The sequence below is a fragment of the Kitasatospora sp. NPDC058063 genome (genome assembly GCF_042885395.1).
In the GTDB taxonomy this organism is placed as follows: Bacteria; Actinomycetota; Actinomycetes; order Streptomycetales; family Streptomycetaceae; genus Kitasatospora; species Kitasatospora lactacystinica.
The window spans coordinates 1-57,671 of sequence record NZ_JBHVSD010000036.1; the positions used below are offsets into that span (position 1 = coordinate 1).

The 57,671-nt window shown below is 74.1% G+C and carries 46 protein-coding genes (1 of these 46 running past the window's edge); 34 read left to right on the forward strand and 12 right to left on the reverse strand.

Annotation, left to right across the window (positions count from 1 at the left end):
- The first annotated feature begins 249 nt into the window (after positions 1-249).
- The 8 genes from ACFVUY_RS38890 to ACFVUY_RS38925 all read left to right on the forward strand — a co-directional run bounded on the left by ACFVUY_RS38890 (position 250) and on the right by ACFVUY_RS38925 (position 11,542).
- Positions 250-1,659, forward strand: a complete 1,410-nt coding sequence (locus ACFVUY_RS38890; RefSeq protein ID WP_387736815.1) for a sensor histidine kinase — start codon at positions 250-252, stop codon at positions 1,657-1,659.
- Positions 1,611-2,276, forward strand: a complete 666-nt coding sequence (locus ACFVUY_RS38895) for a LuxR C-terminal-related transcriptional regulator (RefSeq protein WP_387736816.1) — start codon at positions 1,611-1,613, stop codon at positions 2,274-2,276. The genes ACFVUY_RS38890 and ACFVUY_RS38895 overlap by 49 nt, the downstream gene beginning before the upstream one ends.
- 221 nt (positions 2,277-2,497) lie before the next feature.
- Positions 2,498-4,108 carry a DUF2637 domain-containing protein gene (locus tag ACFVUY_RS38900; protein WP_387736817.1) on the forward strand — a complete coding sequence of 537 codons (1,611 nt, stop codon included), beginning with the start codon at positions 2,498-2,500 and terminating at the stop codon, positions 4,106-4,108.
- 110 nt (positions 4,109-4,218) lie between these two features.
- A complete protein-coding gene (locus ACFVUY_RS38905; RefSeq protein WP_387736818.1) occupies positions 4,219-5,508 on the forward strand; it encodes a DUF6986 family protein in 1,290 nt (429 codons plus the stop codon).
- 133 nt (positions 5,509-5,641) lie between these two features.
- Positions 5,642-6,298: a YigZ family protein gene (locus ACFVUY_RS38910; protein WP_387695005.1), complete on the forward strand. Its 657-nt coding sequence runs from the start codon at positions 5,642-5,644 to the stop codon at positions 6,296-6,298.
- 496 nt (positions 6,299-6,794) lie between these two features.
- Positions 6,795-8,618, forward strand: a complete 1,824-nt coding sequence (locus ACFVUY_RS38915) for a hypothetical protein (protein WP_387736819.1) — start codon at positions 6,795-6,797, stop codon at positions 8,616-8,618.
- Between the two features lie 114 nt (positions 8,619-8,732).
- Complete coding sequence (locus tag ACFVUY_RS38920) at positions 8,733-10,508, forward strand: restriction endonuclease (protein ID WP_387736820.1); 1,776 nt, start codon at positions 8,733-8,735, stop codon at positions 10,506-10,508.
- Positions 10,509-10,777: 269 nt separating this feature from the next.
- The gene (locus ACFVUY_RS38925) at positions 10,778-11,542 is read left to right on the forward strand and encodes a ZIP family metal transporter (RefSeq protein WP_387695008.1); all 765 of its coding nucleotides are present in this window, start codon (positions 10,778-10,780) and stop codon (positions 11,540-11,542) included.
- A 48-nt stretch (positions 11,543-11,590) separates the two neighbouring features.
- On the opposite strand, the gene ACFVUY_RS38930 is transcribed toward ACFVUY_RS38925, so the two are convergent.
- Positions 11,591-12,496, reverse strand: a complete 906-nt coding sequence (locus ACFVUY_RS38930) for a LysR family transcriptional regulator (protein WP_387736821.1) — start codon at positions 12,494-12,496, stop codon at positions 11,591-11,593.
- Between the two features lie 169 nt (positions 12,497-12,665).
- Here ACFVUY_RS38930 and ACFVUY_RS38935 point away from each other — a divergent pair, with 169 nt between their 5' ends.
- Positions 12,666-13,607 carry an EamA family transporter gene (locus tag ACFVUY_RS38935; protein WP_387736837.1) on the forward strand — a complete coding sequence of 314 codons (942 nt, stop codon included), beginning with the start codon at positions 12,666-12,668 and terminating at the stop codon, positions 13,605-13,607.
- On the opposite strand, the gene ACFVUY_RS38940 is transcribed toward ACFVUY_RS38935, so the two are convergent.
- Positions 13,522-14,043, reverse strand: a complete 522-nt coding sequence (locus tag ACFVUY_RS38940; RefSeq protein ID WP_359909198.1) for a MarR family transcriptional regulator — start codon at positions 14,041-14,043, stop codon at positions 13,522-13,524. The two genes, ACFVUY_RS38935 and ACFVUY_RS38940, sit on opposite strands and share 86 nt — an antisense overlap.
- A 166-nt stretch (positions 14,044-14,209) precedes the next feature.
- Here ACFVUY_RS38940 and ACFVUY_RS38945 point away from each other — a divergent pair, with 166 nt between their 5' ends.
- Positions 14,210-14,545 (forward strand): DUF2218 domain-containing protein, encoded by a 336-nt coding sequence (locus tag ACFVUY_RS38945; RefSeq protein WP_359909195.1) that lies wholly within the window; start codon positions 14,210-14,212, stop codon positions 14,543-14,545.
- On the opposite strand, the gene ACFVUY_RS38950 is transcribed toward ACFVUY_RS38945, so the two are convergent.
- Entirely contained in the window at positions 14,515-15,180 is a 666-nt protein-coding gene (locus ACFVUY_RS38950) for a phosphatase PAP2 family protein (RefSeq protein ID WP_387736822.1), read from the reverse strand. The two genes, ACFVUY_RS38945 and ACFVUY_RS38950, sit on opposite strands and share 31 nt — an antisense overlap.
- 480 nt (positions 15,181-15,660) lie before the next feature.
- Positions 15,661-17,001 (reverse strand): 4-aminobutyrate--2-oxoglutarate transaminase, encoded by a 1,341-nt coding sequence (gene gabT / locus ACFVUY_RS38955; protein ID WP_387695011.1) that lies wholly within the window; start codon positions 16,999-17,001, stop codon positions 15,661-15,663.
- 245 nt (positions 17,002-17,246) lie between these two features.
- Between gabT and ACFVUY_RS38960 the strand changes: the two genes are divergently transcribed.
- The 3 genes from ACFVUY_RS38960 to ACFVUY_RS38970 all read left to right on the forward strand — a co-directional run bounded on the left by ACFVUY_RS38960 (position 17,247) and on the right by ACFVUY_RS38970 (position 22,729).
- The gene (locus ACFVUY_RS38960) at positions 17,247-19,319 is read left to right on the forward strand and encodes an ATP-binding protein (protein WP_387736823.1); all 2,073 of its coding nucleotides are present in this window, start codon (positions 17,247-17,249) and stop codon (positions 19,317-19,319) included.
- A 153-nt stretch (positions 19,320-19,472) separates the two neighbouring features.
- A complete protein-coding gene (locus ACFVUY_RS38965) occupies positions 19,473-21,041 on the forward strand; it encodes a PucR family transcriptional regulator (protein ID WP_387695013.1) in 1,569 nt (522 codons plus the stop codon).
- A 245-nt stretch (positions 21,042-21,286) separates the two neighbouring features.
- Positions 21,287-22,729, forward strand: a complete 1,443-nt coding sequence (locus ACFVUY_RS38970; protein WP_387695014.1) for an aldehyde dehydrogenase family protein — start codon at positions 21,287-21,289, stop codon at positions 22,727-22,729.
- 89 nt (positions 22,730-22,818) lie between these two features.
- On the opposite strand, the gene ACFVUY_RS38975 is transcribed toward ACFVUY_RS38970, so the two are convergent.
- A complete protein-coding gene (locus ACFVUY_RS38975) occupies positions 22,819-23,487 on the reverse strand; it encodes an NAD(P)-binding oxidoreductase (protein WP_387695015.1) in 669 nt (222 codons plus the stop codon).
- A 122-nt stretch (positions 23,488-23,609) separates the two neighbouring features.
- On the opposite strand from ACFVUY_RS38975, the gene dxr reads away from it, so the two are divergent.
- The 5 genes from dxr to ACFVUY_RS39000 all read left to right on the forward strand — a co-directional run bounded on the left by dxr (position 23,610) and on the right by ACFVUY_RS39000 (position 29,290).
- Positions 23,610-24,851 carry a 1-deoxy-D-xylulose-5-phosphate reductoisomerase gene (dxr, locus tag ACFVUY_RS38980; RefSeq protein ID WP_387736824.1) on the forward strand — a complete coding sequence of 414 codons (1,242 nt, stop codon included), beginning with the start codon at positions 23,610-23,612 and terminating at the stop codon, positions 24,849-24,851.
- 80 nt (positions 24,852-24,931) lie between these two features.
- Positions 24,932-26,236: a M50 family metallopeptidase gene (locus ACFVUY_RS38985; RefSeq protein WP_387736825.1), complete on the forward strand. Its 1,305-nt coding sequence runs from the start codon at positions 24,932-24,934 to the stop codon at positions 26,234-26,236.
- A gap of 143 nt (positions 26,237-26,379) precedes the next feature.
- Entirely contained in the window at positions 26,380-27,540 is a 1,161-nt protein-coding gene (ispG, locus tag ACFVUY_RS38990) for a flavodoxin-dependent (E)-4-hydroxy-3-methylbut-2-enyl-diphosphate synthase (protein WP_359909168.1), read from the forward strand.
- Positions 27,541-27,754: 214 nt separating this feature from the next.
- Entirely contained in the window at positions 27,755-28,630 is an 876-nt protein-coding gene (locus ACFVUY_RS38995) for a GNAT family N-acetyltransferase (protein ID WP_380545025.1), read from the forward strand.
- Positions 28,631-28,723: 93 nt separating this feature from the next.
- On the forward strand, positions 28,724-29,290 hold the full coding sequence (locus tag ACFVUY_RS39000) for a GNAT family N-acetyltransferase (RefSeq protein WP_387695018.1): 567 nt from the start codon (positions 28,724-28,726) through the stop codon (positions 29,288-29,290).
- A 17-nt stretch (positions 29,291-29,307) separates the two neighbouring features.
- Here the strand turns inward: ACFVUY_RS39000 and ACFVUY_RS39005 are convergent, their stop codons facing one another.
- Both ACFVUY_RS39005 and ACFVUY_RS39010 read right to left on the reverse strand, forming a co-directional pair.
- Positions 29,308-30,225, reverse strand: a complete 918-nt coding sequence (locus ACFVUY_RS39005) for an aminoglycoside phosphotransferase family protein (protein WP_387736826.1) — start codon at positions 30,223-30,225, stop codon at positions 29,308-29,310.
- A 103-nt stretch (positions 30,226-30,328) separates the two neighbouring features.
- A complete protein-coding gene (locus ACFVUY_RS39010; RefSeq protein WP_387736827.1) occupies positions 30,329-31,252 on the reverse strand; it encodes a ferritin-like domain-containing protein in 924 nt (307 codons plus the stop codon).
- A 283-nt stretch (positions 31,253-31,535) separates the two neighbouring features.
- On the opposite strand from ACFVUY_RS39010, the gene rimP reads away from it, so the two are divergent.
- The 10 genes from rimP (at position 31,536) to ACFVUY_RS39060 (ending at position 44,840) form a co-directional block, all read left to right on the forward strand.
- A complete protein-coding gene (gene rimP, locus ACFVUY_RS39015; protein ID WP_359909157.1) occupies positions 31,536-32,072 on the forward strand; it encodes a ribosome maturation factor RimP in 537 nt (178 codons plus the stop codon).
- Positions 32,073-32,127: 55 nt separating this feature from the next.
- Positions 32,128-33,129, forward strand: a complete 1,002-nt coding sequence (gene nusA, locus ACFVUY_RS39020; RefSeq protein WP_359909154.1) for a transcription termination factor NusA — start codon at positions 32,128-32,130, stop codon at positions 33,127-33,129.
- A 76-nt stretch (positions 33,130-33,205) separates the two neighbouring features.
- A complete protein-coding gene (locus ACFVUY_RS39025; RefSeq protein WP_387736828.1) occupies positions 33,206-33,499 on the forward strand; it encodes a YlxR family protein in 294 nt (97 codons plus the stop codon).
- Positions 33,500-33,727: 228 nt separating this feature from the next.
- Complete coding sequence (gene infB / locus ACFVUY_RS39030; RefSeq protein WP_387695022.1) at positions 33,728-36,853, forward strand: translation initiation factor IF-2; 3,126 nt, start codon at positions 33,728-33,730, stop codon at positions 36,851-36,853.
- Positions 36,854-37,005: 152 nt separating this feature from the next.
- Positions 37,006-37,302: a DUF503 domain-containing protein gene (locus ACFVUY_RS39035; RefSeq protein ID WP_030311386.1), complete on the forward strand. Its 297-nt coding sequence runs from the start codon at positions 37,006-37,008 to the stop codon at positions 37,300-37,302.
- A 153-nt stretch (positions 37,303-37,455) separates the two neighbouring features.
- Positions 37,456-37,896, forward strand: coding sequence for a 30S ribosome-binding factor RbfA (rbfA, locus tag ACFVUY_RS39040; protein ID WP_359909144.1), 441 nt, complete (start codon positions 37,456-37,458; stop codon positions 37,894-37,896).
- 2 nt (positions 37,897-37,898) lie between these two features.
- Positions 37,899-39,002, forward strand: a complete 1,104-nt coding sequence (locus tag ACFVUY_RS39045) for a bifunctional oligoribonuclease/PAP phosphatase NrnA (RefSeq protein ID WP_387695023.1) — start codon at positions 37,899-37,901, stop codon at positions 39,000-39,002.
- Between the two features lie 35 nt (positions 39,003-39,037).
- Positions 39,038-39,967, forward strand: coding sequence for a tRNA pseudouridine(55) synthase TruB (gene truB, locus ACFVUY_RS39050; protein ID WP_359909139.1), 930 nt, complete (start codon positions 39,038-39,040; stop codon positions 39,965-39,967).
- A gap of 224 nt (positions 39,968-40,191) precedes the next feature.
- A complete protein-coding gene (locus ACFVUY_RS39055; RefSeq protein ID WP_387736829.1) occupies positions 40,192-43,830 on the forward strand; it encodes a serine protease in 3,639 nt (1,212 codons plus the stop codon).
- Between the two features lie 65 nt (positions 43,831-43,895).
- A complete protein-coding gene (locus ACFVUY_RS39060) occupies positions 43,896-44,840 on the forward strand; it encodes a bifunctional riboflavin kinase/FAD synthetase (protein ID WP_387695026.1) in 945 nt (314 codons plus the stop codon).
- A gap of 58 nt (positions 44,841-44,898) precedes the next feature.
- Here the strand turns inward: ACFVUY_RS39060 and ACFVUY_RS39065 are convergent, their stop codons facing one another.
- The 3 genes from ACFVUY_RS39065 to eccE form a co-directional block, all read right to left on the reverse strand.
- Complete coding sequence (locus ACFVUY_RS39065) at positions 44,899-47,151, reverse strand: MinD/ParA family protein (RefSeq protein WP_387736830.1); 2,253 nt, start codon at positions 47,149-47,151, stop codon at positions 44,899-44,901.
- Positions 47,152-47,282: 131 nt separating this feature from the next.
- Positions 47,283-48,050: a hypothetical protein gene (locus tag ACFVUY_RS39070; protein WP_359911636.1), complete on the reverse strand. Its 768-nt coding sequence runs from the start codon at positions 48,048-48,050 to the stop codon at positions 47,283-47,285.
- Entirely contained in the window at positions 48,050-49,270 is a 1,221-nt protein-coding gene (gene eccE / locus ACFVUY_RS39075) for a type VII secretion protein EccE (protein WP_359911633.1), read from the reverse strand. The genes ACFVUY_RS39070 and eccE overlap by 1 nt, the downstream gene beginning before the upstream one ends.
- A gap of 387 nt (positions 49,271-49,657) precedes the next feature.
- Here eccE and ACFVUY_RS39080 point away from each other — a divergent pair, with 387 nt between their 5' ends.
- The 6 genes from ACFVUY_RS39080 (at position 49,658) to ACFVUY_RS39105 (ending at position 55,710) form a co-directional block, all read left to right on the forward strand.
- On the forward strand, positions 49,658-51,343 hold the full coding sequence (locus ACFVUY_RS39080; RefSeq protein WP_387736831.1) for a type VII secretion protein EccB: 1,686 nt from the start codon (positions 49,658-49,660) through the stop codon (positions 51,341-51,343).
- Positions 51,344-51,525: 182 nt separating this feature from the next.
- Positions 51,526-51,831, forward strand: a complete 306-nt coding sequence (locus tag ACFVUY_RS39085; protein WP_387695029.1) for a WXG100 family type VII secretion target — start codon at positions 51,526-51,528, stop codon at positions 51,829-51,831.
- A 120-nt stretch (positions 51,832-51,951) separates the two neighbouring features.
- On the forward strand, positions 51,952-52,242 hold the full coding sequence (locus ACFVUY_RS39090; RefSeq protein ID WP_380544948.1) for a WXG100 family type VII secretion target: 291 nt from the start codon (positions 51,952-51,954) through the stop codon (positions 52,240-52,242).
- 98 nt (positions 52,243-52,340) lie between these two features.
- A complete protein-coding gene (mycP, locus tag ACFVUY_RS39095) occupies positions 52,341-53,612 on the forward strand; it encodes a type VII secretion-associated serine protease mycosin (RefSeq protein ID WP_387736832.1) in 1,272 nt (423 codons plus the stop codon).
- Positions 53,613-53,794: 182 nt separating this feature from the next.
- Positions 53,795-54,334: a SigE family RNA polymerase sigma factor gene (locus ACFVUY_RS39100; protein WP_387736833.1), complete on the forward strand. Its 540-nt coding sequence runs from the start codon at positions 53,795-53,797 to the stop codon at positions 54,332-54,334.
- A gap of 107 nt (positions 54,335-54,441) precedes the next feature.
- Positions 54,442-55,710, forward strand: coding sequence for a hypothetical protein (locus ACFVUY_RS39105; protein WP_387736834.1), 1,269 nt, complete (start codon positions 54,442-54,444; stop codon positions 55,708-55,710).
- 66 nt (positions 55,711-55,776) lie between these two features.
- Here the strand turns inward: ACFVUY_RS39105 and ACFVUY_RS39110 are convergent, their stop codons facing one another.
- Together ACFVUY_RS39110 and eccCa are read right to left on the reverse strand one after the other, a co-directional pair.
- Positions 55,777-57,180 (reverse strand): APC family permease, encoded by a 1,404-nt coding sequence (locus ACFVUY_RS39110; RefSeq protein WP_380544936.1) that lies wholly within the window; start codon positions 57,178-57,180, stop codon positions 55,777-55,779.
- A 466-nt stretch (positions 57,181-57,646) separates the two neighbouring features.
- Positions 57,647-57,671, reverse strand: the 3' portion of a protein-coding gene (gene eccCa / locus ACFVUY_RS39115; protein ID WP_387736835.1) for a type VII secretion protein EccCa. It continues 3,920 nt past the right edge of the window; only the last 25 of its 3,945 coding nucleotides appear in the window; its start codon lies off the right edge, out of view — the gene reads right to left on this strand; it ends in the stop codon at positions 57,647-57,649.

A 57,671-nucleotide genomic window follows, 5' to 3' on the forward strand; every position in this document is an offset into this window, starting at 1 on the left:
CGATGGTACTGCAGGGGGGACCCTGTGGGAGAGTAGGACGCCGCCGAACAATTATTCAGAAGAACCCCCATCCGGGATCCGGATGGGGGTTCTTCGCATTTCTGGACTGTCTCATCGGTCGGTGTCACTTCCTCCACTCGCAGGTGGTCCTAGGTCTACCTCGGGATTGGGGTGCCATGGCCAGTGTGGGTGATGGACGGTTCGTGAAGACTGATGGAGGACGATCGGTACCGGCATCAGGAGCTTCCCGTGACAACAGTGAGTCGTACGAGCGGCGCGTCCGTACGTGCTCAGGCCCAGGCGGCCTTCAAGGCCGGCGGTGAGGGGCTGGCGCGGCTCGGTGCGGTGGTGGTGGCAGCGGTGCCGGGGGTGGTGCTGCCGGTGGGCGCGGCGATCTTCTCGGGGGCGATAACGGCCCGGCTCCTGCAGTCGTACGACCTGGGGCTCTTCCTCGCGCTTCTGGTAGCAGCGACTGCCGGCGGCGTGGTGGCCGCAGCCAGCGTCCGCCGTACTGCGAACCGCACCCGCGGCCAGTTGGAGCGCTGGTTCGGCATACGGCTGCCGGCGGTCTACGAGCCCTGGCCGGAGCTGGAGTTGGACGGCCGGGGGCACTGGTGGACGGGCTACACCTACCACCGGTCGCGGACGGTGGCGAAGTACGCCCAGGTGGTCCACTGGGGCCTGCGGGACCGGACCACCCGCGGCGAGCTGCTCTGGCTGCTGGTGAACCCGTTCCTCGTGGTGGCCTTGGCCGGCCCGCTGGCTGTCCTGCTCGGGCTGGGCGTCGCCTACGCCCTGTCCTCGCCGGTGCCGGCGGACGACTTCGGCCCGCTGAGCGGCCGGATGGCGTCCATGCTGCTGAGCGTCGTGCTCGGAGCCGCCATGGTCGTCGGCGGCATACTCCTGGCACCGTTCGCGGTGCGGATGTACGTGGAGGCGGCCCGCCGGGTGCTGGACCGGGACGGCCGGGCGACGCGCGCCCAGCTGACCAGGCGGGTCGTCGAGCTGACCGAGACGCGGGCGGACGCGGCGGGCAGCCAGGCGGCCGAGCTGCGACGGATCGAGCGGGACCTGCACGACGGCGCCCAGGCGCGACTGGTCGCGATCGGGATGACGCTGGGCACCATCGAGCACCTGATGGACACCGACCAGGGGGCCGCGCGGGAGCTCCTGGCCGAGGCTCGCCAGTCCTCGGCCCGGGCCCTCCAGGAGCTGCGGGACCTGGTGCGCGGCATCCACCCGCCGGTGCTCGCCGAGCGCGGACTCGGCGATGCCGTCCGGGCCCTCGCGCTGGACAGCGCGCTGCCGACCGAGGTGTGCGTGAGCCTGCCGGACCGTCCGCCGGCGCCGGTGGAGGCCGCCGTGTACTTCAGCATCTGCGAGCTGCTGGCCAACGCGGCCAAGCACTCGGAGGCGGAGCAGGTCTGGGTGGACATCCTCTACCGGGCCGGCCTCCTGCGGATCACGGTGACGGACGACGGGGTGGGGGTGGCGGACCCTTCGCGGGGGACCGGACTGCGTGGTATCGAGAAGCGATTGGGTACCTTCGACGGTGTCCTCTCCATCGACAGCACGTCGGGCGGACCCACCACCATCACCTTGGAGTTGCCGTGCGAGTTGTCCTCGCCGAGGACCTCTACCTCCTTCGCGAAGGCCTGATCCGGCTGCTGGAAGCGCACGGCTTCACCATCGCCGCGGCAGTGGAGACCGGTCCCGAGCTGCTGGAGGCGCTTCTGACCCACCGGCCGGACGTTGCCGTGGTCGACGTCCGGCTGCCCCCGACGCTCACCGACGAGGGCCTGCAGGCCGCGCTCAAGGCACGGCGGGAGATCCAGGGCCTGCCGGTGCTGGTGCTGTCGCAGCACGTCCAGCAGCTCTACGCGCGGGAGTTGCTGGCCGACGGCACCGGGGGGATCGGCTACCTGCTGAAGGACCGGGTGTTCAACGCCGGGCAGTTCATCGACGCGGTCCGCCGGGTGGCGGCCGGCGGCACGGCGATGGACCCGGACGTGATCGCCAAGCTGATGGAGACCACCGCGCGCAGGCCCGGTCCGTTGCTGAGGCTGTCCCCGCGGGAGCGCGAGGTGCTGGAACTGATGGCCGAGGGCTGTTCCAACTCGGCGATCGCCGCCCGGCTGTCGGTGAGCGACGGTGCGGTGGCCAAGCACATCGCCAACATCTTCAGCAAGCTCGACCTCGCCCCGGACGAGGACGCCAACCGCCGGGTGCTGGCCGTACTGGCCTACCTCAACGGCACGGCGAGGCAGACCCGCTGACGGTCCGGCCGGTCCCCGGCGCCGATCCGTACGGTGCCGGGGCCGGCGTTCGGCCGCCGCACTGTGACACCCCAGGCTGTGGGAACGCTTAAACATGCGTACGAGTAAACTCCGGTGGGCCGAGCCCGGAGGCTGCTCAGCCGTCCGGCGGCCCGACCAACGGGACCCGGCAGCCGAGGCACTGTACGCCAGCGGCCGACATCCAGGGGTTGATAGACGTAATGGCACGCCCAACGCTCACCAAGGCCCATCGTGGCCTGCTCGGCATGGTCGCGGCCGGTGCCTGCATCATTTCGGGCATCGGCTTCGCGGGCTCGTACAACGCGGTGCGCGAGCTGGCCGAGGAGAAGGGCTTCGGAGCCTTCTCCTACGCCTTCCCGATCGGCGTGGACGCCGGCATCGTCGTGCTCCTCGCGCTCGACCTGGTGCTGACCTGGCTGCGGATCCCCTTCCCGATGCTGCGGCAGACCGCGTGGCTGCTGACCGTCGCCACCATCGCCTTCAACGCGGCCGCGTCCTGGGGCGACCCGCTCGGCATGGGGATGCACGCGGTCATTCCGGTGCTCTTCGTCGTCGTGGTCGAGGCCTCGCGGCACGCGGTCGGCCGAATAGCGGCGATCACGGCGGACCGCCACATGGAGTCGGTCCGGGTGATGCGCTGGCTCCTCTCACCGGTGCCGACCTTCCGGCTCTGGCGGCGGATGAAGCTCTGGGAGCTCCGCTCCTACGACGAGGTCATCCGACTGGAACAGAACCGTCTGGTCTACCGGGCGCAGCTGCGTTTCCGGTACGGCCGCGGCTGGCGCCGCTCGGCGCCGATCCAGGCGCTGCTGCCGCTCAAGCTCGCCAAGTTCGGCGTGCCGCTGGACCCGGCGCTGCTCGACCGGCTGGATGACGAGGGCCGTGTGCGCGAGGTCCCGGAGGCGCTGCCGGAGCAGGAGGCGCAGGGGATACCCGGCCAGGAGAACCGCGCCGCCGCGGCCATCGCCCCGGTCGCCGAGGCCCAGGCCCAGCAGCCGCAGCAGCCCCAGCCCCCGCAACACTCGCAGCAGGAGCCGCAGGCCGCCCAGCAGGACGCCCCCCAGGTCCAGCAGGTTCAGCAGGCCCAGCCCGAACAGGCTGCGGCACAGGCACAGGCACAGGCACAGGCACCCGCGGCCGTCGCGCCGTTGTCCGCCGAGGTCGCCGCGCCGATGCTCGCGAAGCTGGCCGCCGTCCGGCTGCGGGCCGCCCAGGAGCCGGACGAGGCGGCGGACGCCGCCCCGCAGCCGCGCGGCGAGGAGCTGAACGTCTGGACCGAGCGCCCGGTCCGCACCACCGGCCACCCGGCCGACGCCGCCCCGGGTGGGCGGGTGCCCGGCCAGGCCTCGCCCTGGTTCAAGCCCCCGCGCCCGGTCGCCGAGGAGCCCACCGCCCTCGCCGCCACCGCCACCGCCCCCGCCTCCACCTCCGCCCCCGCGCCCGGTCCGCAGGCCCAGCACGTGGCCGGCTCGCAGCAGCAGCCCGAGCACTCCGAGCGGCTTGAGCAGCCTGCCGGGCCCGAGCAGCAGGTCCCGGCCGAGGAACGCGTCCACGCCGAGCAGCAGGTCCACGCCGAGCAGCGCGCGGTTGCTCCGGTGCCCGCGCGCCTCGACCCGGACCTCGCCTACGAGGCGCTCGTCTCGTACATGGACAGCTACGGCCACCAGCCCGACCCCCAGCGCCTCGCCGACTGGCTGACCAGGGAGTTCGGCGTCACCGGCAAGGGGCCGGACGGTTCGGTCCACCCCAAGGAGGTCGCCGACCTGTACCCGGAGCTGAACGAGCGCTACGCCGCCGCCGGGAGGGACTGACCGCGGCCGCCACCGTCCGGTGCCGGGTCGGCCATTGACGCCCGTACCCGCCGGAGCTACCTTCGCCTCAACAAACTGTTGAAGCGCTGGTTCGGCATGGAGGAGTGCGGATGACACGGGTCGGGGCCGACGGAAACGGGCCGACGGACGCGGCCTCCTTCTCCACCGCGGCCCGCGCCGCCGTGGAGGCGCTGCTCGCCCCCGTCGACGCCGATCTGGCACGCCGTTACCCGGGCGAACCCGGGACCAGGCAGCCGGTGCACACCGTCTACGTCCCGGCCGACGCCTTCGGTGCCGACACCGTGCGGGAGTGGGGCCGCCGGGCCCTGGACGCCTTCGACCGGCACGCCGCCACCCCCGCCGAACTGGCCCGCGCCCTCGGCGTCGCGGACGACGAACTGCTCGCCGACGTGCACGCCCGGGTCCGCGCCAAGCTGGAGCGCGAGCCGATCGAGGACCTGCGGATCGACTTCGAGGACGGCTACGGCCCCCGCCCCGACGCCGAGGAGGACGCGGCCGCCGTCCGCGCCGCCGGGCTGGTCGCCGCCGCGGTGGCCGGGGGTGGCGCCCCGCCGTACCTCGGCATCCGGATCAAGTGCCTGGAGGCCGCCGTCCGGGCCCGCGGCATCCGCACCCTGGAGCTGTTCCTGGCCACCCTGATGGCCCGCGGAGGGCTGCCGGAGGGCCTGGTCCTGACCCTGCCGAAGGTGACCTACGCCGAGCAGGTCACCGCGCTGGTCCGGCTGCTGGAGGACTTCGAGGGCCGGGCCGGGCTGCCCGCCGGCCGGATCGGCTTCGAGATCCAGATCGAGACCACCCAGGCGATCCTCGGCCCGGACGGAAGGGCCACCGTCGCCCGGATGATCGAGGCCGCCGAGGGACGCGCCACCGGCCTGCACTACGGGACCTTCGACTACAGCGCCGCCTGCGGCGTCAGCGCGGCCCACCAGAGCATGGACCACCCGGTCGCCGACCACGCCAAGGCGGTCATGCAGGTGGCGGCCGCGGGCACCGGGGTCCGGCTCTCCGACGGCTCGACCAACGTCGTCCCGACCGGTTCCGCCGAGCAGGTGCACGCCGCCTGGAAGCTCCACCACGGCCTGGTCCGCCGCTCGCTGGCCCGCGCGTACTACCAGGGCTGGGACATGCACCCGGCGCACCTGCCCACCCGCTACGTCGCGGTCTACTCCTTCTACCGCGAGGGCCTGGCGGCCGCCGCCGCCCGACTGGCCGCGTACGTGGCGAAGGCGGGTGGTGACGTGATGGACGAGCCGGCCACCGCCCGGGCGCTGAGCGGCTACCTGCTGCGCGGCCTGGACTGCGGCGCCGTCGACCTCGCCGAGGTCGCCGCGCTGACCGGTCTGGACCGCGCGCGGCTGAACGCCCTGGCCGGGCGCTGACCCGTCGGTGGCCGGCGGTCGGCGGCCGGCCACCGGTCCTCCCGTCGTGCGCCAACTAGGCTGGCGGTGCCGCCCCGGTGTCCCGGGGCGGGCACCGTCAGCCTTTTGCCGTCCTCGGGAGGACCTCCCCGCCATGTCCGCCACGCCGGAGCCCACCGCCAGGCCGTACCTCACCATCCGGCGGGCCGGCAGCCACGAGACCGAGATCAAGAAGTCCCGGTTCATCTGTCACCTCGCCCGGGTCGCCGACGAGGAGGAGGCGCAGGCGTTCATCGCCGGCATCCGCAAGCAGTACTGGGACGCCCGGCACAACTGCACCGCCTTCGTGGTCGGCGACGAGCAGCGCCGCGAGCGCTCCAGCGACGACGGCGAACCCGGCGGCACGGCCGGGGTGCCGATGCTGGAGGTGCTGCGTCGGCGCGGGCTGACCGACACCGTCGCCGTGGTCACCCGGTACTTCGGCGGGATCAAGCTCGGTGCGGGCGGCCTGGTGCGGGCGTACGGCAACGCGGTCTCGGCGGCGGTGGACGGGATCGGCCTGCTGGAGCGGCGGCCGGTCGCGCTGCTCGCGGTGACGGTGGACCACGTCCGGGCCGGGCGGGTGGAGAACGACCTGCGGGCGGCCGGGTACACGGTGAGCGATCTGGCCTACGAGGCCACCGGGGTGCGGATCGAGGTGGGCGTGCCGGAGCCGGACGTGACGGAGTTCCACACCTGGCTGGCGGAGGCGACCGGCGGTACCGCGGTGGCGGTCCCGGCCGGCCGCACCTATGTCGAGGTGCCGGTCTGAGCGGTGCCGCTCCGAGCGGCACCGGTCCGGCCGCGGGGCGGGTGGTACCTCGTGGGTCCCGGGGGGACGGACGATCCGCGGGACGGCTCGTCGGACGGCCCGTGACCGGCCGTTTCCGGTAGCCCAGGCCTTGCGCCACGCGGAAGAACGCTTGAGCAGATTCACCCGAACGTAGTGTCGTTGCCCGGAGTTGGAACTTCCGCTCCGGGCCGTGGCGTTTCCTGGGCAAGGTTCCGGCAGAACCGGACGAAACCGTCGATGGAGGACACAGGACCCGACCCCGCACCGCGGAGGTATGCGCATGACCTCAGACCGTTCGACCTCGAATCCCCTGTCCGCGACGAACCCGATCTCCAGCCGCCCGACCTCGAACCGTCCGACCTCGCATCACCCGACCTCGAACCACCCGATCGCGAACCGCCCCGCCCCGAACCGCGTCCGCGCACACGCCGCCGCCGACCTGCCCGGCCCCCGCGGTCCCGCGACGCCCTACCGGATGACGGTCACCACGCTCCTCGGGCACGCCGAGGCCGTCGCCCTGGCCGACGAACAGCTGGCCTCCTGGTTGAAGCAGGAGGGCTACGAGGAGCCCCCACCGGCCCACCGCGCCCCCGTCGGGCAGATCGCCGAACCGGCTCCCACTGCCGAACCGGCTCCCACCGCCGAGCGCCTCCGCCTGGGCGAGCGCGTCCTGCTCGACCGCGACCTGGGCCCGCTGCGCGAGGGTCCGGGCGGCGGCCGCTACGACCGCCGCCGCCTGCGCACCCCGGCCCCGCACGGCACCCAGCAGCTCACCCTCACCGTGGCCACCGCCGCGGACGGCCCCACCTGGGTCCGGCTGGAGGCCGAGACACACAGCACCGGCAGCGGTGTGCGCACCCCGTGCCGGGTGCCGGTGCCCGAACTCGCCCGCTCGCTCCTCCCGCTGCTCGACGCCACCGACGGCCCGTCCGCCGTCCGCTCCGCCCCCCGGGTGATCACGGCCGACGAGGTCGACGCCCTGATCGACGAGCTGTGCGACCCCGAGCGCAGGCTGCCCACGGTGGTGGCCAGCGTCCCGGTGAACCTCCCGCTCGACCGCTGGGTGGAGGACGTGGTGGCCCCGCTCTGCCAGCAGCTGCCCGGCCTCGCCACCACCTACGTGCTGGACCCCGGCGCCCGCACCGGGTTCAACGTCGCGCTGGAGTACCACACCGTCTACGGCGGAGCGGTGCGCACCTACCTGCCCGACGTCGACCCGGCCTCCCGGCAGGACAGCGCCCGACATCCGGTGCTCGCCCGGGGCCGAATAGAAGAGGACCTGCGCCGCGCCGCCGGGCTGCTCTCCCGCGAGCCGCGCCGCCTGGCCGCGGAGCAGCCGCTGCCACCGCCGCTCGCGGCCGTCCCGGTGCTGCGCGTCCCGCCGCCGCAGCTCCGCGAGCCCGCCGAGCAGTCCGCCCAGCAGTCCGCCGAGCAGTCGGCCGAGCGGGCATCCGAGCAGGCCGGGCGGACGGCTGGGCACGTCGTCGGGCAGGCCTGCGAACAGGTCGCCGAACGGGCCGCCCCGGACCAGGGCGAGGACCTGGCCGCGCTCGTCCGCGAGGAGCAGCAGGACCGCGCGGAGCAGCAGGCCCGGGCCGACGAGCTGGAGCGGGTCCGGCACACCCTGCGCCTGGAACGCCGCGAGCACCGGGACCGGGGCCAGGGCCGGGAGGGCCGCGACGGCCGGGACATCCGGGAGGGCCGCCTCCGCTCCGGAACCCGAGCCCTGACCGGACGCCACTGCGTCGCACCGGGCAGTGGTCCGGTCGTCGGGCCGCACTCCGTGGCCCAGCTCCACGACCGCCGGGGCACGCCCGAGACCTTCTCCGAACTCATGGCCAGACTGGGCGAGTTCCCGCTGGTGACCTTCACCGGGGACCAGAAGAACGCGCTCGCCCTGGACGAGCTGCAGTGCGCCGGCGCGGGCTGGGCCCGGCTCGCCTGGGACGGGCTGACCGCCCTCCAGGAGTATGCCGAGGCGGCCGTCCGCGGCGCGGCCGGCGGGGACTTCAAACAGTGGTGCGAGCGCACCCCCGAGGGCTGCCACCGCTTCCCGCCCCGCAAGGCGGTCCGCGGGGAGTCCAGGACGGTGTTCAGCCACACCAAGTGGAAGCGCGAGCGGATGCTGCCGGTGCCGGAATGCGTCGACTCCTCCCGGCGCGCGTTCATGGGCGCGCACCTGCGGATCGGCGGCGGCCGCACCGCGCCCCGGCTGCACTACCTGGACGACTGCTCCGGCAGCGGCCGGATCTACGTCGGCTACATCGGTCTGCACCTCACCAACACCCGGACCAACTGAGCGGCTTGGCTGACCGCTGCGTCCGTTCGGGGGACAATGTCCGGCAGCGGCGGGTCCACAGGTTCGCCGATCGCCCCGGGCAGGCGCCGGACGAGCATGGGGGAACGACGACCGATGCAGTACCCAGCAGACGGCCAGTCCGACGGAACCGCCACCGTCCAGTTCCCCCGGCCGGGCTTCCTCGCCTCGGTCTTCCGCGACCTCGGAGCCGAGGGGGAGCAGGAGCCGGGCGACGCCGTCGCCGGCCGCCCCGGTGGGGGCACGGCCGGTGACGGTCCGTCCGGCGACGGCCCGGCAGGTGGCGATCCGGCAGGTCGCGGTCCGGCAGGTGCCGGTCAGTCCGACCCGGATCCCGTCGGCCGCGGCCCCGGCCGAGCCGACCACGGAACCGGCCACTCCGACCACTCCGGCCCCGGTGAGGCCGACCAGGACGAGGCCGTGGCGGCGCACGCCCGGGCCGCCACCCTGACCCACCACCGCACCCGCACCGTCCAGGCCGAGCACGACCGGCTGGCCGACCTGCTGCGACGGGCCGCGCTGCCCGTCTCGGCCATGGACTTCGAGAGTCAGCTGCGCCACTACCAGCCCCGCCCCTACCCGGCCGACGGTCCCGCCGCGGCCGAAGACTCCGAGCCCCGCTGGGAGGACTACGCTCCCGCCGAGCCGCCCGCGGCCGACCCGGACAGCGGCCCGTCCCGCCGGCTGCTCGACTCCGGCTACCAGCGCGAGCTGGCCCAGGCCCGGCTCACCCACCAGCGCGCCCTGCGCGAGTGGCGCACCCGCCGGGCCGAGGCCGGAAGCCCGGCCGCCGACGAGTCCCGGCGCGCCCACGAGGCGGCCGAGGAGGCCCGGGCCCGCGCCGTGCGCGAGTACAACGAGAGCCTGGAGGAGTGCCGACGGGCCTACCGGCTGGCCGAACCGGCCGCGGTGGAATCGCTGCTGGAACGGGCGCTGGCCGCCGCCGAGACCGCCACCCAGGACCTGCCCGCCCCCTGCCGGGCGGTCTTCCGCCCGCTCACCCGCACCGCCGTGCTGGACCTCGACCTGCCGCCGCTCGACCTGGTGCCCTCGCTCACCGGCTACCGGCTCGACCCGGACGGCGACATCCGTCCGGTGCCGCGCCCGCCCGCGGACCGGGCCACCGACTACCTGCGACTGGTCGCCCGGCTCGCCCTGCGCGCCCTCCAGGCCGCCGACGCCGTCGACACCGACGAGATACTCGCCGGCGTCGTCCTCAACGGCTGGCTGCGCGACCCCGCCGCGGCCGAGCCGCTCTGCCTGGTCAGCGTGGACGCCGACCGCGACGCACTGGCCCGCACCCGGCTGCTGCCGCCGGGCACCCCGTACGAGGAACGCGACGACGAGGGCGTCTACGCCGACGCCGAGCAGGACGAGGCCCTGGTGCGGCTGCGCCAGCTCGGCGCCGCCGTCACCCCGGACCCGTACGACCGGGCCGGTGTCCAGCCGGCCGCCCGGGCCGGGGCCACCGTGCCGGCCGCCTCCGACCTGTCCGCCAACGAGTTCGCCCAGCTGGTGCGGGACCTGCTGACCAGGGGCGGGATCGGGCAGTGGAGCGTCCGGCTGCGCGGCCCGGCCGGGCTGGTCGCCACCGGCGAGGGCGCGCCCGGGACCGCGCTGCCCGGCCGCTGGGTGGTCTGGGCCTCCCGGGACACCGCGTCGGTCGGCGCCGAGCAGATCGAGACCCTGGCCGAGGCGGTCGGGGAGGAGTCCGCCGAGCGCGGGCTGCGGCTGACCACCGGCCGGTTCACCGAGGAGGTGCTGGACCTCACCGCCGAGGAGAGCCACCGCCACATCCACCTGATCGACGGCGACGGCGTCCGCGAACTCGCCCGCACCCACCTCGGCCTGCCGCTCGCCACCGGCGGCTGAGGCTCCCCGCCCCGGCGGGCGGCCTCACTCCGACAGCCCAACCGGCGGCCCATCCGGGGGCGCCCGAGCGGGCCCGGGCCGAGGCTGGGGGCACGGCTCCCGGTCGGGCCCGGCACCCCGGGTGATCACGGCCGAACGGGCGTCCGGTACGGTCGGCGGTCGGCCCGGTCACGGGCGGATCCCAGGGGGAGAGGAATGGGCAGAACGCTCGGCGGACCACCCGGTGAAGGCCCCGGCCACCAGGCCGGACCCGAGACGGAGCCGGCCCGATGACCGCGGTACTGGTCGCCGCCGCGGCGTTCCTGATGACCCTCATCGGCGGCTTCGTGGCCCAGCGCACCCGCGACCGCCGCCACCTGGTGCTCGGCTTCGCCGCCGGGCTGATGCTCGGCGTCGTCGCCTTCGACCTGCTGCCCGAGGCGATCCACCAGGCCCCGAACGAACTGCACGGCGTCCCGCAGGCGTTGCTGATGTTCGCGGCCGGCTTCCTCACCATCCACGTGATCGAGCGTGCGGTCGCCATCCACCGCGGCCACGAGGGCGAGTACGCCGCGCACTCCCACGGCCACCAGCACGGGCACACCCACTCCGTCGGGCACCAGGGCGTCGGGATGACCGCCGCACTGGCCCTGGTCGGGCACAGCGTGATGGACGGCTTCGCGATCGGCGCCGCCTTCCAGGCCGGCACCACGGTCGGCACGGTGGTGGCCATCGCGGTGGTCGCGCACGACTTCGCCGACGGCTTCAACACGTACACGATCACCCGGCTGTACGGGAACAACCGGAGGCGGGCGCTGACCCTGCTCGCCGCCGACGCGCTGGCCCCGGTGTCCGGCGCGGCGATCACCCTGGCGTTCACCATCCCGGCGCACCTGCTCGGCCTCTACCTGGGCTTCTTCTCCGGCTTCCTGCTCTACCTGGCGACCTCGGACATCCTCCCCGAGGCGCACAGCCCGCACCCCTCGCGCACCACCCTGCTCTGCACCGTGGCCGGGGTCGGCTTCATGTGGCTGGTGATCGGCTTCGCCGGCTGAGGCCCGAACGAGGCCCGGACCCCCGCGATGCCCCGAACACGGCGGCCCTCAGACCGGAAGCCGTCCCCAGCACTCCCGCATCGAGGCCAGCGCCTCGGTGATGGCCGGACGCCGGGAGGCCTGGGAGCGCCAGAGTGCGAACACCCGGCGGCCGGGCTCCGGCGTCACCCGGCGGACCGCCACCCCGGGCGGCAGCGGGCCCCGTCCGAGCCTGGGCACCAGACCCATGCCCAGACCGGCCGCGACCAGGGCGATCTGCGTCTCGAACTCCCCGACCTGGTAGCGCACGTCCGGCTCCTCGCCGGCCTCGCGCAGGGTGCGGACCAGCCAGTCGTGGCAGATGTTGCCCGGCGGCACGCTGATCCAGCGCTGCCCGCACAGCCGCTCCACCGGCACCGGGTCGAGTGCGGCCAGATCGTCGTCGGCGGGCAGCAGCAGGTCCACCGGGTCCGTGCCGAGGTCCATCCGGGAGACCCCCTCCTGCACCGGCAGCGGCACGGTCGGCCAGTCCTGCACCAGCGCCAGGTCCACCTCGCCCCGGGCCACCAGCTCGGCCGCCGGGTAGGGGTCGCGCTCCAGCAGCCGGACGTCCAGCTCCGGGCAGCGCCGCCGCAGATCGGCCAGCGCCCCGGGCATCAGTCCGCGGGCACCGGACGGGAACGCGGCCACCAGCAGCCGCCCGACGGCCCGGCCGCGCTGTTCCTCCAGCCGCACCTCGGCCTGCTCCACCAGCCCCAGCACGGTCCGCGCGGTGACGGCCAGCTCGCGCGCCGCGTCGGTCAGCACCACGCCGCGGCCCTGTCGTTCCAGCAGTACTGTGCGGGTCTCCCGCTCCAGCTTGGCGATCTGCTGCGAGACCGCCGAGGGCGTGAAGCCGAGCGCGGCCGCCGCCCCGCCGACCGAGCCGTGCACCGCCACCGCGTGCAGCGCCCGCAGGCGTCCCAGATCCATCATGCAGTGATCCTAAAGTGTCCGCTTCAGTATTCATCGCTGGTGCTACACGGTCCGGGGTCGCCATGCTCGACCCATGACCGCGACAACCGCCGCCGCCCCGAGCGGCCGCACCAGCACGGGCAGCACCGGCAGCACGGGTGACACGGGTGGCAACGGCGGTCCGGGCGGCATGAGCCCGCGCCACATCGCCCTGGCCGTCCTGGTGGCCGCCGTCTGGGGCCTCAACTTCGTCCTGATCCACGTCGGCCTGGACAGCTTCCCGCCGCTGCTCTTCTGCGCCCTGCGGTTCGCCGTCGTCGCGGTGCCGGCGATCTTCTTCGTCGGCCCGCCCAGGGTGGCCCGGCGCTGGGTGGTGGCGGTCGGCCTGGTCCTCGGGGTGGTCAAGTTCGGGCTGCTCTTCCTCGGCATGCACGCCGGGATGCCGGCCGGACTCTCCTCCCTGGTGCTCCAGGGGCAGGCCGGCTTCACCGCGCTGTTCGCCGCCGTACTGCTGTGCGAGCGCCCCGGCCGGCAGCGGCTGGCGGGCCTGGCGGTCGCCTTCTCCGGCATCGCGCTGAGCGCCTGGGACCAGGGCGCGGGCGGACCGCTCGGGGCCTTCGCTCTGGTCGTCCTGGCCGCCGTCGCCTGGGGTCTGGCCAACGTGCTGACCCGCAAGGCCGCGCCGCCGGACGCCCTGCGCTGGATGGTCTGGGTCAGTGCCGTCCCGCCGCTGCCGCTGCTGGGCCTGTCCCTGCTGGTCGAGGGGCCCGACGCGGACCTGCGCGCCCTGCGCGGGATCACCCCGGCCGGACTGGGCGCGATCGGCTACGTCGGGCTGGTCTCCACCCTGTTCGGCTTCGTCGCCTGGAGCTTCCTGCTGCGCAACTACGACGCGACCGCCGTCGCGCCCTACTCGCTGCTGGTCCCGGTGTTCGGGATGTCCTCGGCCTGGCTGCTGCTGGGCGAGCGGATCAGCCCGACCGCCGCCGCGGCCGCGCTGCTGGTGATCGCTGGGATCGGGATCACCGCGCTGCGCCCGGGGGCCGCTACCGGCGTGGTGGCCCGGCTTCGAGGAAGCGGGCCTCGGCCGAGCGCAGCACCCGCAGCAGCACCTCCTCGTCGGCGGGGCTGACCTCGCCGAAGTACTCCTGCGCCACCTCGTCCCGGACCTGCCCGATCCGCTCCACCGCCGCCCGGCCGGCCTCGGTCAGCAGGATCCGCACCGCCCGCCGGTCGGCCGGGTCGGGGCTGCGCTCGACCAGGCCGGCCTCCTCCAGCGCGTCGACCACGGTGGTCGCCGAGCGCGGGGCGATGTGCAGCTTGTCGGCGAGGTCGCTCAGCCGCATCGCGTGGTCCGGCGTCTCGCAGCCGGGCACGTGGGCGAGCGTGCGCAGTGCCCGGGCCTGGCCGGGGGTGATGCCGTACGGCTCCAGCCGCCAGCCGGTCTGACGGCGGATCCGCTTGATCGCCCTGGTCATCGCGTCGGCCAGTTCGGCGGCGGTGTCCGGGGTGCCGGACCGGGGGCCGGAGGAGGGGTCCGCCGGTTCGTCGGTCGGCGTGGTGGTCATCGGCGGTCTCCTCGGCTGGCGTCCGCCCAAGGGTAGCCGTCGGTCCGGGGCCCGCGGCCGGCGGCGGAGGGTGATCGCGGAAATATGTTGAGCTTAGCTCAGTATCTGGGTTAGCGTTGCCCCGAGTGAGGGGACCCTAAGTTCCCCTCCCGACCTTGGAGGACCCATGCCCCGCTCCGAAGCCCGCGTCGCCACCGACCGCCCGGGCCGTTACGCCAAGCAGCTCACCGCCCACATGGGGCGCAAGATCGAGGCCGTCTACTCGGAGGAGACCGGCCGCGGCACGATGGTCTTCGGCGCCGGCACCGCCACCCTGGAGGCACAGCCCGACGCGCTGCTGCTCACCGTCGAGGGCGAGCGCGAGAACCTGCCCGGCCTGGAGGACGTCGTCGGCCGCCACCTCGTCCGCTTCGGCGCCCGCGACGAACTCGTCATCGCATGGCACCGGGACAACGGCGAGCCCGGCCTCGTTCACCGCAACGAAGAGGCCCCCGAAGCCTGACGACCCCCGGAACCCGGCCGGGGCAGCCACCGGGCGAACGACCACAGCACCAGGATGGCCAGGCACCAGCTCGCCACCACGTCCAGCAGCCAGTGGAAGTCGCTCCACACCAGCCCCGCGCCCACCCCGAGCGACAACAGCACCGCACCCGCCGTCAACCCCCGGACGGCGCGCGGCCCCGCCACCCGGGCCAGCAACAGCGCCGCCACCCCGTACGAGACCGCCGCGGTCGCGGTGTGCCCGGACGGGAACCAGCCCCACTGGCCCGCCGCCAGCGGCTCCCCGAGCGGACCCGGCCGGGCGAAGGCCGACTTCGCCGGGACCACCAGCAACGGGATCAGCACCGCCGTCAGCGCCGCCACCAGCAGCGGCAGCCACCAGCGCCCGGCCCCGGCCCGGCGCCCGAGCCACGCGGCCAGAGCACCGGCCAGCAGCAGCACCGGGACCGCCGGAACGCCGCTGCCCAGGTCCGACAGGAGATGACCGAGCCGGTCGAGCAAGGCGTTCGGGAAGTCCCGGTGCGCCGAACGGACCGCCCGGCGGACCCAGCGGTCCACGCCGAGCAGCGGCCCCTCCGCCGCGACCTGCCAGGACACCACCACCAGCAGCACCGCCGCGACCACCGGCACCGCCACCGACCGCGCCACCCGGCCCGGAACGGCGGACAGCCGCCCCGGAGCAGGGGGGAGAGCTCCGGGGCGGCTCTGATGATCGCCGTTCCGCGCGCCCCGGGGGGTGTGGGTCGGACGGTCGGTCGATCGGCCTTCGGTGGGCGCCGACCCTCCCGGGCCGGCCTGGTCGTCCTCGTGCGGCACCCGCGCGACCGGCCCCGGAAGGGGCCCCGCGGACGGCCGCGCCAACGGCTGAGGCTCGCTGTCCATCTGCGATGACACTACGTCAACAGCCCTTCCGCGCCGAGCGCCTTCAGCGATTCCGCACACCATCTTCACCCCGCGCCGGGCAGCCTCCGGGGCACCCCGTCGATCATGCCCGGACCGCCCGCGCGGCACGCCGGAAACCGAACGGCCCGTGCGGACCAAGAGGTCCCCACGGGCCGTTCAGCGCTGTCCGGACAACCCTCCGGCGGGGGTTCACGACCTGACGGGCGACACCGCTCAGAGGGCGGCGAAAGCACCCTCCAGGATGTCCAGGCCCTCGGTCAGCAGGTGCTCCGGCATGACCAGCGGCGGCAGGAAGCGCAGCACGTTGCCGTAGGTGCCGGCGGTCAGCACGACCAGGCCCTCGGCGTGGCAGGCCTTGGCGATGGCCGCGGTGGCCTCCGCGTTCGGCTCCTTGCCGCCCGGCAGCACCAGCTCGACGGCGATCATCGCACCGCGGCCGCGGACCTCACCGATGATCTCGTACTTCTCCTGCATGGCCCGCAGGCGGCCCAGCATGATCTCGCCGATCCGCTGCGCCTTGCCGTTGAGGTCCAGCTCCTTCATGGTCTCGATGGCACCCAGCGCGGCGGCACAGGCCACCGGGTTGCCACCGTAGGTGCCACCCAGACCACCGGTCTGCGCGGCGTCCATGATCTCGGCGCGGCCGGTCAGCGCGGACAGCGGCAGACCGCCGGCGATACCCTTCGCGGTGGTGATCAGGTCCGGGACGATGCCCTCGTCCTCGCACGCGAACCACTGGCCGGTACGGCAGAAACCGGTCTGGATCTCGTCCGCGACGAACACGATGCCGTTCGCCTTCGCGAACTCCACGATCGCCGGCAGGAAGCCCTTGGCCGGCTCGATGAAGCCGCCCTCGCCCTGGATCGGCTCGATGATGATCGCGGCGACGTTCTCGGCACCGATCTGCTTGTTGATCGCGTCGATCGCCTGCGCCGCGGCCTCGGCGGCGGCGTTCTCCGCACCGGTCAGCCAGCGGTACGGGTAGGCGACCGGCACCCGGTAGACCTCGGGGGCGAACGGACCGAAGCCCTGCTTGTACGGCATGTTCTTCGCCGTCAGCGCCAGCGTCAGGTTGGTGCGGCCGTGGTAGCCGTGGTCGAACACCACGATGGCCTGGCGCTTGGTGTAGGCGCGGGCGATCTTCACCGCGTTCTCGACGGCCTCGGAACCCGAGTTGAACAGCGCGGTGCGCTTCTCGTGGTCACCCGGGGTCAGCTCGTTCAGCTGCTCGGCGACCGCCACGTAACCCTCGTACGGGGTCACCATGAAACAGGTGTGCGTGAAGTTGCCCAGCTGCTCGGTCGTCCGGGCCACCACGGCCTCGGCGCTGTTGCCGACGTTCGTCACGGCGATGCCGGAACCGAAGTCGATCAGCGAGTTGCCGTCCACGTCCTCCAGCACGCCGCCGTTGGCACGGGACACGTACACCGGCAGGGTGGTGCCGACACCGGCCGCCACCGCACCCAGCTTGCGGGCGTGCAGCTCCTGCGACTTCGGACCGGGGATCGCGGTGACCAGGCGGCGCTCCTGCGGGAGCGGCGTTGCGGCGCTCATGGGGTTTCTCCAGACTTCTCGGCTCGGTGCTTCGCAGGCTACGGCCGCCCTCCCCACCCGGGCACGCGCCACTCGGTAGCAGTGCGCCGTCCGACTTGTCCGGCACGGCCAGCGCGGGCGGCACGACTACCCGCAGGCCACGCTCCACTACCCTGAGCGCGGGCGTGTCGCCGGTACGGCGGCATGGGTATGGCGGCACCGACGGCGGTCGGGCCGGGCGGGCGGGCGAGGGAGCGGGGCCGTACATGGCACAGGACGGGGCACACCACCACGGCGAGCACACCACCAGCCCCCCGAGCTCCTTGCCCCACCAACGCCCCGGCGGGGGCACGGACGGGGCCTTCGACCTCGCCGCCTGGGCCTGCGCCCCGCGCCCCGACGCAGAACCGGGCGTCTACCGGCTCGGCTACCGCCGCCTCGACCCGGAGCGGGCGGAGGCGGCCAAGGTGGCCACTTGGCCGCTGCTGCTGCGGGCGGGGCTGAACGCGGTGGTGGCGTGGCCGGCCTTCGTCTACGGCACTCAGCTCGTGCTCCACCTGATCGTGATTACCGTCTGGGTCGAACACCCCAGCGAGACCCTCGTGACTGCTGTCGGGCTGTCGGTGAACGTGTTGGTGGCTGCGGCCGTCATCAAGGTCTTCGGCCGGATGGGCCGCTGGCCCGAGGTGTGGCGCCGCTACGTCACGCCGCTGCTGTCGCGCACGGTGACGCAGGAGCGGCCCGTCGAGGAGGACGTCCCGGGGGCGGCCGAGGGCGTGCGGGGGCAGGATCCGTGGGACGGGCTGCGCCGGGGCGGTGCGGTCGGGGCGGCGGCCCGGCTGGACGGCGAGGCCGTGGGGGACGTCGACTACGTGCGGATCCGGCGTGCCTGGGAGTCCGCCCAGGCGGACCCGGTGTTCGTGCCCGCCTTCGCCGAGCAGGTGGCCTCGCGCGGTGCGGCGGCCTTCGCCCATCCTTCCGAATCGCGCGAGCTGCCCGGTCGTGCCGAGCGGCACGATCTGCTGCTCGGCCAGGTCCGGCTGGGCACCGCGCAGGACGTCCCGAAGAACCCGTTGGGCCACCGGGCGGCCGGTTTCGCGCTGGACCCGGCGGTGCTGGGCACCTCGCTGCTGGCGGTGGGCCCGGCCGGTACGGGGAAGACGGCGCGGCTGGCCCGGCCGGTGGCGGAGGCGTTGTGCCTGCAGGCGTTGTCGGGTACGGCCTGTGCGGTGGTGGTCGGGGCGGCGGATGCCGATCTCGGCCCGGACGCCTGGTACGACGTGGTGATCGCGCCCGGCGATCCGTCCTCGCTGTACGGGCTGGACCTCTACGGCGTCGCACGGGACCCGGACGAGGCGGCCGCCCGGCTGGCCGAGGCGTTGCTGCCGGACGAGCTGACCGCCCGCGCGGAGCACGCCCGGACCGCGTTGCAGCAGGTGGTGGGCCCGTTCCACGCGGCGTACGGCCGTTACCCGGGGGTGCGGGAGCTGCGGGCGATGCTGGCGGGCGAGCCGGATGTGCTGGCGCCCCTGGTGAAGGCGCTGGGGGTGGCCGGCCGGCTGGCCGTCCACGAGCGGGACCTGGAGCACCGGGAGCGGCAGCGCGACCGGGCGGACGACCCCGGGGCGCTGCTGGCGGACCGGCTGGCGCTGTTGGAGCGGCCCGCCTTCGAGGGGGCTTTCGCGACCGATGGGACCGGTCGGCCCCCGTTCGCGATGCGGGTGCTGGACCATCCGCTGCGGGTGCGGGTGAAGTTGCCCGAGCGGAGTCACCCGGAGGCGGCGCGGATGCTGTCCCGGCTGGTGGTGGGGCAGTTCGTGCAGGCGGCCGGGGCCCGCGAGGACCGTTCGCTGTTCGCGGGCCTGGTGGTGGACGACGCCTCGGCGGCGCTGGACGCCACCGCGGTGCGCGGCCTGCAGCGGATGCGCGGGGCGAACGCGGGCGCGGTGCTGTTGCTGCGGACGCTGGTGGACCTGCCGGAGGCGCTGCGGGCTCCGCTGTTCGGCGCGGTCGGCTGCCGGATGGCGTTCCCGGGGATCGCGCCGTGGGACGGGAAGCTGTTCTCGGAGGCCTGGGGGACTCACCTGGTGCAGGAGACCGCGGTCACCCACACCCCCGACACCTCCGGTGGGGTGATACGGCGGGCCGGGCGGGTCGGGCGGAAGGCGTTGTCGGGGACGACGGCGCAGACGGAGTCGGTGACGACGCGGGACGTGGAGCGGCTGCGGTGGTCGCCGTCGGATCTGGCGCACGCGCTGCCGGCGGGGCATGCGGTGGTGTCGTTGACGGCGGTGTCGGGGGAGCAGGTGCCGCCGTTGCTGGTGGATCTCCGGGGTTGACGGCGGGCTGCCGGGGAAGTCGCCTTCGAGGTGGATTCGGCAGTGCGGGTTGTCCGGGGCGTCCATAATGAAGGGGAGAGACCCTCACCAGTCCCACGTCCCTCTCCTCGCCCGGCCGCAATGGCGCGGTCAGGTCGATCCTTCGAAGGTGCCATGCCCCCCACACTCGCCTCCGTCGTCCGTAATACGTCGCTCCATCTGACGGTTCTCGCCGGTGCGGATCACCTGGAACGTCCGGTCCGCTGGGTGCACACCAGTGAGCTGGACGACCCGACGCCGTTCCTGGAGGGTGGCGAGCTGCTGCTCACCACCGGTATCAAGCTGGGCCGTACGGCGGCGCAGTTGCAGGCGTATGTGCACCGGTTGGCCGACGCGGGGGTGGTCGGGCTGGGGCTGGGGGTGGGGTTGTCGCACACGGAGGTGCCGCAGCCGCTGGTGGACGCGGCGGCGCAGCGCGGGCTGCCGTTGTTGCGGGTGCCGGAGCCGACGCCGTTCATCGCGATCAGCAAGGTGGTGTCGGCGGCGCTGGCCGCGGAGCAGTACGAGGCGGTGACGACCAGCTTCGAGGCGCAGGAGGAGCTGACCCGGGCGGCGCTCGGCAAGGACGGTACGACGGCGGTGGTGCGTCGGCTGGCGGCCCGGCTGGGGGGTTGGGCGGCGCTGTACGACGGGTCGGGCGCGCTGTCGGTGGTGGCGCCGGACTGGGCGGCGCGCCGGGCGGGGCGGCTGGCGGCGGAGGTGGACCGGCTGCGTCGGCGGCCGGCGCCGTCGAGTGCGGCGTTGCAGGGGCGCGCGCCGGGGATAGACACGGCGGACGAGGACTATGTGGTGGTCCAGTCGCTGGGGGCGGACCGGCGGGCCCGGGGCTTCCTGGCGGTCGGGACCGAGGACCGGATCACGCCGACCGAGCGGTATGTGCTGAACGCGGCGGTGGCGCTGCTGACTCTCACCCTGGAGCGGTCGCGGGAGTTGCGGCAGGCCGAGGAGCGGATGGGCGCGGCGCTGCTGCGGATGGTGCTGGCCGGTGAGGTGGCGACGGCCCGCCAGGTGGCGGTGGGGCTGTTCGGGGGGCTGCCGGAGGGGACGATACGGGTTCTGGTGGCCGGGGCGGGGCCGGCGAACGCGGATGCCGTGGAGGCGCTCGGGGAGCTGGGCGACCGGGCCGAGCAGGCGGGCGCCCGGGTGGGGGAGAAGCTGCTGGTGGCGCGGGAGGACGGTGCGCACGGGCAGCGGCTGATGGTGCTGGCGTTGGACAACGGCGCGGTGCACCGGGCTTGTCTGGGCACGGTGGAGGAGCACGAGGGCTTGTCGTTGGGTGTCTCGGCGCCGGCCGCGCTGGAGGAGGCCGGGACGGCGCACGCGCAGGCCGAGCGGGCGTTGGCGGTGGCGTTGCGCGGCGGCCGCCGGTCGGTGGACCACGAGGAGGTCGGCGCGGGGTCGCTGCTGCCGCTGCTGGGCGAGGACGCGGTGACGGCCTTCGCGGAGGGGTTGCTGCGGCCGTTGCGGGAGCACGACCGGACGGCCCGCGGGGATCTGGTGGCGTCGTTGCGGGCGTGGCTGTCCCGGCACGGCCAGTGGGACGCGGCGGCGGCGGACCTGGGGGTGCACCGGCACACGCTGCGCTACCGGATGCGCCGGGTCGAGGAGCTGCTGGGGCGCTCGCTGGACGACACGGACGTGCGGATGGAGCTGTGGCTGGCGCTGCGTTCCGGCGAGGAGTGACGTACGGGGCGGCACGGGCGGGGTGGCACAGGCGGTTCACGCGGCGGGCGGAGGGCGGCCGGTAGTGGACGGCGGACGAGGCTCCGGCGGTGCGCGGACCGCGCCCCGGTAGGACGTGGTGGAGTGGCCCCGGTGGCGAACGCTCCTAGTCGGCCAATCCGGTCGGCGCGCCGCCCCGCCTACCCTCAAATCCGGGTCCCACGTCCGTGGGCCGTAGGACAGACGAGGAGAGGGCCGGTACCACGGTGACCACCACGTACGATTTCTGGCTCGCCGGCCGCCGGGCGAGCGGTGACGCCGACTTCGAGGTGCACAACAGCTGGGACGGCCGTCTGGTCGGCAAGGTGAGCATCCCGACCGAGGCGCAGGTCGAGGAGGCGCTGGACGCCGCCGTCGCCGCGCTGCCGGTGTTCGCCGCCACTCCGGCGCACCAGCGTGCCGCCGCCCTGGACCACGTGGCCAAGCGGCTGACCGAGCGCACCGAGGAGCTCGCCCAGCTGGTCAGCGCCGAGAACGGCAAGCCGATCAAGTGGGCCCGCGGTGAGATCGGCCGTGCGGTGTCGGTCTTCCGCTGGGCCGCCGAGGAGGCGCGTCGCACCAACGGCGAGACCATGCGCCTGGACACCGACCCGGGCGGCGTGGGCCGTTTCGCGGTGGTGCGCCGTTTCCCGCGCGGTGTGGTGCTCGGGATCGCCCCGTTCAACTTCCCGCTGAACCTGGTCGCCCACAAGGTCGCCCCGGCGATCGCGGTCGGTGCGCCGATCATCCTGAAGCCGGCTCCGTCGACCCCGCTGTCGGCGATGGTGCTGGGCGAGATCCTGGCCGAGACCGATCTGCCGGTCGGTTCCTGGTCGATCCTGACCGTGCCGAACGACCGGATGCCGGCTCTGGTGCAGGACGAGCGCCTGCCGGTGATCTCCTTCACCGGTTCGGACAAGGTCGGCTACCAGATCATGGACTCGGTGCCGCGCAAGCACTGCACCCTGGAGCTCGGCGGCAACGCCGCGGCCGTGGTGCTCGCCGACTGGTCCTCGGAGGCCGACCTGGACTGGGCGGCCACCCGGATCGCGATGTTCGCGAACTACCAGGGCGGCCAGTCGTGCATCTCGGTGCAGCGGGTGATCGCCGACGCCTCGGTGTACGACGCGCTGGTGGAGAAGGTCGTCGCGAAGGTCAAGGCGCAGGTCACCGGTGACCCGGCCGACGACGCGACCGACGTCGGCCCGCTGATCGACGAGAACGCCGCGAAGCGCGTCGAGTCCTGGGTCGAGGACGCGGTCGCCAAGGGCGCCAAGGTGCTCACCGGCGGCTCCCGCGAGGGTGCGACCTACGCCCCGACCGTGCTGGCGGACCTGCCCGGGGACGCCATCCTGGCCAAGGCCGAGGTGTTCGGCCCGGTGCTGTCGCTGCACAAGGTGGACGGCGTGGACGAGGCCTTCGCGGCGGTCAACGACTCCGCGTTCGGCCTCCAGGCGGGTGTGTTCACCCACGACCTGCAGACCGCCTTCCGCGCCCACCGGGAGCTGGAGGTCGGCGGTGTGATCATCGGCGACGCGCCGTCCTACCGCGCCGACCAGATGCCGTACGGCGGCGTCAAGGACTCCGGTGTCGGCCGTGAGGGCGTCAAGTACGCGATGGACGACTACACCGTCGAGAAGGTCATGGTCCTGACCGGCCTCGACCTCTGAGCGGCGTCGTGGCAGTGCCGTAGCGCTGCGGTGGGAGGGCCCGGTTCGCCGAACCGGGCCCTCCCGGCGTTTCGCGCCCCCGCGCGGGCTCAGCCGTCGTGCCCGGCGGCCGCGGCGACGGCCTCCTCGACGGCGACGTTCCCGGAGACCAGTTCCAGGGTCAGTCCGGCGGTGCCGGGCTCGTGCAGCAGGGCGGCCAGGACGGCGGCGACGTCGGCCCGGTCGACCGCGCCGCGGTCGACCGAGGGGGCGAGCCGGACCAGGCCGGTGCCGGGGCCGTCGGTGAGCCGCCCGGGGCGCAGCACGGTCCAGTCCAGGCCGGTGCGGGCCCGGACGGCGTCGTCGGCGGCGCCCTTGGCCCGCAGGTAGGTCTCGAAGACCTCGTCGGCGGGGAAGCGGGCGTCGGCGTCGGCGGCCATCGCGGAGACCATCAGGTACCGGCGGATTCCGGCGAGTTCGGCGGCGTCGGCGAGCAGTACGGCGGCGTCCCGGTCGACGGTGTTCTTGCGGGCGGCGCCGCTGCCCGGTCCGGCGCCGGCGGCGAAGACGACCGCGTCGGCGCCGGTCAGCAGTCCGGCGAGCTGGGTGGCGGTGGCGGCCTCCAGGTCGAGCAGCAGTGGTTCGGCGCCGGCGTCGACGAGGTCCCGGGCCTGTTCGGGGCGGCGGATGATGCCGGCGGGGCGTTCGCCGCGGGCGGCGAGCAGTCGTTCCAGTCGGAGCGCGATCTGTCCGTGGCCCCCGGCGATGACGGTACGCATGGTTCCGACGGTAGCCCGGGACGGGCCGGGCGGCCCGGGGAGGTCGTCCTGGGAAGTCCGGGGCGGCCCGGTGCGGCCCGGGGAAGTCCGGGGCGGTGCCGCGGACAGGACACAATGGGCGCATGACTTCGCTCGCCCACCCGCAGCTGCGCTTCACGCCCACCGTGGCGGACCCCTCCGGCCCCCGGGAGCTGGTGATCCTGGGTTCCACCGGTTCGATCGGCACCCAGGCGATCGACGTGGTGCTCCGCAACCCGGACCGCTTCCGGGTGGTCGCGCTGTCGGCGGCGGGCGGCCGGGTGGAGCTGCTCGCCGAGCAGGCGGTGCGGCTGGGCGTGCACACCGTGGCGGTGGCCGATCCGGCGGCCGAGCCGGCGCTGCGCGAGGCGCTGGCCGCGAAGGCGGCCGGCGGTCCGCTGCCGACCGTGCTGGTGGGCCCGGACGCGGCGACCGAGCTGGCCGCCCTGGAGTGCCACTCGGTGCTGAACGGCATCACCGGTTCGATCGGCCTGCGGCCGACGCTGGCCGCGCTGGAGGCGGGCCGGGTGCTGGTGCTGGCCAACAAGGAGTCGCTGATCGTCGGCGGTCCGCTGGTGAAGGCGGTGGCGAAGCCGGGCCAGATCGTGCCGGTGGACTCCGAGCACGCCGCGCTGTTCCAGGCGCTGGCCGGCGGTACCCGGGCCGAGGTGCGCAAGCTGGTGGTCACCGCCAGCGGCGGCCCGTTCCGCAACCGCACCCGGGAACAGCTGGCCGGGGTGACCCCGCAGGACGCGCTGGCGCACCCGACCTGGTCGATGGGCCCGGTCGTCACGATCAACTCGGCCACCCTGGTGAACAAGGGCCTGGAGGTGATCGAGGCGCACCTGCTGTACGACGTGCCGTTCGACCGGATCGAGGTCGTCGTCCATCCGCAGTCGGTGGTGCACTCGATGGTGGAGTTCACCGACGGTTCGACCCTGGCCCAGGCGAGCCCGCCGGACATGCGGATGCCGATCGCGCTGGGCCTGGGCTGGCCGGAGCGGGTGCCGGACGCCGCTCCCGCCTGCGACTGGACCAAGGCCGCCACGTGGGAGTTCTTCCCGCTGGACGACGAGGCCTTCCCGGCGGTCGAGCTGGCCCGCGAGGTGGGCTCCCTGGGCGCCACCTTCCCGGCGGTCTTCAACGCGGCGAACGAGGAGTGCGTGGAGGCATTTCTGAAGGGCCGCCTCGCCTTCACCGGAATCGTGGACACTGTTGCCAAGGTCGTGGCCGAGCACGGTCAGCGGGACGGCGCCGCGGCGCCGGGAACTTCCCTGACGGTGGAGGACGTCCTGCACGCGGAGGACTGGGCGCGCGCCCGGGCCCGCGAGCTGGCGGCCGGCTGACGGCCGGCCGACGGTCGGCCAATGGCCCCGATTGCGGTAGGACGAGACGATGAGCGGAGCGGCATGACGGAGGACCAACGGTGGCAACGGTTTTGACGGTGGTCGGCATCCTGGTCTTCGTCATCGGGCTGCTCATCTCGATCGCCTGGCACGAACTCGGCCACCTCTCCACGGCCAAGCTGTTCGGCATCCGGGTGCCGCAGTACATGGTCGGCTTCGGCCCGACCCTCTGGTCGCGCCCGAAGGGCGAGACCGAGTACGGCATCAAGGCGATCCCGTTCGGCGGGTACATCCGGATGATCGGGATGTTCCCGCCGGGCGAGGACGGCCGGATCACCAAGCGCAGCAGTTCGCCCTGGCGAACCATGATCGAGGACGCCCGCGAGGCCTCCTACGAGGAGATCCAGGAGGGTGACGAGAGCCGGCTTTTCTACACCCGCAAGCCCTGGAAGCGCATGATCGTCATGTTCGCCGGTCCGTTCATGAACCTGATCCTGGCGTTCGGGCTCTTCCTGACCGTCATGATGGGCTTCGGCGTCAACATGAGCGTGCCGACGGTCAGCTCGGTCGAGAAGTGCGTGGTCAAGGTCGGCCAGCCCCGGGACACCTGCCCGGAGGGCGCCCCGCAGACCCCGGCCGCCCAGGCCGGACTCAGGGCGGGCGACCGGATCCTCTCCTTCGACGGCGACCGGATCCACAGCTACGACCAGCTCCAGGCGGACATCCGGGAGTCGGCCGGCCGGAGCGTGCCGGTCGTGGTCGAGCGGGCCGGGGAGCAGCTCACCCTCACCCCGACCATCGCGGTCAACGACGTCCAGAAGTACGACGGCAACGGCGTCCCGCTCAAGGGCCAGAGCGTCCAGGCCGGGTTCCTCGGATTCACTCCCGCGAGTGGTGTGGTCCGGCTGGGATTCGGGCAGTCGGTCGACCGGATGTACGACATGACCGAGAACGGGGTGAAGTCGCTGATCGCGTTGCCGGGCAAGATCCCGGGGCTGTGGAACGCGGTCGTCGGCGACGCCCCGCGCGATCCGGACTCGCCGATCGGCATGGTCGGCGCCGCCCGGGTCAGCGGCGAGGTCTTCTCGCTCGACATCCCCGGCACCCAGCGGATCGCGTTCTACGTGAACCTGCTGGCCGGCATCAACCTGTCGCTCTTCCTCTTCAACATGCTGCCGCTGCTCCCGCTGGACGGCGGGCACATCGCCGGCGCGGCCTGGGAGGCGGTCCGGCGCCGGTTCGCACAACTGTTCCGGCGGCCCGACCCGGGCCCCTTCGACGTCGCCAAGCTGATGCCGGTGGCGTACGTGGTGGCCAGCATCTTCATCGGCTTCACCCTGCTGGTGATGGTCGCCGACCTGGTGAACCCGGTGAAGATCAGTTAGGGCGTTCGGGTACCACGGGTGTGCTGGGCGCCATGACGGTGCCGTACCGTGGAGGCCGGGTGCGCGATCGTCAGCGCGCCCGGCCTCGGCCGTGTCACGGCCGGGCGGTCGACCACACCTCAACCCCGGGGAACCCTGCGCACATGACCGCGATCTCGCTCGGTATTCCGTCCCTGCCGCTCAAGCCGCTGGCCAAGCGCCGTTACTCCCGGCAGATCATGGTCGGCAATGTGCCGGTCGGCGGCGACGCGCCGGTCTCGGTGCAGTCGATGACCACCACCGTGACCTCGGACATCAACGCCACGCTCCAGCAGATCGCCCAGCTCACCGCGTCCGGCTGCCAGATCGTCCGGGTCGCCGTGCCCTCGCAGGACGACGCCGACGCGCTGCCGATCATCGCCAGGAAGTCGCAGATCCCGGTCATCGCGGACATCCACTTCCAGCCCAAGTACGTCTTCGCGGCGATCGACGCCGGCTGCGCGGCGGTGCGCGTGAACCCGGGCAACATCAAGGCCTTCGACGACAAGGTCGGCGAGATCGCCAAGGCCGCCAAGGACGCGGGCGTCCCGATCCGGATCGGCGTCAACGCCGGCTCGCTGGACAAGCGGCTGATGGAGAAGTACGGCCGGGCCACCCCGGAGGCGCTGGTCGAGTCGGCGCTGTGGGAGTGCTCGCTGTTCGAGGAGCACGACTTCCGCGACATCAAGATCTCGGTCAAGCACAACGACCCGGTCGTGATGATCAACGCCTACCGCCAGCTCGCCGCCGCGTGCGACTACCCGCTGCACCTCGGTGTGACCGAGGCCGGGCCGGCCTTCCAGGGCACCATCAAGTCGGCGGTCGCCTTCGGCGCGCTGCTGGCCGAGGGCATCGGCGACACCATCCGGGTCTCGCTCTCCGCCCCGCCGGCCGAGGAGATCAAGGTCGGCAACCAGATCCTGGAGTCGCTCGGACTGCGCGAGCGCGGCCTGGAGATCGTCTCCTGCCCGTCCTGCGGACGCGCCCAGGTGGACGTCTACAAGCTCGCGGAGGAGGTCACCGCCGGGCTGGAGGGCATGGAGGTGCCGCTGCGGGTGGCCGTCATGGGCTGCGTCGTGAACGGTCCGGGCGAGGCCCGCGAGGCCGACCTCGGGGTCGCCTCCGGCAACGGCAAGGGGCAGATCTTCGTCAAGGGCGAGGTCATCAAGACCGTTCCGGAGTCGAAGATCGTCGAGACCCTGATCGAGGAGGCGCTCAAGCTCGCCGAGCAGATGCAGGCGGCGGGTGTCGAGGCGGGTGCGCCGACGGTGGTCGCCGGGGAGTGACCCCCGCGCGGCTTGTGCGGGAGCGAACCCCGCGTAGCTTGTTCTGACAGCCGTAGGTTGTCCTGACCGTACGGGAGCACCCGTGCGGTGCATTCCGGAAGCGGGGCCGTCCGTTCGCGGACGGCCCCGCGGCCGTAGCCGGGTGGGGCCACGGAGTAGGGTGCGGCCAGAGTCGTCTCAGTGAGGTGCTGTCTCGATGCTCGATCGAGGTGTGATGCTCCCGAGCTCCTTCCAGGCCGCCCGGGCCCTGGCCACCACCCGCGTGCTGGAGCCGCCGGACCTCCCGGACGCCCTGGAGATCCTCCACCGCGACCCGGTCGCCAACGCGTTCGTCGCCACCAGGGTCGAGGCCGTCGGGCTGGACCCGTGGCGGCTCGGCGGGGAGTTGTGGGGCTGGTACGACGGGGACGGCGTGCTGGACGCGCTCTGCTACGCCGGGGCGAACCTGGTCCTCGTCGACGCCGGGTCGGAAGCGGTCGCGGCGTTCGCGGAGCGGGCCCGCCGGCAGGGGCGGCGCTGCTCCTCGATCGTCGGGCCGGCGGCGGCCACGGCGGCCTTCTGGGCGCTGCTGGAGCGCAGTTGGGGGCCGGCCCGGGACGTGCGGGCGCACCAGCCGCTGTTGGCGACCTCGGTGCCGTCGGCGGAGATCGCGCCGGATCCGCTGGTGCGCAGGGTGCGGCGCGACGAGGTCGAGGCGCTGATGCCGGCCTGCGTGGCGATGTTCACCGAGGAGGTGGGGGTGTCGCCGCTGGCGGGGGACGGCGGGCTCCTCTACCAGGCCCGGGTGGCCGAACTCGTGTCCGCCGGGCGGTCGTTCGCGCGGTTCGGGGAGGACGGGCAGGTCGTCTTCAAGGCGGAGATCGGGGCGGTGACGGAGGGGGCCTGTCAGATCCAGGGGGTCTGGGTCGCTCCGGAGCACCGGGGGCAGGGGCTCTCCGAGACCGGGATGGCGGCGGTCCTGGACGTCGCGTTGCGGGAGGTGGCGCCGGTGGCGTCGCTGTACGTCAACGACTTCAACCTGCGGGCCCGGGCCGCGTACCGGCGGGTGGGGTTCCGGGAGGTCGGGGCGTTCATGAGCGTGCTGTTCTGAGGGGGAGGTCCCGGGCGGGGCGGGCGCGGTGTGGCGAGGTGCTGTTGGGATCTTCGGCCGCGCCGCAGGGCCACGGGTAGTAACGTCCGGAGCATGGATCAGCTGACCGGGGTGACGATCGAGGCCATCGACCTTGCGGCCTGGGCGCCGCAGGCGCTGGAGGTCCAGGCGGTGGCGTTCGGGCTGACGCCCGAAGAGGTCGCGGTACGGCTGCACATCGTGGGGCGGCACGCCCAGCAGCCGGGGGTGATCGCGCTGGGGGCGATGAGCGGGGGGCAGCTGGTCGGGTTCGGGTACGGGATGCCCAACCAGCGGGAGCACTGGTGGAGCACGGTGATCGAGCCCTACCTGGCCGCCCGCGGGTACGGGGACTGGCTGGACAGGGTCTTCGCCGTCACCGAGCTGCACGTGCTGCCGGAGTTCCAGGGGCAGGGGGTCGGCTCGCGGATCATCCGGACCCTGTGCGAGGCGTCGGGCCTGGACCGGAGCATCCTCTCGGCGATCGACGCGGAGACGCCGGCGCGGCGGCTGTACCGGGCGTTGGGGTACCAGGACCTGGCGCGGGCGGTGCGGTTCCCGGCGACGGACCGGCTGTACGCGGTGATGGGGGCCCGGCTGCCCCTGCGGGGAACCGGGGGCCAGCGGCCCAAGTACCTCTGACCCCAGAGGCCTTGAGGTCAGAGGGAGTCGGCGAATTCGAGGTGGAGCTCGGCGTCCTCGCGGCGGTCCGCGGCGAGGGCGCGCAGGGCGAGGTCGACGGCCCGGAAGAGGGTCCAGCCGCGCAGGCGCTCCCGGTCGACCTCGAGGGACTCGGCGAGCCGGCCCAGACGGCGGCGGACGGCCGCGGGGGCGCCGGGGGAGCCGAGCAGGGTGTCGGCGCGGTCCAGGGCGAGACGGGCCAGGTCGTAGGCGCGCTCGCCGGCCAGTGGGCTCGGGTCGACGGCCAGCCAGGGGGCCCGGTCGGCGGCCAGGACGTTGCCGTGGTGGAAGTCGCCGTGCAGGAGGAAGGACTCGTCGGCGGAGTCGGCCAGGCTCCGGGCGGTGTCCAGGGCCTCGGCGATCAGCTGCCGCGCTTCGGCGGCGGCGGGGTGGGGGTGTTCCGCGAGGCGGGCGGCGGCGGCGATCCGCTGGGCGGCGGCGGGGAAGGGGTGGCCCTCGGGGAGTTCCGTCCAGAGCCGGTGCAGCAGGCTGGTGGCCTCCAGTGCGGCCTTGGGCTCGGCGAGGGAGCGCAGCGGGATCTCGCCGTGGAGGCGTTCGAGCAGGAGGACCCCCTCGGCGGGGACGGCGTCGAGCAGGAGGACGGCTCCGCGGCCCGCCCAGTGGGCGAGGGCGGTGTGCTCCTGGGCGGTCTCGGGGGTGGGCAGGCCGATCTTGAGGACGGCGGGGGAGAGGTCGTCGCGGTGGACGTACGCGACGAGGCTGAGGCTGCCGCCGGGGTCGAGGATCCGTTCGAGCGTGAGGTTCCAGGCGGCGAGGTGGGTGGCGGCCTTCGCGGGGAGGTCGGCCAGCCATTGGCGGCCGGCCTCGCCGTGGGTGGCGGTGACGGTGTTCGTCAGCCAGGTGGGGACGGTGATGGTGGGTTCGGCTCCCGACATGGGTCCATTGTCGGGGTTTGGGAGGGCGGGGGCGCTCGGGAGGGTGCCGGCTTCCGGGCGGGAGGCGGTGCGGGAGGCGGGAGGCGGGCGCGGGGGCTCCGGGTCAGCCGGGGGTGCCGGGGAAGGGGGTGGCGGGGGCGCCCCAGTGGTGGGCGCGCCGGGCGGCTTCGCGGAGGGCGGTGGCGGCGAGGAGGCGGTAGGGGGCGGGGACGGCGGGGACCAGGTCGGCGTAGGCGGTGGTCAGGCGGGTTTCCAGGTGGACGGCGAGTTTGGCGGCGTCGGTGGGCGAGGTGACGGGGAAGGGGAGCCGGTAGCCGCCGGCGGCGGGGGTGGGGGCGGCGGTGAGGGTGCCGAGGAGGCGTTGCCAGGCGTCGCGTTGGGCCTGGTGGGCGGCGTGGGTGGTGCGGGCGTCGGCGCGTTGGGGGTCGTCGGGGAAGTGGGCGCCGACGACGCCGTAGCCGTAGACGGCGGCGTGTTCGGCGCCGAGGGCGGCCTGGAGGGCGGGGACGGCGGCGGCTCTGCCGGCGGGGGTGCCTTCGGTGTCGGCGTCGGGGGTCAGGACGGGGGTCGTGTCGCCGAGGGCCGCGGCGTGCAGGGCGTTGGAGGCGGAGACGGAGGCGAGCAGCCGGGCCAGGGGCGGGCCGACCTCGTCGAGGTCGTGGAGGTGGGCCTCGGCGGTCCGGTGCTCCATGAGGGCCAGCTCGGGGAGGGTGGGGAGGGAGCGGTACGGGGTGCTGGTGGGGGAGGGGCTCGCGCTCGGCAGGCCCTGGGCGAGGGCGGCGCGGTGCTGGACGGTGTCGTCGCGCAGGGGCTGGAGCAGGGCGGTCCGGGCGCCCGGGACGGTGAGCAGGTTGTCGTAGGCGCCGAGCAGGAGGTCGGTGGCGGCGATCGCGCGCAGGCGGACCGGGGTGTCCGGGTCGCGGGGCGGGGTGGGGTCGGCGTGCCGGTCGCCGACGGAGGCGGTGCAGGCGGTGAGGGCGGTGAGCAGTCCGAGGGTCAGGAGGGACCGTCGGCTGGGCGGCTGCATCGGGGGCGCTCCGGGCGGGTACGGGAGGACGGCCTCCCCGCCAGCCCTCGTTGGCGTGAATGATTACAGAATCCCCACGTTCCCGGGTCCGGTTCGGGGATGCCGGGCCGGGTGTGAGGTTGCTCGCAGTGGGTGGTGTGCGGGCGGCCGGGGGAGGTCAGGAATCGGTGGTTGGGGGCTTGACCGGATAGGCTTTGGGCCGAGCTGCCGTGATTCCGGTGTGGCACCGGGGGTGCGCGGCGACCTTCTGACAACAGCAGACGCGGCCGAGGAGTCCACCCGGATGAGCACCACCCACACCGACCGGCTGCGAGCGTTGCTGGAGCCGCTGGCCGAGCAGGCCGGACTGGACCTGGAGGACGTCAGGGTCACTCGGGCGGGCAGCCGCCGGCAGGTGCAGATCGACGTCGACACCGACGGCGGTGTGGACATGGACGCCATCGCCGAGTTCAGCCGGGTGGTCGGTGAGGCCCTGGACGAGTCGGACCTGATGGGGGACGACGCGTACCTGCTGGAGGTCGGCTCGCCGGGTGCGGAGCGTCCGCTGGTTCTGCCCCGGCACTGGCAGCGCGCCGAGGGTCGGCTGGCCAGGATCCACCTGGTGGACGGCGGGGAGATCGTCGCCCGGGTGCTGGAGGCCGACGAGGACGGCGCACTGGTCGAGGTGCAGCCGGTGAAGGGGCGCGGCCGTCCGAAGGAGCGCCGTCTGGCGTACGCGGAGGTGACCCGGGCGCGCGTCCAGGTCGAGTTCAACCGCAAGGACGACGAGCTCCTGGACGAGGCCGCGGACTTCGACGAGGGGGAGGACGGCGCCGAGTGACCCCTGGGTGCCGTACGACCATGACGAACGTGACGAAAGACGAGGAGGCGTAGCCGTGGACATCGACATGAGTGCCCTGCGCACGCTGGTCAACGAGAAGAACATCCCTTTCGACCTGCTGGTCGAGTCCATCGAGTCCGCCCTCCTCACCGCGTACCACCGCACCGAGGGCTCGCGCCGCCGGGCCCGGGTGAACCTGGACCGCAAGAGCGGCCACGTCACCGTGTGGGCCATGGAGGACCCGGCGGAGCTGGACGAGGGCGTCGAGCCGAAGGAGTTCGACGACACCCCGAACGGCTTCGGCCGGATCGCGTCCAGCATCGGCATCCAGGTGATGATGCAGCGCCTGCGCGACGCCGCCGACGACCAGACCTTCGGCGAGTACGCGGGCAAGGAGGGCGACATCGTCACCGGTGTCGTCCAGCAGGGCAACGACCCGAAGAACGTGCTGGTCGACATCGGCAAGCTGGAGGCCATCCTGCCGCCGCAGGAGCAGGTCCCGGGCGAGGACTACCGGCACGGCACCCGGCTGAAGTGCTACGTGGTGGCCGTGCGCCGGGGTGTGCGCGGTGCTTCGGTGACGCTGTCGCGCACCCACCCGAGCCTGGTGAAGAAGCTGTTCGCGCTGGAGGTCCCGGAGATCGCGGACGGCAGCGTGGAGATCGCGGCGATCGCCCGTGAGGCCGGCCACCGGACCAAGATCGCGGTCTGGTCGCGCCGCCAGGGCCTGAACGCCAAGGGCGCCTGCATCGGCCCGATGGGATCCCGGGTGCGCGCCGTGATGGGCGAGCTGCACGGCGAGAAGATCGACATCGTCGACTGGTCCGAGGATCCCCGGGAGATGGTGGCCGCCGCCCTGTCGCCCGCGCGGGTGACCAGCGTGGAGATCGTGGACGCCGCCCAGCGCTCCGCCCGGGTGATCGTGCCGGACTACCAGCTGTCGCTGGCGATCGGCAAGGAGGGGCAGAACGCCCGCCTGGCCGCGCGCCTGACCGGCTGGCGGATCGACATCCGTCCGGACACCGAGGGCCAGGCCGAGGAAGCGCAGGCCCGGTAATCAGTGTCGTCGTCGGCGTCCCCGCCGGTCCTCCGGGTTCGGCGGGGCGGCGCCATGTCGCTTCGGAGGGGTAGACTTGCCTTCGTCTGGCCGGACGCATGTCCGAGCACGCCCGGAACGCACCTGCGTGGGCTGCCGCAAGCGCGCGGCCAAGCACCAGCTGTTGCGTGTCACGGCGGTCGAGGGCGAGTGCGTCCCTGATCCCCGTGGCGCACTCCCGGGCCGGGGCGCTCATCTGCACCCCGATCCGACCTGCCTCGACCTCGCGGTCCGCCGTCGGGCGTTCCCCCGGGCCTTCCGGCTCCAGGGCACGCTCGACACCGAGCGGCTCCGCGGGTTCATCGGGGAGCGGGCGGGCGAAGCCTCGTAGCAGGGCCGCCTCCCGCGACGGCCGCCGCTCGCGCGGCGGAGAACCACCGCAACAAGCACAGCGCTCGGGAAGCCGCGCGCCGTGCACCAGTCAGGTACCTCGCGATGTGGAAGTAGGTCGAGATTGCGATGAGCTCTCGATGAGTACGCGATGAGTACGCGATGGGTACGCCCATGAAGTAGCGACAGTCCGGCGGACGAGACCCCCGGACTCATAGACAGGAGTGAAGTGGCTAAGGTCCGGGTTTATGAACTCGCCAAGGAGCTTGGCTTGGAGAGCAAGGCCGTCATGGCCAAGCTCACCGAGCTCGGTGAGTTCGTCCGTTCGGCGTCCTCGACGATCGAGGCGCCGGTCGTGCGCAAGCTGACTGACGCGCTTGGTGTGGCCCCCACTGGTGGTTCCGCCGCCAAGCCGGGCCCGCGGAAGTCCGCGGCGCCCTCCCCCGCCGCCGGCTCGGGTTCCCCGAAGCCGGGGGCCCCGACCCCGGGTCCGCGCCCCAGCGCGACCCCTGGTCCCCGTCCGACCCCGGCTGCCGCCGCGCCTTCCGCGCCGGCCGCCCCCGCCGCCCCGAAGCCGGCCACGCCGGCTCCGGGTGCGCCGACTCCGGGCCCGCGCCCGGCCGCACGTCCCGCCGCTCCGGCGGCCCCGGCCGCGCCCGCGGCCGAGTTCTCCTCGCCGGCTCCGGCCGGTGACGCCCCGCGTCCGGCCGCCCAGGCCCCGCGCCCCAGTGGCCAGGCCACCGGCGGTGCCCGTCCGGGCCCGCGTCCGGCCGGTCCGCGTCCGGGCAACAACCCGTTCACCTCGGGCAGCGCGACCGGCATGGGCCGCCCCGGTGACCGCCGTCAGGGCGGTCAGGGCGGTGCTCCGCGTCCGGGCGGTGCCCAGGGCGGCGACCGTCCGCGTCCCGGTGGCGACCGTCCGCGTCCCGCCGGTGCTCCGGGTGCCGGTGCTCCCCGTCCGGGTGGTGCTCCGGGTGCCGGTGCTCCCCGTCCGGGTGGTGCCCCGCGTCCCGGTGGCGACCGTCCGCGTCCCGCCGGTGCTCCGGGTGCCGGTGCCCCCCGTCCGGGTGGTGCCCCGCGTCCCGACGGCATGCCGCGTCCGGCCGCGCCGCGTCCCGGTGGTCCGACCCCGTCCGGCATGCCCCGCCCGAACCCGGGCATGATGCCGCAGCGTCCGGCCGGCCCGCGTCCGGGTCCGGGTGGCCGTGGTCCGGGTGGCCCCGGCGGCCGTCCGGGTGGTCCGGGTGCCGGCGGTGCCCGTCCGGGCTTCCAGGGCCGTCCGGCCGGTCCGGGCTCGCGTCCGGCCGGTGGCGGTGGCTTCGGCGGTCCGCGTCCCGGTGGCGGCGCCCCCGGCGGTGGCGGTGGCTTCGGCCCGCGTCCCGGCGGCTTCGGCGGTCGTCCCGGTGGCCCGGGTGCCCGTGGTGGCACGCAGGGTGCCTTCGGTCGTGGCCCGGGCGGTCGCCCGGCTCGCGGTCGCAAGTCGAAGCGGGCGAAGCGCCAGGAGTACGAGGCCATGCAGGCCCCGTCCGTCGGCGGTGTGATGCTGCCTCGCGGCAACGGCCAGACCGTTCGCCTGTCGAGCGGCGCCTCGCTGATGGACTTCGCGGAGAAGATCAACGCCAACCCGGCCGCGCTCGTCTCCGTCATGTTCAACCTCGGTGAGATGGTCACCGCGACCCAGTCGGTCTCCGACGCCACGCTGCAGCTGCTGGCGGACGAGATGGGCTTCGTCCTGGAGATCGTCAGCCGGGACGACGAGGACCGCGAGCTGCTGGAGTCGTTCGACATCGACTTCGGTGCCAACGAGGGCGACGAGGACCAGCTGGCCCCGCGCCCGCCGGTCGTCACCGTCATGGGTCACGTCGACCACGGTAAGACCCGCCTGCTGGACGCGATCCGCAAGTCCAACGTGGTGGCCGGTGAGGCGGGTGGCATCACCCAGCACATCGGTGCCTACCAGGTGGCGACGGTCGTGAACGGCGAAGAGCGCCCGATCACCTTCCTCGACACCCCGGGTCACGAGGCGTTCTCCGCCATGCGTGCCCGTGGTGCCAAGTCCACCGACATCGCGATCCTGGTGGTCGCGGCCAACGACGGTGTCATGCCGCAGACGGTCGAGGCGCTGAACCACGCCAAGGCCGCGGGTGTGCCGATCGTGGTCGCCGTCAACAAGATCGACGTCGAGGGCGCCGACCCGACCAAGGTCCGCGGTCAGCTGACCGAGTTCGGTCTGGTGGCCGAGGAGTACGGCGGCGACACCATGTTCGTCGACATCTCCGCGCGCCAGGGCCTGAACATCGACCAGCTGCTGGAGGCCGTGGTCCTGACCGCGGACGCCTCGCTGGACCTGCGGGCCAACCCCGAGCAGGACGCGCAGGGTATCGCCATCGAGGCGCACCTGGACAAGGGCCGCGGCGCCATGGCGACCGTGCTCGTGCAGCGCGGTACCCTCCGCGTCGGCGACTCGATCGTCGTGGGCGACGCCTACGGCCGCGTCCGCGCGATGCTGGACGAGAACGGCAACAGCCTCGCCGAGGCCGGCCCGTCCCGTCCGGTGCTGCTGCTCGGTCTGACCTCGGTGCCCCGCGCCGGCGACAGCTTCATCGTCGTCGACGAGGACCGCACCGCCCGTCAGATCGCCGAGAAGCGCTCGGCCCGCGACCGCAACGCCGCCTTCGCGCAGCGTCGGGTCCGGGTGTCCCTGGAGGACCTGGACAAGGCCATCGCCGCCGGCTCCATCGAGCAGCTCAACCTCATCATCAAGGGTGACGTCTCCGGTTCGGTCGAGGCCCTTGAGGACGCCCTGGTCAAGCTGGACGTCGGCGAGGAGGTCGAGCTCCGGGTCCTGCACCGCGGTGTGGGTGCCATCACCGAGTCCGACGTGGACCTGGCGATGGGCTCGGACGCCATCATCATCGGCTTCAACGTGCGCGCCGAAGGCCGTGCGCGCGCCGCGGCCGACAAGGAAGGCGTGGACGTCCGGTACTACTCGGTCATCTACCAGGCGATCGAGGAGATCGAGAACGCCCTCAAGGGCATGCTCAAGCCGGAGTACGAGGAGGTGCGCCTCGGCGCCGCGGAGATCCGCGAGGTCTTCCGCTCCTCCAAGTTCGGCAACATCGCCGGTGTCCTGGTCCGCGACGGCATCATCCGCCGCAACGCCAAGGCCCGCCTCATCCGCGACGGCAAGGTCGTGGCGGAGAACCTCTCGATCGAGGGTCTGCGCCGCTTCAAGGACGACGCGACCGAGGTCCGCGAGGGCTTCGAGGCCGGTGTCACCCTGGGGTCGTTCAACGACATCAAGGTCGAGGACATCATCGAGACCTACGAGATGCGCGAGAAGCCGCGCGCCTAGTCGGTGTCAGCCGGGGCCGGTCGACGGGTGGTATTTCCGTCGACCGGCCCCGGTCTCGCTGTGTAGGGTCCGGGGAGTAGTCGGACACAGCGGAGCCGGCCCGGTTCCGGGCTGCTCCCCGAGGCCTTCCAGGTCGGCGAGACCTGTCATACATGTTCGTGGGAACACTCACCTTCGACCTGCTGCTGGGCGACGTCCACTCGCTCAAGGAGAAGCGTTCGATCGTGCGGCCCATCGTGGCCGAACTGCAGCGCAAGTACAGCGTGTGCGCTGCCGAGACCGGGAACCAGGACCTGCACCGCCGGGCCGAGATCGGTCTGGCGGTGGTGGCCGGCGAAGCCGGGTACGTCACCGAGGTCCTGGACAGCTGTGAGCGGTTGGTCGCCGGCCGCCCCGAGGTGCAACTCCTCTCCGCGAGGAGGCGCTACCACAACGACGACGATGAATGAGGCCCGTGGAGCCGGCCGGCGGAAGTCGCCGTTCTCACACGGATCAGGACCGAGAGCGCCCGCAAGGCCGGGCGCGGGCCGGTACTTTGGGGCGTGGGCCCCGACGGGTGCGCAGCTCACCCGGGTACCGGGCCCACTGCACGAGGAGGCAACGTGACCGACACCGCAAGGGCGCGCAAGCTCGCCGACCGCATCCAGGTGGTCGTCGCCCAGACCCTGGAACGGCGGATCAAGGACCCCCGTCTGGGGTTCGTGACCATCACCGACACCCGGGTGACCGGAGACCTGCGCGAGGCCACCGTCTTCTACACCGTCTTCGGTGACGAGACCGAGCGCGAGGCCACCGCGGCCGCGCTGGAGAGCGCCAAGGGCGTGATCCGTTCCGAGGTCGGCAAGATCGGCGTGCGCTTCACGCCGACGCTGACCTTCGTCGCGGACGCGCTGCCGGACAACGCCCGGAACATCGACGACCTGCTCGACCGGGCCCGCACCTCGGACGCCGCCGTGCGCACCCAGGCCGCGGGGGCGGACTACGCCGGCGGCGCGGACCCGTACCGGGTTCCGGCGTCCGAGCGTGACGACGAGGACGAGTAGTCATGGCGGGTGAGCCGGCGCGGGCCGCCCCGCGAGCCGGATCGACCACGGGGGCGTCCTCCACCAGCACGGTGGAGGGTGCCCTCGCGGCGCTCCCGGGCCCGCGCACCGAGGAGAGCGGGTTCGAGCTGATCTGGCAGCAGGTGGTGGCGGAGATTGGGCGGGCCCGTTCGATCGACCTGATCTGCCACATCTGCCCGGACGGCGACGCGCTGGGCTCCTCGCTGGCGGCCGCGCTGGCGCTGCGCGCGCTCGGCAAGCAGGTGCGGGTCTCCTTCGGCGACGACCCGCAGATCGTGCCCGAGTCGCTGGTCTTCCTGCCCGGCCAGGAGCTGATCGTGCCGGCCGCCGCGGTGCCGGACGTGCCCGAGCTGGTGCTCTGCTTCGACGTGGCCGCGGAGAGCCGGCTCGGCCTGCTGCACGACAAGGCCTTCGCCGCGCCCGTGCTGGTGGTGTTCGACCACCACGCCTCCAACCCGGGCTTCGGCACCCACCAGCTGATCGACCCGACCGCTCCGGCCACCGCCGTGCTGGTCGACGAGCTGCTGCGCCGGCTCGGCGTCGAGCTGGACGAGGAGCTGGCCACCTGCCTCTACACGGGTGTGGCCACCGACACCGGCTCGTTCAAGTACCGGGCCACCACGCCCGCCACCCACGAGCTGGCCGCCCGGCTGCTGGCCACCGGCATCCGGCACGACCTGATCTCCCGGCAGCTGTGGGACACCTCGTCCTTCGGCTACCTCAAGGTGCTCGCGGGCGCGCTCGACCGGGCCGTCTACGAGCCGGAGGCGGCCGACGGGCTGGGGCTGGTGTGGACCTGGGTGCCGTACCAGGACCTCGCGCTGTTCAGCGTCACGGTCGAGGAGATCGAGGGACTGATCGACATCCTGCGCCGCCCGGCCGAGGCCGAGGTGGCGCTGGTGCTCAAGCAGGACCCGGACGGCACGCTGCGCGGCTCCTCGCGCTCCCGGGGCGTGGTGGACGTCGCCGCGGCCTGCGCCGAACTGGGCGGCGGTGGGCACGTCCACGCGGCCGGATTCAGCGTCCGGGAGGACGTGGCCGCGGTGGTCGAGCGGTTCCGGGGCGCGCTGCGACCGGTACGTTGATCATCTCTGCTGATGTTGTTGAGAGAAAGAACCCGATGAAGCGCAAAGGCACCGGCCCGGACGGCCTGGTGATCGTCGACAAGCCCGAGGGCATCACCTCGCACGGGGTCGTCGCCAAGCTGCGGTGGCTGGCCGGAACCCGGAAGGTCGGACACGCCGGCACCCTGGACCCGATGGCCACCGGCGTGCTGGTGATCGGCATCGAGCGGGCCACCCGGCTGCTCGGCCACCTGATGCTCACCGCCAAGACCTACGAGGCGACCGTCCGGCTCGGCCAGACCACCGTCACCGACGACCGCGAGGGCGAGGTCACCTCCTCGGCCCCGGCCGACGCCGTCACCCGGGAGGCGATCGACGCCGGGATCGCGGCACTCACCGGCGAGATCATGCAGGTGCCGTCCAAGGTCAGCGCGATCAAGATCGACGGCAAGCGCTCGTACGCCCGGGTGCGCGAGGGCGAGGACTTCGAGCTCGCGGCCCGGCCGACCACGATCCACTCCTTCACCGTGCACGAGCAGCGCGCGGCGGTCGCCGAGGACGGCACGCCGGTGATCGACCTGGACGTCACCGTCGAGTGCTCCTCCGGTACCTACATCCGGGCGCTGGCCCGGGACCTGGGCGCCGGGCTCGGCGTCGGCGGCCACCTGACCGCGCTGCGGCGCACCAAGGTGGGGCCGTACGGGGTGGAGTCGGCGCGCACCCTGGAGCAGCTGGAGGCCGAGGTCACCGGCGAGGACGCCAAGGGGCTGGAGGTGCTGCCGATCGCGGAGGCCGCGGCGGCCGCCTTCCCGCGCTGGGACCTGGACGAGGCCTCGGCGCAGAAGCTGTCGCACGGCGCCCGGCTGAAGGCGCCCGGGATGGGCGTGGACGGGCCGATCGCGGTGTACGGGCCGGACGGGCGCTTCCTCGCGCTGGTCGAGGAGAAGGGCGGGCAGGCGAAGCCGGTCGCGGTCTTCGTCGGCTGACGGCCCCACCGCTGTTCGGCCCCACCGCTGTTCGGAGCCATCGCTGTTCGGAGCCCCCGTCGGGAGTCATCCCGACGGGGGCTCCGCCGTTCCCACGGCACCTTCACCCGCACGAGGGAGCGCGCGGAGCGAACGCCCGTGGTGAGCGGCGCGGGCGCGGTCGGGGCGCCGCTCCGGCGGGCAGGCTCCCGACGGCGAGCGAGCGACGGCCGAAGGGGTACGGGATGCCGGGGTTTCCGGAGGGCGATCCGGGGCGGTACCTGCTGCGGATCCGCGACCTCGACGGGCGGCTGCACGGCCTGGGGTTCGTCGCCGACCCGCAGGGGAGCGTGCTGACGGCGCACGAGAGCGTGGCCGGCCTGGACCGGATCGTGCTGCACACCCCCGGCGGGCAGACCAGGGTGCTCGGCCCGGACGCCGTGCTGCCCCTGCCCGGGTACGGCCTCGCCCTGCTGCGCACCGAGGCGCTCGGCGGGCTGCCGGTGCCGCCGCTGCCGCTGGCCCCCGCCGCGGCCGCGCGGGAGGTGCTGCTGCCCGCGCTGGCGGGGGAGGACGGCCGGGTGGTCGCGCTGCGCTGCGGACTGCTCGGGGTCACCGCGGCGGCCTACCGCGGGCACCGGCTGGGCGGGGTGCTGCTGCTGGACGTGCCGGTGGTCGGCGGGGTCGCGGTACCGGCCGGCTCGCCGGTGCTGGACGCCCGCAGCGGGGCGGTGGTCGCCCTGGCCGCGCCCGCCCTGGGCGGGCCCCGGCACGGCGGGGCGCTGCCGGCCGTGGCGGTGGGGGTGGGGGCGGGCCCGTCGGACCGGACGGGCGGAGCCGAGGCGCTGGCCGGGCTGCTGGCGGGCAACGCGGCCGCGGTGCCCGGCTACGGCCCGGCGCTCAATCTGGCCGGGGTGCTGCGGCTGACCGCCGCCCAGGTGACGGCGGCCGGTGCCGGGCCGGGCCGGGTGGCCCACCTGGCCGCCGACCGGGTGGACCGGCCGGACGGCCTGGCCGGGGACGCTCCGGTCGCGACCGTCACCGTGCTGGTCGGCGCCCCCGGCAGCGGGCGCACCACCGAACTGGCCGCCCTCGCCGCCCGCCGCCACGGCGGCGCCCACCCGCTGCCCACCCTCTGGCTGCGCGGCGCCGACCTGCACGCCGACGACCGGTCGCTCGCCGAGCCGGTGGAGCGGGCGCTGGCCGCCGCGGCGGCCGGACTCGGGACCCCGGCGCCCGCGCCCGAGCCGGTGGCCGCGCTGTGCGCGGCGGCCGGCCGGCCGCTGCTGGTGGTCCTGGACGGCCCCGAGGAGGCCCCGCTGCCGGTGGACGCGCGCTGGCTGCGCGGCGCCGGCCAGTGGCTGACCGGCTGCGGGGCCCGGCTGGTGACGGCCTGCGGGGAGGAGCTGTGGGAACTGCTCGCGGCCGAGACCTGGGGCAGCGGCACCCCGGACCCCCGCCGGACGGAGGAGCCGCACCCGTACGGGGACCTGGGCAGCGCCCCCACCGTGCGGATGGACGGCCGCGGCCACGGCGGGCCGAGCCTGGCCGGACAGCGGCTCGGCCCGCTGCCCCCCGAGGCGGCCGAGCGGGTCCGCCGCCGGTACGGGCTGCCCCCCGGGCACCCGGCCGCCGCCGAGGACGCCCGGCACCCGCTGGCCGTCCGGCTGGCCGGGGAGCTGTGGGCCCAGGGGCTGCACGACGGGCCGGTGCGCCGGGGCGACCTGTTCGGCGCCTTCCTGGACCTGCGCTGCCTGCGGGTGGCCCAGCGGCTGGCCGAGGACGCTCGGCCGCGCCGCCCGGGCGCCCACCGCCGGGGCGCGGTGCGGCCCGGCACGCCGCGGCACCGGCGGGTGCGCCGGCTCGCGGCGGCGGTGGCCGGGCGGGTGCACGAGGCGGCCCGGCGGATGCTCGGCGACCGGTCGGACGGCGGGCTGGACCACGCCGTCTTCGAGGAGCTGTTCCCGGTCGAGGGCGGCTGGGCCGCGGCGGTGCTCGCCGAGGGCCTGTTCGTTCCGGCCGGGCCCGGATTCCGCTTCGCGCACGGGGAGTTCGCGGACTGGCTGCAGGGCCGGCACCTGGACCTGGACGCGGCGCTGCGGCTGCTGCTCGGCGAGGCCGAGGACACCCCGCCCTGGCCGGCCGACGAGCCGGAGGAGCCCGGCGGCCACCGCGCGGGGGAGCCGGCTACCGGGGCGAGCGCCGTCCCCCGGCACCGGATCGGCCCGGTCGTCGCCGCGCTGCGCCGGGTGGCCGAGACCTGGGGCGCCGGCGCCCTCGACCCGTGGCTGCACCGGATCTGGCGCGCCCTGGACCTCCGCCCGCCGGGCAGTGAACCCGCTTGGTGGGCGGCCGGGTTGCTCGCCGCGGGTCTGACCGTCGGCCCGGACCCGGCCGAACACCGGGCACTGCTCGACCAGTTGGCGTCCCGGATCGCCGAACGGGCGGGCCCGGCGGGGCTCCGGGCGGCCGGGCTCGGCCGCTTCGGGCCGGGCTTCTGGACCGGCCTCGGCCTGCCCGTCGAGGCCGAACTCGACCTGCTGCGCCGCCTGATGCCCGCCGACGGCCCCGGGCAGCGCTACCTCGCCGCGGTGGCCGAGCGGCTGCGCGCCGACCCGGTCGCGGTGTTCCCGCTGCTCTGCGCCTGGTTCGAGGACGTGCGCGGCCTGCCGGGGCGGCCCGGCCGCACCGTCGCCGACGTCGCCCACGACCTGCTGCGCGCCCACCGCCGGCTCGCCCTGGACGAGCTGGCCGACGCGCTGGCCGCGGCCGCGCACCCGAGGGCGGACGCGCTGCTGACCGTGCTCGCCGCCGAGGAGCCGTCCGCGCTCTGCCGAGCGGTGGACCGCTGGAGCCACGACCGGAGGCCCGAACGGCACGTCGCGGCCGCCGTGCACGCGCTGCGGACCGCCCCGTACGCCTCCGGTGCCGGGGCGGAGCTGCTGCGGTTCACCGCGCTGACCCTGCTCGCCCGGGAGGACGAGCCCGGCCTGCACGGGGCCGCGCTGGCACTGCTGGTCGGTGACCCGGCGACCCGCTCCGCGTACCTGCCGGCCGCCCTCGCCCGGCTCCGGGCCGGCGGCGACGCCTTCCTCACCCCGCGGGCGCTCGCTCCGGCCCTGGAGAGCGACCCGGAGCCCGTCCTGGCCGCGTTCGCCGACCGCTCGGCCGGCCCCGGCGCGGCCCTCGCCGAGACGCTGCGGGTGCTCGCCGACGCCACCGCCCCGGCGGCCGTGCGGCGGGGCGCCGAGCTGGCCGCCGGGCTGCTGCGGACGGACCCGGCGCCGGCCGGGCCGGTCGCCGTCGACTACCTCGGCCGCCGGCTGGGGCGCGCCGGCGCCGTCGGCCCGGCCGACCGGCTGGAGCTGCGGGTGCTGCTCGGCGTCGCGCTGGCCGCCCGCGGGGCGGAGGTCCGGCGGCCGTTCGCCGAGGTGCTGTCCGTCCCGGTGGCCGACCCGGCGGCGGACGCGCTGCGCTGCGAGCTGCTGGACACCCTGCTCGCCACCGAGGCCGACCCGGTGGTGCTGACCGCCGCCGTGGAAGGGCTCGCCGAGCACTGCGCGGCCGAGAATCCCGCCCGGGCCCGGGCGGTGCTGGCCCGGGCCACCCCGGGGCTGCCGGGCGCGGACGAGCTGCTGGTGCGCTGCGCCGGGCGGTCGGCGGCCTTCGCCCGGCTGCTCGCCCGCTGGCCGTCCGGCGCCGCGCCGACCGCCCCGGACGGCCCCCGACTGGCCCGGATGCGGGCCCTGACGGCGGCCGGACGGGACCCTCAGTACGCCGCCGCCGAGGCCGAGCGGGCCGTGTCCGGGCGGTCGGCGGGGCCCTCGGCGGGCTCAACCCGTATTCCGGTGCCTGAGCCGGGGCAGGCGCATGGCACGCTATAGGGGTTCGGGTTTTGAGCGTTTGAGCGTACAGAGGGTACGCGCCGTACGGAACAAGGAGCGGTCAGGTGCAGCGCTGGCGTGGCCTGGAGGAGATCCCCGGGGACTGGGGACGCAGCGTCGTCACCATCGGCTCGTTCGACGGGGTGCACCGCGGGCATCAGCTGATCATCGGGCGGGCGGTCGAGCGGGCCCGCGAACTCGGTCTCCCGGCGGTCGTGGTGACCTTCGACCCGCACCCGCGCGAGGTCATCCGGCCGGGCAGCCACCCGCCGCTGCTCGCGCCGCACCCGCGCCGCGCCGAGCTGATCGCGGAGCTGGGCGTGGACGCGGTGCTGGTGCTGCCGTTCACCACGGAGTTCTCCCAGGAGTCCCCGGAGACCTTCGTCCGGCAGGTGCTGGTGGACGCGCTGCGCGCGCGGGTCGTCATCGAGGGCCCCAACTTCCGCTTCGGCCACCGGGCCGCCGGGAACGTCGCGCTGCTCGGCGAGCTGGGCCGGGCGGACGACTTCGAGGTCGAGGTGGTCGACCTCCAGGTGTGCGGTACGGCCGGGGCCGGCGAGCCGTTCTCCTCCAGCCTGACCCGCCGGCTGGTCGAGACCGGGGACATGGCCGGCGCGGGCGAGGTGCTGGGCCGCCCGCACCGGGTCGAGGGCGTGGTGGTGCGCGGCGCGCAGCGCGGCCGCGAGCTGGGCTACCCGACGGCCAACGTCGAGACCGTGCCGCACAGCGCGATCCCGGCCGACGGCGTGTACGCGGGCTGGCTGACTGCGGACGGCGAGCGGATGCCGGCGGCGATCTCGGTCGGCACCAACCCGACCTTCGACGGCACCGCCCGCACCGTGGAGGCCTACGCCATCGACCGGGTCGGCCTGGACCTGTACGGGATGCACGTGGCCGTGGACTTCCTGGCCTACCTGCGGGGGATGGAGAAGTTCGACTCCATCGACGCGCTGCTGGACCGGATGGCCGACGACGTCAAGCGGGCCCGTGAGCTGACCGACGGCGTCTGAGCGCCGCACCGCCGGAAGGGGCCCACCGACAGCAGGTCGGTGGGCCCCTTCCGCGGTTTCACTGCTGGGGAGCCTGCTGCGGGTAGCCGTAGCCCGGTCCCGGCTGCTGCCCCCAGGGCGCCCCGGGAGCGGGCTGCTGCGGGTAGCCGTACCCGGGCGGGGGCGGCGGGGCCTGGCCGGGCTGCGGGGCCCACGGCGCCCCCGGGGCGGGCTGGCCGGCCTGCTGCGGGTACGGCTGGGGCTGCTGCTGCGGGTCGGCGTACGGCTGCGGGCCGCTCGACTGCTGGTAGGCCGACTGGGCCTGCGCCTGGGCCTGCTGCTGCCAGCCGGCCTGCTGGGCGGCGGCCTGCTGGGCCCGGACGATGTCCTCGCCGACCAGGGTGGCCAGATCGAAGTAGGCCTCGCGGACCTTGGGCCGCATCATGTCGAGGTTGACCTCGGCGCCGGCCGCCAGGCTCTCGTCGAACGGCACCACGACCACGCCGCGGCAGCGGGTCTGGAAGTGCGCGACGATGTCCTCGACCTTGATCATCTTGCTGGTCTCGCGCACCCCGGAGACCACCGTGATGCTGCGCTGCACCAGGTCCGCGTAACCGTGCGCGGAGAGCCAGTCCAGGGTGGTCGAGGCGCTGGAGGCGCCGTCCACGCTGGGGGTCGAGACGATGATCAGCTGGTCGGCCAGGTCCAGCACGCCGCGCATCGCGCTGTACAGCAGACCGGTGCCGGAGTCGGTCAGGATGATCGGGTACTGGCGGCCCAGCACGTCGATCACCTGGCGGTAGTCCGAGTCGTTGAAGGTGGTCGAGACCGCCGGGTCGACGTCGTTCGCCAGGATCTCCAGGCCCGAGTTCAGGTCCTGCGAGGTGAACTGACGGATGTCCATGTAGCTGCGCAGGTGCGGGATGGCCGTCACCAGGTCGCGGATGGTCGCGCCGGTCTGGCGCTTGACCCGGCGGCCCAGGGTGCCGGCGTCCGGGTTGGCGTCGATCGCGATCACCTTGTCCTGGCGCTCGCTGGCCAGGGTCGCGCCGAGCGCGGTGGTGGTCGTGGTCTTGCCGACACCGCCCTTGAGGCTGATCACGGCGATCCGGTAGCAGCTCAGCACCGGGGTGCGGATGATCTCCAGCCGGCGGGCCTTCTCGGCCGCCGCGGCCTTGCCGCCGAACTGGAAGCGCGGCTGCTGGCGCTGCTGCTTGGGCTGGCTGCGCAGCAGCCGGTCCGAGGACAGCTCGACGGCGGCGGTGTAGCCGAGCGGCGCGCCGTGCGCCGTCTGCTGCGGGGCGGCGGCCTGCTGGAACGCGCTGGGCTGCGGGGCCTGCGGCTGCTGCTGCCACGGCTGGGGCTGGGGCTGGGGCTGGGGCTGGGGCTGGCCGGGCACGGGCTGGCCCTGCGGGCCTGGGTGCGGCTGGGCCGGCTGCTGGTACGCGGCGGGCTGCGGCCAGCCGCCCTGGCGCGGGTCCACCGGGCCGGGCTGCGGCACCGGGCCGGGCTGCGGCGGGACGGCGGCCTGCTGCGCCTGCTGCGCCTGCTGGGCCTGCTGGGCCTGCTGGGCCGCCCACGCGGCCTGCGGGTCCCAGGTCGCCGCCGGGCCCTGGGGGTCCTGGGGGTGCTGCGGCGGGGCCGGCTGGACCGGCGGCTGCGCGAAGTTCTGCGGCTGGCCCGGCTGGCCCGGCTGGACGGGCTGTCCCGGCGCCGCGGTCGCGGCGGTCATGGCGGGCGGCGCCGGGTAGGGCTGCGGGACGGGCTGCGGCGCCGCGGTCTCCGGCAGCGCCCACGCCGGGGCACCGGGCTGCGGCTGCTCGGGGACCGGCGGAGTCGGGGAGGGCGCCGGGAAGGGGACGTGCTGCGCCTCGGCCTGCACCGGCGGGGCGGGCGCCGCGGGCACGGGAGCGGGTGCCGGCGAGGGGGCCGGAGCCTGGACCGCGGCCGGCACGGCCCCGGCCGCCGGGGGCGCGGCCTGGCCGGGCACCGGAGCCTGGGCCTGCTGCTGCGCCGGAGCGGGCACCGGAGCCGGGGCCTGCTGGGCCTGCGCCGGAGCGGCGGCGGGCGTCGGGGCACCGGGTGCCGCGGTCGCGGCCGCAGCGGCAGCGCCCGGAGCCGTCGGAGCGCCCGCCGCCGGTGCGTTCGGAGCCGGTGTGTTCGGAGCCGGTGCGTTCGGAGCCGGAGCGCCTGCCGCCGGTGCGTTCGCGGCCGCCGCGGGCTCGGTCTGGACGTACCAGGACGGGGGAGTGTAGTCAGGCGCGTCCGACCAGTCGTCGTCGTCCTCCGCCGCGTTGTCGCCGACGTAGACGCCGTCCCGATCGCTGCTCACTCTGGCTCCCTCGTGTTCGCCGCCGCTTGTTCAGCGGTGCCGTTGCCACATCAAAGACTAGGCCGTACGGCAACCCCCGTTGAAGGCGGCTTCGCATCCCCGCCGGCCCGCCCGGTGCGGCGAGCCGGCGCTCAGTCCATCCGGCGCGGCCCGCCGAGCACCTGCTGTTCGGCCTGCCCGGCCACGGCCCGTACGTACTGGCGGCGCATCCTGGTGGCCCACAGGGTCAGGTCGTCGCCGAGGGTGGGCAGGGCGGCCACGTCCTCCGGCGGCAGCGACAGGATCCGGCCGGTCAGTTCCGCCTCCTGCGGCGAGATCCGCTGCACGCCGACCAGGTCGGCCGCGTTCAGCACCCGGGAGGCGTTCGGGCCCAGGTAGGGCAGCAGGGTCAGGGTGGTCTGCCAGGGGGCGGCGGAGAGCCGGCTGCGCGGCGGGCGGGCGCCGAGGTCGCGCACCACCAGTACCGGCGAGGCCACCGAGGCGCCCTGCGGGCCGAGCCGGCCGACCTGGTGGACCGTCACGCACGGCTGGCCGCCGCCGGCCGCCTGGGCCATCGGACCCCACAGCTGTCCGCGGGCGGTCTCCACCGCGACGCGGGCGCCGATCGCGGCCGCCCGCAGCGCGATGACCTGCGCCGTCCACATGCCGCCGACCAGCACCAGGTCGTACGAGGTCGGGCGGAACAGGCCGAGCACCGCGGGCAGTCCCTGCGGGTCGACGCCGATCACCACGCCGTCGTCGCCGACCGGGAAGGCCAGCGACGCGAGGTCGGCCGGCTCCAGCACGTGCTTCTCCCGGCGCGGGCCGCGCAGCCCGAAGCCGGGCAGGATCCGCGGCCGGGTCCGGCGCTGCTCGGCGCCGGGCTGGGGACCGGCGGTGGGGTAGGTCTGGTAGGCCATCAGGAAGCCCCTCCGAGCGGCAGGGTGGCGAGCATGCCGGGGGCCTGCTCCAGGTCGAGCCGGACCAGGCCGAGCCCGGTGCTCTGGGCGCGGCTCTCCACCTGGCGGCCGATCTGGCCGACCTCGCTCTCGTTGCGGCCGGTCACCCGCACGTGCCCGCTGACCGTCACCGAGCCGCCGGTGCCGTGTCCGGCGGTCAGGCTGAAGGTGCTGGCGAGGGCCGGGGAGCCGGTGATCAGGTTGACCAGGTCGGGCGCGGCGACCCGGCCGGGGGCGCCGCCGGGGCGGCTCAGCTGCGGCCAGCGGGAGATCCAGTACGTGGTGTGCCAGCGGTCGTCGATCCGCCAGAACCGGTTGCCCTCCTGGGTGCGGCGGGTGGTGCCGCCGCCGCTGCCGGTGCCCTGACGGCCCGCCACCGCGATCGGGTTGGCGCAGGTGGCGATGGCCAGTGCGGCGATCAGCTCGCGCTCGTCCAGCACGGTCGCGTTGAAACCGGCGCTGTTGAGCCGGCCGGCCAGCTGGTCGGTGACCCGCTGCAGCGCCTTGCGGGCGCCCTCCTCGCCGCCGCCGCGGGCCCGGACGGCGGTCGCCGCGCGTTCCGGGTCGAGCTTGAGCGCGATCCAGGTCAGCCGCAGCCCGGGGGTGGCGGTGCCGTCCGGCAGTTCGCGGTAGGCGCGGGCGGCCAGCGACTGCTCGGGCAGGTGCTGGGCCGGGGCGGGCTGGGTGTGCTGGACGAGCTGCACCGACTCCAGGGTGATGTCGTCCACCGTGAGCGCCGAGCAGATCACGTCCAGCGGCAGCGGCAGGGCGGTGCGCACCGGGCGCAGCGGCTGGTCCTTGGCCTGGACGAGCAGCACCGAGCTGAGGAAGGTCCCGTCGCCGACCATGCCGGTCTCCCGGCGGACCGGGCGGCCGCCGAACTCGGCCTCGGTGGCGTGGGTGCAGGTGCGCAGCCCCGGTTCGAGTTCCAGGGCCGGCGCCAGCGCCGGGTCGGTGCCGGCCGGCGGCAGCAGCGTCCTGGCCTGCTTGCGGCGGGACTTGAGGGCGGCGCGGACCCGCAGCAGTTCCGGGACGGTGCGGCCGCGCACCGGGACGAGCGCGAGCACGAGCAGCACCAGCGCGACCGCGCCGAAGCCGGCCGCGACCGGTCGGCTGATCGTCCAGCCGACCGCGACCAGGGCCGCCGCGACCTCGACCAGGACGAGCTGTTGGAGCTTCAACCGCCCTGCGAGCAGCCCCGGTCGGGGGTTGACCCGGACCTGGACGGCCCCGCCGCCCCCGCTGCCGGTCGGCTGCGGTCCGGCGGTCCCGGTCCCCGGTCCCGTCTCGTTCGCCGGCGCGCTGTGCTGCGCCCGGCCGGACCGGCGCGGCCTCCCGCCGCCCGTACTGCGGCGGCGTCCTGGAGCGGTCTGGCTTGGCATCCCCCGGTGGCCCTCTCTGATCCGTTGTCGCGGCCCGGCTGGCTGTGTCGCGGACCGTACCCGTACCGTACTCACCGTCTGCTGCCGCATCGTAGAGGGTTCGCGCCGGTTCGTGCCCGGCGGGTGACCACGGGGCCGGTCGGTCTGACAACGCCCGACAACGTCTGACAAGGGGGACGACGAGGTATGGCATCGCGCCGGGACGAGCTGAACGCGTACACCTTCGCCCGCAAGCGCACGGTGGGGGCCTTCCTGCTGCCCGCCGGCGGCGGCAGTGACGAGGACGCGCCGCGTCCGGTGAAGGCGGTGCTGCCGAGTGTGCTGGCCGGGGCGGTGTTCGTGGCCGGGTTCGGGCTCTGGGGGGTCTTCAAGCCGAGCGCGCCGGTGAAGTGGGACGACGGCAAGAACATCATCCAGGGCAAGCAGTCGACGACCCGGTACGTGGTGCTCATCGACCAGGACCAGAAGACCAAGCGGCTGCACCAGGTGCTCAACATGTCCTCGGCGCGGCTGGTGCTGCCCGCGGGCGCCAAGGTCGTGGTGGTGGACGACGGGGTGCTCGACCGGTACCCGAACCACGGGCCGACGATCGGCATCCCGTACGCGCCGGACAAGCTGCCGACCACGGACAACGCGAGCAAGCAGATGAAGTGGGCGGTGTGCGACCGTCCGGGCTCGGACGACAAGCAGGAGACCGTCAACCAGGCGGTGTTCGTGGCGGCCGGCGAGGACGCGGCGGTGCTGGCGGCCAAGGACCGGATGCTCGGCCCGGACCAGCTGCTGCTGGTGCAGCAGGCCGACGAGCAGCAGGTCTCGGCCGCGCCGGTGCCGGGTCAGCCGGCCGCCGCGGGCGCGGCGGTGTACCTGGTGGACGCGCAGGGCCGCAGGCACCTGATCGGCACCCCGCAGTCGGACGACAGGGAGCGCAAGGCGCTGATCACCGCGGTGTTCGGGCCCAACGCGGTGCCGCAGCGGGTCAAGCGGGAATGGCTGGAGACCCTGGTGGACGCCACCCCGGTCACCTTCCCGCAGGTCGACGGGGTCGCCGACAGCCAGGGTGCCAACTCCAAGGTGGAGCTGAGCAACCAGGCCGACCGCCGGGTCGGCCGGCTGGTGCACTACCAGGACCGCCACTACGTGGTCGGCAAGGAGCAGCTGTACCTGGTCACGCCGTTCCAGGCGGACCTGATCCGGCAGAACCCGGCGTACCAGATGCTCTACAAGTACGACCAGGACAAGAAGCCGCGCAGCGACGAGATGACCCCGGCCGACAACGCCCAGTGGGGCGTCGACGCACCGCTGAAGGGCACCGTGGCGGACTGGCCGCTGAAGACCGGCGCGCCGGTGAACAACCAACAGGACCGCCAGGACGCCCGGATGGTCGTGTGCAGCACCTACGACGGCGTCGCCGAGGACGGCACCACGCCCAAGCGCAGTGTCTGGGCCGGGACGTTGTACCCCGCGCCGTACAACAACGGTGCCGGGGCGGCGTACGTGACCCCCGGTCACGGACTGTTCTACCGCTCGCTGGACCACTCGGCCGCCGGCTCCGGAAGCGACTTCCTGATCACCGAGACGGGGTTGCGCTACTCCGTCCCGTCCAACGGCGACGGCGGCCCGCGCCCCGGCGCCTCGCCCCAGCCCGGTCAGAGCGGCACCCCGAAGCCGCCGGCCCCGCCGGCCGGTGCCACGCCGACCCCCGGGGCCACGGCCCAGGGTTCCGGCCAGCAGCCGGAGGAACCCGGCGGCAACCAGGCCCGGTTGGGCTACCAGGGGGTCAAGCCGCTGCCGGTGCCGAAGGAGTGGTCGAACCTGGTGCCGGCCGGCCCGCCGTTGACGGCGACGGGCGCCGTTCAGCCGCAGAACGCCTGACGGGCCAAGCGCGGCAACCGAATTGGCCTCAGTGTCATGGTCTGGTAACTACTCGGTGATCGATGTTGGGCGAGTTGCGTGTGCCGACTACAGTGCTGCTGGACATCACACCGGTGATGGCGGCGGTCGGCCCGCAGGGCCCTCCGTACACGCAAATGTTGTCTCATGGGGGACGGTGGAGCATGGCTCAGGGTCAGTTCACGATGACCGCGCAGGAGATGCTGGCGTTCGCCAAGCAAATCGAAGAGGCCATCGGCAAGATCGAGGCTGAGAAGAACAAGCTGATCAGCACGGTCTCCGGCATCACCGGCGGTTGGCAGGGCACGGCCGCGACGGCCTACGCGAGCCTGCAGAACCGGGTCAACGAGGACATCGCGGCGCTCAAGGAGTCGCTGAACGCGATCAAGCACGCGATCGAGCTGACCACCAAGCACTACGCGAGCACCGAAGAGGAGCAGAAGGCGATGTTCTCCTCGGCCCAGGGCTGATCACCGCACTCGCGCTGATCGACGCACCCGCGCCGACCGCCGTTCTGCCCCGCTCCACCGCTCTGCGGAGCGCTCGCCACTGACCGCGCGGCGCTCCGCACCCTCGTCAAGGGAGACAACGTGTCCGACCACATTCTCGTCAACTTCCAGACCGTGCACCAGGCGGCCGAGGAGGTCAAGGCCTCGGCGAGCCGCATCGACCACCTGCTGAACGACCTCAAGGGCAACGTCACCCGCATCGCCACCAGCTGGCAGGGTGCCGCCCAGCAGGGCTACCAGGCCCACCAGGCCAAGTGGGACGCCAAGGCCAACGACCTCCAGCAGGCCTGCGCGCAGATCGCGACCTCGCTGGAGAACGCCGCGCAGAGCTACCGGACGACCGAGGACGCCAACGCCAAGCTCTGGGGCTGACGTTCGGGTTCCTTGAGGAACGGCAGGGGGCGGGTACCCGGATTCCGGGCACCCGCCCCCGACGCGCGGCACGGGTGAACGACATGAGGGGTGGCAGGGTGTCCCGACACGGGTACCGGAAGGCGGCCGCGGCGATCGCCGTGCTCACGGTGCTGGGCGGCCCGCTCGCCGCCCCGGCGTACGCCGAGGGCGGGCCCGCGCTGGCCGCGGCCGGCGACTGCCCCAAGAACGCGCCCGATGTGCCGACCGTGCCGTGGTCGCTCCAGCGGCTGCTGCTCAACGAGCTGTGGCAGGGCGGGAAGACCACCGGCGTGGGCGTGAAGGTCGCGGTCATCGACACCGGGGTCGACCTGGGCAACCCGCAGTTGGCGGGCCAGGTCCCGGCCGACTCCTCCGGTCAGAAGTTCGTCGACAAGCTCCAGGCGGGCCCCAACCTGCTGGTCAACCGGGAGACCAAGGAGCCGGTCAAGGGCGCGTCCGTCGAGGACCCGGTCGGTCACGGCACCAAGGTGGCCGGCATCATCGCCGCCCGGGTCAGGCCGCAGACCGGTTTCGTCGGACTGGCTCCCGACGCCCAGATCCTGTCGATCCGGCAGAACGACAGCGACGGCAACGGCGACGTCTCCACCCTGGTCCAGGCGATCAGGGAGGCGGTCGACAAGGGAGCCGGGGTCATCAACATCTCCCAGGACGTGCGCGGCGCGGGCGACGCCCGCTTCGGCGGGTACCAGGACCTGAAGGCCGCCGTCGAGTACGCGGAGTCGCGCAACGTCGTGGTGGTCGCCTCCACCGGGAACGACGGCAAGGAGGGCGACACCTACCCGGGCGCCTTCCCGACCGTGCTGGCCGTCGGCGCCTCCGACCGCAACAACGAGCGCGCGCCGTTCTCCCAGTACGGCGGCTTCGTGAAGGTCGCCGCGCCCGGTGTCGACATGCTGTCCACCGTGCCGGGGAGCGGCCAGTGCGTGGACAACGGCACCAGCTTCGCCGCCCCGTACGTCTCCGGCCTCGCCGCGCTGCTGAGGAGCGCCCACCCGAAGTGGAAGGCGGCCCAGGTGCGGGCCTGGATCGAGCAGACCGCGCAGCGGACCCAGCGCGAGCCGGACAAGTTCATCGGCTGGGGCGTGGTGGACCCGGTCAAGGCCGTCACCAAGGCTCCCGAGGACGCGCCCTACGAGCCCACCCCGGACGCCCCGGTGCAGCTCGCCGCCGCGCCGATCGTGCCGCGCCCGGTGGGCCTCGGCGAGACCCAGGCCGACCGCGACGGCCGTACCGCGACGTACGTCGTGGGCGTCGGCGCACTGCTGGTGGCCCTGCTGATCGGCGGCGGCGTGGTGCTGCGCGACCACCGGCGCAAGTCCGCCGACTGACGCCCGGCCGGCGCCTGACCGCCTGACCGCCCGGCGCCCGCCCGCCCGGCGCCCGCCCGGTGCCCGCCCGGCGCCCGGCGCGGGCCGGGCTCACCGAAAATCCGCCGGGACCCTGTAACACCGCCGCCCGCCCGCCGCATCGATGAAGTGTCAGGGAGGGCGGACCGCGGGGGGCAGGGCGCATGAGGTGGATCGGGGCGGGCCGGGAGGCCAAGGACGCGGAGTTCCTGGAACTCGTCTCCGGCCACACCGGCCACCTGTACCGCTCGGCCTGCCTGCTCACCAGCGGCGACACCCACTACGCCGAGGACCTCGTGCAGGAGGCCCTCAGCCGGATGTACGTGCTGTGGCGGCGCAGCGCCTTCACCGGCCGGGGCCGGATCGACAACCCGGCGGCCTACACCCACACCGTCATGGTGCGCATCTTCCTCGCCCAGCAGCGCCGCCGTTCCAGCGGCGAGCGTCCCAGTGACGTCCTGCCGGAGCCGGCGGGACGCGACACCGACAGCACCCTGCGGCTGACCCTCCTCGACGCGCTCGGCCGGATGCCGCCCAAGGACCGCGCGGTCCTGGTGCTGCGCTACTGGGAGGACCGCAGCGTCGAGGAGACCGCCGAGGCGATGCGGGTCTCCTCCGGCGCCGTCCGCACCCGCACCACCAGGGCCCTGAACCGGCTGCGCGCCCTGCTCGGCGACTCGTTGGCCGAGCTCGCCGCCCGCTGAGGCCGGCGGGCGCTGAGGCCGACGGGCGCCCGGCCGTGCGGCGCTTCCCGCCATCCGTGACACGGCACTTTCCCGCAACCCGCGACGCAAGGAGACGGTGAACACCCATGTCCGAACCGGACAAGTTCGAGGACGATCTTCTCTACGCCCTCACCCGTACGGGCGAAGGCTTCCGCACCGAACAGGCGGACCTGGTCGCGGGCGGCTACCGGCGCGGCCGCCGCCGCTGGCGCCGCCGCTCGACCGCCGCCGTGGTGGGCGGTGCGGCCGCCCTGGCCCTGGTGGGCACCGGCGCGGTGTTCCTGGGCGCCCCGGCCGGCAAGGACGCGGGCACGGTGAGCGCGGCCTCCGCCCCGGCGGGCGCCACCCCCGACGCCACCGCCTCCGACGCCACCGGCAGCGCCGCCGCCGCGGCCACCCCGACCTCGGTGAAGTCCTCCGCTCCGACGGTGGTCTCCGGTGACGAGATGGTGGCCACCTTCCGGGCGCTGCTGCCCAAGGGCCAGGTGTCCGACGCGAAGGGGCATGGAACGGACGAGAACAGGGGGAGTTACGCGGACGCCAACCTGGTCTTCGACGATGGCCAGGGCCGGTCGCTGATGGGCCTCAGCATCCAGAAGCACCGCCCCAAGGACGTCCAGCCGCAGACCTGCCCGACGAACCTCAAGATCGCCTCCTTGGACTCCTGCACCGTCACCGTCCTGCCGGACGGATCGAAGCTCATGCTCACCCAGGGCTACGAGTATCCGGACCACCGGGCCACCACCAAGGAGTGGCGCGCCTCGGTGACCCGTCCGGACGGCGGGCTGATCGGCCTCAGCGAGTGGAACTCCCCCCAGGAGAAGGACGCGCCGGACAGCCGGCCCAACCCGCCGCTCACGCTGGACCAGCTGAAGGCCGTCGTCACGGACAAGTCCTGGGACCGGGTCGTCGCGGCCCTCAGGTTCGACGGCGTCGACACCGAGGCGATCGACCCGGGCCTGTCGCTGCAGGACCGCGAGACCGTCCTGACCGGGCTGTTGCCCTCCGGGGTGACCGTGACCGACCGCAGGAGCCGGGAGCTGCGGGCGGACTTCGAGCTGGCCGGGGGCGGGCGGACCGGGACCCTGACGCTGACGGTCGAGAACTGGGCGAAGGCCCCCGACGACCGGCCGGGACCGGAGTCGTACCAGGACGCGGAGACCCTGCCGGACGGGACGAAGCTTCTCGTGCGCGGCGCGGTGGCCAGCGCCCCGAAGGGAGTGCTGGTCGTGGACGCGATGCGGCCGGACGGCATGGAGGTCCTGGTCACGCTGGCGTCGAAGGGCGATCCGCTGATGACCGCGGCGCAACTGCGGGCGATCGCCACCAGCCCGCAGTGGAAGCCCGGGAAGTAGCGGGACACGGCGGTGCCCCGGGCTGGGGGAGGCCCGGGGCACCGCCGTGTGGGGGAGGGGTGGGGGTCAGTCCTGCTGGTCCTCGGGGAGGCTGATCACCCAGCGGGTGTCCTGCCGGGGGCGCAGGTAGAACAGCCAGTAGAGGGTGGCGGCGGCGGTGATGCCGCCGGTCCACAGCAGGGGCTCGGTGTCCAGCTTGGTCATGACGTAGACCAGGACGGCGATCAGCACGACCGGGACGGCCGGCCACAGCGGCATCCGCCAGGCGGCGGCGTGCTTGTGGTGGGCGCGGCGGGAGAGCAGCGCGGCGATCGCGACCAGCAGGTACATCCCGGTGACGGCGACGCCGGTGATGTTGCTCAGCAGTTCGCCCTTGACGAAGCAGAGCGCGGCGCCGGGCAGGCCGACCGCGAGGGTGGCGATCCACGGCGAGCCGAAGCGGCCGAGGGTGCCGAAGGCCTTGTTGACCGGCTCCGGCCAGGCCTTGTCGCGGGCGGAGGCGAACAGCACCCGGGAGTTCTGGATGACCATGACGATGCCGGCGTTGATGATGGCCAGCGCGACGCAGAGGCTGATGAAGGTGCCGACCGCGGAGTTGCTCCAGGCGGTGACCATGCCGGAGATGTCGCCGGCGGACAGGGTCTGGAGGTCGGGGGCGCCCATGGTGATGGCGACGACCGGGACCAGGATGATGGCCGAGGAGATGCCGAGCGTCCACAGCACGGTGCGCGAGACGTTGCGGCGGGGGTTCTCCAGCTCCTCCGACAGGTAGACCGCGGTGGAGAAGCCCTGGGTGATGAACAGGGCGATGCCGAGCGCGCCGACGATGGCGCCCACGCTGACCGTGGTGGTGGCGCCGTTGTCCCCGGTGACCACGCCGTGCAGCAGGCTGGGGGCCCCGCTGTTGGTGTGGGCGAAGCCGAGCACCGAGACCACGCCGGCCGCGATGACCTCCAGGACCAGGAAGATGCCGGTGATCCAGGCGTTGGCGCGCAGGTCGAGCAGGCCGGCCAGGGTGGCGGCCAGCATCACGGCGGCGCCGGTCATGGCCTTGTCCAGGTGCAGGACGGGGGCGAGGTAGTCGGCGGTGCCGAGGGCGATGACCGACGGGACGATCATCACCACGATCAGCGAGAGCACGAAGACCAGCCAGCCCATCAGCCGTCCGGCGAGGGTGCCGACCATCGCGTACTCGCCGCCGGCGCTGGGGATCAGGGTGCCGAGCTCGGAGTAGCAGAACGCGACCGCGACGCAGAGCACGGTGCCGATCGCGATGGCCAGTGCGGTGGCGCTGCCGATGCTGGAGAACAGTTCCGGCACGATCACGAAGAGCGTCGAGGCGGGCGTGACGCAGGACAGCGTGAGCAGGGTCCCGCCCACCACGCCGATCGAGCGCTTGAGCTGCTGGGGCGCGGCCGCCTCGGCCGCCGGGGCGGCTACGTTCTGTGGCGGACGAAGCGTGTCGGTCATGTGGCTTCCGATCGGCTCTGCGGTGCTGGAGTGGGAGCGGTATCGCCTCCGCTGGCTGGTTGCTCGGTGTCCGGTTCCAGTCGCTCCCTGGCCGCCATGGAACCTTGGGCGTATTGATTGCGTCAACGCCGGAACTGCTTCGGAATCCGTTGCGGTGAGGGGTGCGGACATGCGATCCGATGATCACTTTCGGTCATTGCGAGCTTTGTCCGACTTGTTACCTCGGCCACATTGCAATTGAATCGAAGGTGAACAAAGGGGGAGCAGCGTGATTCAAAGGCCGTACTCCGGATGGACGGCGACACGCCCAGGTGCCCCCGAAGCGCCCGGCAACTCCCCGGCCGGGTACGGGAACCGCAGCCCCCACCCGGAAAGTGCCAGGTAACGTTTCGGAACCTGGGACGCCGAAGGGGCCGGACCCCACGGGTCCGACCCCTTCGCTCACCGTCCGTGACGGCCGGCGCGGCTACGCCACGGGCAGCCAGCCCGTC

Excerpts from the sequence above, each read along its gene's own strand:
- rimP (WP_359909157.1), top strand. The coding sequence starts at position 31,536 with ATGAGCACCACCCACACCGACCGGCTGCGAGCGTTGCTGGAGCCGCTG.
- ACFVUY_RS39105 (WP_387736834.1), top strand. The coding sequence starts at position 54,442 with ATGTCCGAACCGGACAAGTTCGAGGACGATCTTCTCTACGCCCTCACC.
- ACFVUY_RS39045 (WP_387695023.1), top strand. The coding sequence starts at position 37,899 with ATGGCGGGTGAGCCGGCGCGGGCCGCCCCGCGAGCCGGATCGACCACG.
- ACFVUY_RS38975 (WP_387695015.1), bottom strand. The coding sequence starts at position 23,487 with ATGCGTACCGTCATCGCCGGGGGCCACGGACAGATCGCGCTCCGACTG.
- ACFVUY_RS38905 (WP_387736818.1), top strand. The coding sequence starts at position 4,219 with ATGACACGGGTCGGGGCCGACGGAAACGGGCCGACGGACGCGGCCTCC.
- ACFVUY_RS38930 (WP_387736821.1), bottom strand. The coding sequence starts at position 12,496 with ATGATGGATCTGGGACGCCTGCGGGCGCTGCACGCGGTGGCGGTGCAC.
- ACFVUY_RS39000 (WP_387695018.1), top strand. The coding sequence starts at position 28,724 with ATGGATCAGCTGACCGGGGTGACGATCGAGGCCATCGACCTTGCGGCC.
- ACFVUY_RS38945 (WP_359909195.1), top strand. The coding sequence starts at position 14,210 with ATGCCCCGCTCCGAAGCCCGCGTCGCCACCGACCGCCCGGGCCGTTAC.
- ACFVUY_RS39055 (WP_387736829.1), top strand. The coding sequence starts at position 40,192 with ATGCCGGGGTTTCCGGAGGGCGATCCGGGGCGGTACCTGCTGCGGATC.
- ACFVUY_RS38920 (WP_387736820.1), top strand. The coding sequence starts at position 8,733 with ATGCAGTACCCAGCAGACGGCCAGTCCGACGGAACCGCCACCGTCCAG.
- ACFVUY_RS39070 (WP_359911636.1), bottom strand. The coding sequence starts at position 48,050 with ATGGCCTACCAGACCTACCCCACCGCCGGTCCCCAGCCCGGCGCCGAG.
- ACFVUY_RS39035 (WP_030311386.1), top strand. The coding sequence starts at position 37,006 with ATGTTCGTGGGAACACTCACCTTCGACCTGCTGCTGGGCGACGTCCAC.
- ACFVUY_RS39110 (WP_380544936.1), bottom strand. The coding sequence starts at position 57,180 with ATGACCGACACGCTTCGTCCGCCACAGAACGTAGCCGCCCCGGCGGCC.
- dxr (WP_387736824.1), top strand. The coding sequence starts at position 23,610 with ATGACTTCGCTCGCCCACCCGCAGCTGCGCTTCACGCCCACCGTGGCG.
- ACFVUY_RS38900 (WP_387736817.1), top strand. The coding sequence starts at position 2,498 with ATGGCACGCCCAACGCTCACCAAGGCCCATCGTGGCCTGCTCGGCATG.
- ACFVUY_RS39080 (WP_387736831.1), top strand. The coding sequence starts at position 49,658 with ATGGCATCGCGCCGGGACGAGCTGAACGCGTACACCTTCGCCCGCAAG.
- ACFVUY_RS39010 (WP_387736827.1), bottom strand. The coding sequence starts at position 31,252 with ATGCAGCCGCCCAGCCGACGGTCCCTCCTGACCCTCGGACTGCTCACC.
- ACFVUY_RS38940 (WP_359909198.1), bottom strand. The coding sequence starts at position 14,043 with ATGACCACCACGCCGACCGACGAACCGGCGGACCCCTCCTCCGGCCCC.
- ACFVUY_RS39100 (WP_387736833.1), top strand. The coding sequence starts at position 53,795 with ATGAGGTGGATCGGGGCGGGCCGGGAGGCCAAGGACGCGGAGTTCCTG.
- ACFVUY_RS38925 (WP_387695008.1), top strand. The coding sequence starts at position 10,778 with ATGACCGCGGTACTGGTCGCCGCCGCGGCGTTCCTGATGACCCTCATC.
- ACFVUY_RS39005 (WP_387736826.1), bottom strand. The coding sequence starts at position 30,225 with ATGTCGGGAGCCGAACCCACCATCACCGTCCCCACCTGGCTGACGAAC.
- ACFVUY_RS38960 (WP_387736823.1), top strand. The coding sequence starts at position 17,247 with ATGGCACAGGACGGGGCACACCACCACGGCGAGCACACCACCAGCCCC.
- gabT (WP_387695011.1), bottom strand. The coding sequence starts at position 17,001 with ATGAGCGCCGCAACGCCGCTCCCGCAGGAGCGCCGCCTGGTCACCGCG.
- ACFVUY_RS38915 (WP_387736819.1), top strand. The coding sequence starts at position 6,795 with ATGACGGTCACCACGCTCCTCGGGCACGCCGAGGCCGTCGCCCTGGCC.
- truB (WP_359909139.1), top strand. The coding sequence starts at position 39,038 with ATGAAGCGCAAAGGCACCGGCCCGGACGGCCTGGTGATCGTCGACAAG.
- ACFVUY_RS38995 (WP_380545025.1), top strand. The coding sequence starts at position 27,755 with ATGCTCCCGAGCTCCTTCCAGGCCGCCCGGGCCCTGGCCACCACCCGC.
- ACFVUY_RS38910 (WP_387695005.1), top strand. The coding sequence starts at position 5,642 with ATGTCCGCCACGCCGGAGCCCACCGCCAGGCCGTACCTCACCATCCGG.
- ispG (WP_359909168.1), top strand. The coding sequence starts at position 26,380 with ATGACCGCGATCTCGCTCGGTATTCCGTCCCTGCCGCTCAAGCCGCTG.
- ACFVUY_RS38965 (WP_387695013.1), top strand. The coding sequence starts at position 19,473 with ATGCCCCCCACACTCGCCTCCGTCGTCCGTAATACGTCGCTCCATCTG.
- ACFVUY_RS38935 (WP_387736837.1), top strand. The coding sequence starts at position 12,666 with ATGAGCCCGCGCCACATCGCCCTGGCCGTCCTGGTGGCCGCCGTCTGG.
- ACFVUY_RS39085 (WP_387695029.1), top strand. The coding sequence starts at position 51,526 with ATGGCTCAGGGTCAGTTCACGATGACCGCGCAGGAGATGCTGGCGTTC.